The organism is Burkholderia anthinoferrum, assembly GCF_002925705.1.
In the GTDB taxonomy this organism is placed as follows: Bacteria; Pseudomonadota; Gammaproteobacteria; order Burkholderiales; family Burkholderiaceae; genus Burkholderia; species Burkholderia semiarida.
The window spans coordinates 56178-112371 of the sequence record NZ_LFZP01000052.1 but is presented as its reverse complement, the minus strand read 5'-3'; the positions used below and the strand labels follow the sequence as shown (position 1 = coordinate 112371).

General features: G+C 68.0%; 51 protein-coding genes and 3 pseudogenes (2 of these 54 only partly in view). 30 read left to right on the top strand and 24 right to left on the bottom strand.

The window, feature by feature from the left end; translation table 11 throughout:
• A protein-coding gene (locus C5F75_RS23180) for a hypothetical protein (protein WP_059574415.1) crosses the window boundary here: on the bottom strand, positions 1-432 show its 5' portion. It extends 3 nt beyond the left edge of the window; 432 of the gene's 435 nt are visible here — the first part of the coding sequence; the start codon lies at positions 430-432; the stop codon falls past the left edge of the window.
• Between the two features lie 544 nt (positions 433-976).
• Here C5F75_RS23180 and C5F75_RS23175 point away from each other — a divergent pair.
• Positions 977-1231, top strand: coding sequence for a DUF3562 domain-containing protein (locus tag C5F75_RS23175; protein ID WP_059574414.1), 255 nt, complete (start codon positions 977-979; stop codon positions 1229-1231).
• A 199-nt stretch (positions 1232-1430) separates the two neighbouring features.
• On the top strand, positions 1431-3230 hold the full coding sequence (locus tag C5F75_RS23170; protein ID WP_059574413.1) for a methyl-accepting chemotaxis protein: 1800 nt from the start codon (positions 1431-1433) through the stop codon (positions 3228-3230).
• Between the two features lie 51 nt (positions 3231-3281).
• Here C5F75_RS23170 and C5F75_RS23165 read toward each other — a convergent pair whose 3' ends face one another.
• Positions 3282-4259, bottom strand: coding sequence for a sigma-54 interaction domain-containing protein (locus tag C5F75_RS23165; protein ID WP_059574412.1), 978 nt, complete (start codon positions 4257-4259; stop codon positions 3282-3284).
• 457 nt (positions 4260-4716) lie between these two features.
• Between C5F75_RS23165 and C5F75_RS23160 the strand changes: the two genes are divergently transcribed.
• From C5F75_RS23160 to C5F75_RS23145, 4 genes are all read left to right on the top strand, one after another.
• The gene (locus C5F75_RS23160) at positions 4717-6699 is read left to right on the top strand and encodes a hybrid sensor histidine kinase/response regulator (protein WP_059574411.1); all 1983 of its coding nucleotides are present in this window, start codon (positions 4717-4719) and stop codon (positions 6697-6699) included.
• Positions 6700-6767: 68 nt separating this feature from the next.
• Positions 6768-7178: a BON domain-containing protein gene (locus C5F75_RS23155; protein WP_059574410.1), complete on the top strand. Its 411-nt coding sequence runs from the start codon at positions 6768-6770 to the stop codon at positions 7176-7178.
• A gap of 80 nt (positions 7179-7258) precedes the next feature.
• On the top strand, positions 7259-7804 hold the full coding sequence (locus C5F75_RS23150; protein WP_059574409.1) for a hypothetical protein: 546 nt from the start codon (positions 7259-7261) through the stop codon (positions 7802-7804).
• Between the two features lie 51 nt (positions 7805-7855).
• The gene (locus tag C5F75_RS23145; RefSeq protein WP_060011363.1) at positions 7856-8482 is read left to right on the top strand and encodes a DUF4142 domain-containing protein; all 627 of its coding nucleotides are present in this window, start codon (positions 7856-7858) and stop codon (positions 8480-8482) included.
• A gap of 22 nt (positions 8483-8504) precedes the next feature.
• Here the strand turns inward: C5F75_RS23145 and C5F75_RS23140 are convergent, their stop codons facing one another.
• The 3 genes from C5F75_RS23140 to C5F75_RS23130 form a co-directional block, all read right to left on the bottom strand.
• Complete coding sequence (locus C5F75_RS23140; protein ID WP_060011365.1) at positions 8505-9008, bottom strand: PRC-barrel domain-containing protein; 504 nt, start codon at positions 9006-9008, stop codon at positions 8505-8507.
• A gap of 101 nt (positions 9009-9109) precedes the next feature.
• Positions 9110-9541, bottom strand: a complete 432-nt coding sequence (locus C5F75_RS23135) for a CBS domain-containing protein (protein WP_059574406.1) — start codon at positions 9539-9541, stop codon at positions 9110-9112.
• Between the two features lie 346 nt (positions 9542-9887).
• Positions 9888-10136 carry a hypothetical protein gene (locus C5F75_RS23130; protein WP_059574405.1) on the bottom strand — a complete coding sequence of 83 codons (249 nt, stop codon included), beginning with the start codon at positions 10134-10136 and terminating at the stop codon, positions 9888-9890.
• A gap of 120 nt (positions 10137-10256) precedes the next feature.
• Here C5F75_RS23130 and C5F75_RS23125 point away from each other — a divergent pair, with 120 nt between their 5' ends.
• From C5F75_RS23125 to C5F75_RS23100, 6 genes are all read left to right on the top strand, one after another.
• Complete coding sequence (locus tag C5F75_RS23125) at positions 10257-10556, top strand: hypothetical protein (RefSeq protein WP_059574404.1); 300 nt, start codon at positions 10257-10259, stop codon at positions 10554-10556.
• Between the two features lie 81 nt (positions 10557-10637).
• Positions 10638-10835 (top strand): hypothetical protein, encoded by a 198-nt coding sequence (locus tag C5F75_RS23120; protein ID WP_059574403.1) that lies wholly within the window; start codon positions 10638-10640, stop codon positions 10833-10835.
• 14 nt (positions 10836-10849) lie between these two features.
• Complete coding sequence (locus tag C5F75_RS23115; RefSeq protein ID WP_060011367.1) at positions 10850-11161, top strand: ATP-binding protein; 312 nt, start codon at positions 10850-10852, stop codon at positions 11159-11161.
• Positions 11162-11343: 182 nt separating this feature from the next.
• Positions 11344-12246, top strand: coding sequence for a MipA/OmpV family protein (locus C5F75_RS23110; RefSeq protein WP_179231776.1), 903 nt, complete (start codon positions 11344-11346; stop codon positions 12244-12246).
• A 97-nt stretch (positions 12247-12343) separates the two neighbouring features.
• Positions 12344-14038, top strand: coding sequence for a VRR-NUC domain-containing protein (locus tag C5F75_RS23105; protein ID WP_060011369.1), 1695 nt, complete (start codon positions 12344-12346; stop codon positions 14036-14038).
• On the top strand, positions 14035-16335 hold the full coding sequence (locus C5F75_RS23100) for an ATP-dependent DNA helicase (protein ID WP_059574400.1): 2301 nt from the start codon (positions 14035-14037) through the stop codon (positions 16333-16335). The genes C5F75_RS23105 and C5F75_RS23100 overlap by 4 nt, the downstream gene beginning before the upstream one ends.
• A 15-nt stretch (positions 16336-16350) precedes the next feature.
• On the opposite strand, the gene C5F75_RS23095 is transcribed toward C5F75_RS23100, so the two are convergent.
• On the bottom strand, positions 16351-17124 hold the full coding sequence (locus C5F75_RS23095; protein WP_059574399.1) for an IclR family transcriptional regulator domain-containing protein: 774 nt from the start codon (positions 17122-17124) through the stop codon (positions 16351-16353).
• A gap of 148 nt (positions 17125-17272) precedes the next feature.
• Between C5F75_RS23095 and C5F75_RS23090 the strand changes: the two genes are divergently transcribed.
• Together C5F75_RS23090 and C5F75_RS37685 are read left to right on the top strand one after the other, a co-directional pair.
• Positions 17273-17506 (top strand): AbrB/MazE/SpoVT family DNA-binding domain-containing protein, encoded by a 234-nt coding sequence (locus C5F75_RS23090; protein ID WP_059574398.1) that lies wholly within the window; start codon positions 17273-17275, stop codon positions 17504-17506.
• Between the two features lie 51 nt (positions 17507-17557).
• Positions 17558-18220, top strand: coding sequence for a hypothetical protein (locus tag C5F75_RS37685; protein ID WP_226094200.1), 663 nt, complete (start codon positions 17558-17560; stop codon positions 18218-18220).
• A 56-nt stretch (positions 18221-18276) separates the two neighbouring features.
• Here the strand turns inward: C5F75_RS37685 and C5F75_RS23080 are convergent, their stop codons facing one another.
• Together C5F75_RS23080 and shiA are read right to left on the bottom strand one after the other, a co-directional pair.
• Positions 18277-19578 (bottom strand): UDP-N-acetylglucosamine 1-carboxyvinyltransferase, encoded by a 1302-nt coding sequence (locus C5F75_RS23080; protein ID WP_012340028.1) that lies wholly within the window; start codon positions 19576-19578, stop codon positions 18277-18279.
• Positions 19579-19794: 216 nt separating this feature from the next.
• The gene (gene shiA, locus C5F75_RS23075) at positions 19795-21102 is read right to left on the bottom strand and encodes a shikimate transporter (RefSeq protein WP_059574396.1); all 1308 of its coding nucleotides are present in this window, start codon (positions 21100-21102) and stop codon (positions 19795-19797) included.
• 356 nt (positions 21103-21458) lie between these two features.
• On the opposite strand from shiA, the gene C5F75_RS23070 reads away from it, so the two are divergent.
• Positions 21459-22586, top strand: coding sequence for a 4-hydroxyphenylpyruvate dioxygenase family protein (locus C5F75_RS23070; protein ID WP_059574395.1), 1128 nt, complete (start codon positions 21459-21461; stop codon positions 22584-22586).
• A 158-nt stretch (positions 22587-22744) separates the two neighbouring features.
• On the opposite strand, the gene C5F75_RS23065 is transcribed toward C5F75_RS23070, so the two are convergent.
• From C5F75_RS23065 to C5F75_RS23055, 3 genes and pseudogenes are all read right to left on the bottom strand, one after another.
• Positions 22745-24085: a type II toxin-antitoxin system HipA family toxin gene (locus C5F75_RS23065; protein ID WP_060011372.1), complete on the bottom strand. Its 1341-nt coding sequence runs from the start codon at positions 24083-24085 to the stop codon at positions 22745-22747.
• Positions 24086-24087: 2 nt separating this feature from the next.
• Positions 24088-24495, bottom strand: coding sequence for a helix-turn-helix domain-containing protein (locus tag C5F75_RS23060; RefSeq protein WP_059574393.1), 408 nt, complete (start codon positions 24493-24495; stop codon positions 24088-24090).
• A 177-nt stretch (positions 24496-24672) separates the two neighbouring features.
• Positions 24673-25333: pseudogene (locus C5F75_RS23055) on the bottom strand (cation diffusion facilitator family transporter).
• Positions 25334-25573: 240 nt separating this feature from the next.
• Here C5F75_RS23055 and C5F75_RS23050 point away from each other — a divergent pair.
• The 8 genes from C5F75_RS23050 to C5F75_RS23015 all read left to right on the top strand — a co-directional run bounded on the left by C5F75_RS23050 (position 25574) and on the right by C5F75_RS23015 (position 34810).
• Positions 25574-26593, top strand: coding sequence for a DNA-binding protein (locus C5F75_RS23050; protein WP_059574391.1), 1020 nt, complete (start codon positions 25574-25576; stop codon positions 26591-26593).
• A 169-nt stretch (positions 26594-26762) separates the two neighbouring features.
• Positions 26763-27383, top strand: a complete 621-nt coding sequence (locus C5F75_RS23045) for a TetR/AcrR family transcriptional regulator (protein ID WP_059574390.1) — start codon at positions 26763-26765, stop codon at positions 27381-27383.
• 233 nt (positions 27384-27616) lie between these two features.
• Positions 27617-28675: an NADP-dependent oxidoreductase gene (locus C5F75_RS23040; RefSeq protein ID WP_059574389.1), complete on the top strand. Its 1059-nt coding sequence runs from the start codon at positions 27617-27619 to the stop codon at positions 28673-28675.
• A gap of 90 nt (positions 28676-28765) precedes the next feature.
• The gene (locus C5F75_RS23035) at positions 28766-29065 is read left to right on the top strand and encodes a putative quinol monooxygenase (protein ID WP_059574388.1); all 300 of its coding nucleotides are present in this window, start codon (positions 28766-28768) and stop codon (positions 29063-29065) included.
• A gap of 150 nt (positions 29066-29215) precedes the next feature.
• Positions 29216-29671 (top strand): (2Fe-2S)-binding protein, encoded by a 456-nt coding sequence (locus C5F75_RS23030; RefSeq protein ID WP_059574387.1) that lies wholly within the window; start codon positions 29216-29218, stop codon positions 29669-29671.
• 1 nt (position 29672) lies between these two features.
• The gene (locus tag C5F75_RS23025; RefSeq protein WP_059574386.1) at positions 29673-31892 is read left to right on the top strand and encodes a xanthine dehydrogenase family protein molybdopterin-binding subunit; all 2220 of its coding nucleotides are present in this window, start codon (positions 29673-29675) and stop codon (positions 31890-31892) included.
• Between the two features lie 14 nt (positions 31893-31906).
• A complete protein-coding gene (locus tag C5F75_RS23020) occupies positions 31907-33211 on the top strand; it encodes a c-type cytochrome (protein ID WP_059574385.1) in 1305 nt (434 codons plus the stop codon).
• 153 nt (positions 33212-33364) lie between these two features.
• Entirely contained in the window at positions 33365-34810 is a 1446-nt protein-coding gene (locus C5F75_RS23015; RefSeq protein ID WP_059574384.1) for an NAD-dependent succinate-semialdehyde dehydrogenase, read from the top strand.
• 167 nt (positions 34811-34977) lie between these two features.
• Here the strand turns inward: C5F75_RS23015 and C5F75_RS23010 are convergent, their stop codons facing one another.
• Positions 34978-35988: a patatin-like phospholipase family protein gene (locus tag C5F75_RS23010; protein WP_059574383.1), complete on the bottom strand. Its 1011-nt coding sequence runs from the start codon at positions 35986-35988 to the stop codon at positions 34978-34980.
• A gap of 138 nt (positions 35989-36126) precedes the next feature.
• On the bottom strand, positions 36127-36747 hold the full coding sequence (locus C5F75_RS23005) for a hypothetical protein (RefSeq protein ID WP_226094201.1): 621 nt from the start codon (positions 36745-36747) through the stop codon (positions 36127-36129).
• Between the two features lie 340 nt (positions 36748-37087).
• On the opposite strand from C5F75_RS23005, the pseudogene C5F75_RS23000 reads away from it, so the two are divergent.
• Positions 37088-37665 (top strand): annotated as a pseudogene (locus C5F75_RS23000) (DUF4337 domain-containing protein).
• Positions 37666-37930: 265 nt separating this feature from the next.
• Here the strand turns inward: C5F75_RS23000 and C5F75_RS22995 are convergent.
• From C5F75_RS22995 to C5F75_RS22970, 5 genes and pseudogenes are all read right to left on the bottom strand, one after another.
• Positions 37931-38527 carry a plasmid pRiA4b ORF-3 family protein gene (locus C5F75_RS22995; protein ID WP_104012789.1) on the bottom strand — a complete coding sequence of 199 codons (597 nt, stop codon included), beginning with the start codon at positions 38525-38527 and terminating at the stop codon, positions 37931-37933.
• A gap of 311 nt (positions 38528-38838) precedes the next feature.
• Positions 38839-39545, bottom strand: a pseudogene (locus tag C5F75_RS22990) (DUF3800 domain-containing protein).
• Positions 39546-40371: 826 nt separating this feature from the next.
• On the bottom strand, positions 40372-42753 hold the full coding sequence (locus C5F75_RS22980) for a serine hydrolase (protein WP_181035459.1): 2382 nt from the start codon (positions 42751-42753) through the stop codon (positions 40372-40374).
• A complete protein-coding gene (locus tag C5F75_RS22975; protein ID WP_060009742.1) occupies positions 42699-43940 on the bottom strand; it encodes a putative glycoside hydrolase in 1242 nt (413 codons plus the stop codon). Before C5F75_RS22975 ends, C5F75_RS22980 begins: the two co-directional genes overlap by 55 nt.
• Before the next feature lie 204 nt (positions 43941-44144).
• Positions 44145-44621 carry a hypothetical protein gene (locus C5F75_RS22970; protein ID WP_060009739.1) on the bottom strand — a complete coding sequence of 159 codons (477 nt, stop codon included), beginning with the start codon at positions 44619-44621 and terminating at the stop codon, positions 44145-44147.
• 449 nt (positions 44622-45070) lie between these two features.
• Here C5F75_RS22970 and C5F75_RS22965 point away from each other — a divergent pair, with 449 nt between their 5' ends.
• Positions 45071-45583, top strand: a complete 513-nt coding sequence (locus tag C5F75_RS22965; RefSeq protein WP_060009736.1) for a lecithin retinol acyltransferase family protein — start codon at positions 45071-45073, stop codon at positions 45581-45583.
• Here the strand turns inward: C5F75_RS22965 and C5F75_RS22960 are convergent.
• The 3 genes from C5F75_RS22960 to C5F75_RS22950 all read right to left on the bottom strand — a co-directional run bounded on the left by C5F75_RS22960 (position 45580) and on the right by C5F75_RS22950 (position 47696).
• Positions 45580-45780, bottom strand: a complete 201-nt coding sequence (locus C5F75_RS22960; RefSeq protein ID WP_060009733.1) for a DUF2188 domain-containing protein — start codon at positions 45778-45780, stop codon at positions 45580-45582. The two genes, C5F75_RS22965 and C5F75_RS22960, sit on opposite strands and share 4 nt — an antisense overlap.
• 165 nt (positions 45781-45945) lie before the next feature.
• A complete protein-coding gene (locus C5F75_RS22955) occupies positions 45946-46737 on the bottom strand; it encodes a polysaccharide deacetylase family protein (RefSeq protein WP_104012788.1) in 792 nt (263 codons plus the stop codon).
• A complete protein-coding gene (locus tag C5F75_RS22950; RefSeq protein WP_060009727.1) occupies positions 46734-47696 on the bottom strand; it encodes a 1-phosphofructokinase family hexose kinase in 963 nt (320 codons plus the stop codon). The genes C5F75_RS22955 and C5F75_RS22950 overlap by 4 nt, the downstream gene beginning before the upstream one ends.
• A 251-nt stretch (positions 47697-47947) precedes the next feature.
• On the opposite strand from C5F75_RS22950, the gene C5F75_RS22945 reads away from it, so the two are divergent.
• Positions 47948-49741, top strand: a complete 1794-nt coding sequence (locus tag C5F75_RS22945) for an adenosylcobalamin-dependent ribonucleoside-diphosphate reductase (RefSeq protein ID WP_060009723.1) — start codon at positions 47948-47950, stop codon at positions 49739-49741.
• 30 nt (positions 49742-49771) lie between these two features.
• Here C5F75_RS22945 and ftsH read toward each other — a convergent pair whose 3' ends face one another.
• The 3 genes from ftsH to C5F75_RS22930 are packed head-to-tail and all read right to left on the bottom strand — an operon-like array spanning position 49772 to position 52914.
• Positions 49772-51685, bottom strand: coding sequence for an ATP-dependent zinc metalloprotease FtsH (ftsH, locus tag C5F75_RS22940; protein WP_047852865.1), 1914 nt, complete (start codon positions 51683-51685; stop codon positions 49772-49774).
• A gap of 33 nt (positions 51686-51718) precedes the next feature.
• Positions 51719-52228, bottom strand: coding sequence for a BCAM0308 family protein (locus tag C5F75_RS22935; RefSeq protein ID WP_046546588.1), 510 nt, complete (start codon positions 52226-52228; stop codon positions 51719-51721).
• 38 nt (positions 52229-52266) lie between these two features.
• Positions 52267-52914: a BON domain-containing protein gene (locus C5F75_RS22930; protein ID WP_060009720.1), complete on the bottom strand. Its 648-nt coding sequence runs from the start codon at positions 52912-52914 to the stop codon at positions 52267-52269.
• A gap of 288 nt (positions 52915-53202) precedes the next feature.
• Here C5F75_RS22930 and C5F75_RS22925 point away from each other — a divergent pair, with 288 nt between their 5' ends.
• From C5F75_RS22925 to rbbA, 4 genes are all read left to right on the top strand, one after another.
• Positions 53203-53391 (top strand): DUF2964 family protein, encoded by a 189-nt coding sequence (locus C5F75_RS22925; RefSeq protein WP_046547313.1) that lies wholly within the window; start codon positions 53203-53205, stop codon positions 53389-53391.
• Between the two features lie 206 nt (positions 53392-53597).
• A complete protein-coding gene (locus C5F75_RS22920) occupies positions 53598-55106 on the top strand; it encodes an efflux transporter outer membrane subunit (protein WP_060009717.1) in 1509 nt (502 codons plus the stop codon).
• A complete protein-coding gene (locus C5F75_RS22915) occupies positions 55103-56176 on the top strand; it encodes an HlyD family secretion protein (protein WP_060009714.1) in 1074 nt (357 codons plus the stop codon). The genes C5F75_RS22920 and C5F75_RS22915 overlap by 4 nt, the downstream gene beginning before the upstream one ends.
• A protein-coding gene (gene rbbA / locus C5F75_RS22910) for a ribosome-associated ATPase/putative transporter RbbA (RefSeq protein WP_104012787.1) crosses the window boundary here: on the top strand, positions 56173-56194 show its 5' end (the start). The gene runs 2813 nt beyond the window's last position; 22 of the gene's 2835 nt are visible here — the first part of the coding sequence; it begins with the start codon at positions 56173-56175; the stop codon falls past the right edge of the window. The genes C5F75_RS22915 and rbbA overlap by 4 nt, the downstream gene beginning before the upstream one ends.

Sequence of the window (56194 nt, the reverse complement as noted above, 5' to 3'; positions counted from 1 at the left end):
GAGGGTATGAAGAATCGATCGCAGGTCGTGCCGGCGGCCCACGCCGCGTCGTACCCGCCCATGCGGACGAACGACATGCAGCGGCGCGCATGCGCTGCACGTGCGGCTGCGCAAACGATTCGCATGCGGCCAGCCCGGGCGCGCCTTGCGACGCGGCTCCGATGCGGCCGGCGCGTCGGCCGCGTTTCGCGCACACAGTGCCGCGGCGAACCGCTGCAATGCGAGGACCGAGCCCGCGACGCTCTGATACTTTTCGCGGCCGATCTGTCCGTCCAGCGTGACGAGCAATCCGGCCTCGCGTGCGAGCGCGAGCAAGGTGTCGAGGTCGTCGGACGGACGGTTGCCGGCCGACGCGGCCCGGTCGGGCAGGGCGCGCGCGTTGCCCGACGTGCGCCGCTGGCCGTCCCGGCCCGGTAAGTTGCGATGTGCCATGGTTGGTCTCCTGCGCGGAACCCCGCGTGCCGGCTCGGTGGCCGGCTGAGCGATGTTCCGGTATGAACGCCTGGTTCATGTGATCAGTATCGTGTGGCGACGGCGCGCTGCCAAGCGGTGCGTGCTGAAGTCGTTGTCAGGAAATGGCGCGACGCGTATCGGAATCCGCTGACACACGTGGCGGCCGACCGGCCGATTCGGCGCGTTCGTTCGACGAATGGACGGTACGCGCACGGCGCTGCTTGACGCATGATTTCGGCCGGTCTAAGTTCGCGTCTGCACCGGCGTCGCATGGCGTTCCACCTGCCGTCCGTCGCCAGTGCCGCGCCCCGGGGTGGCGTGGCAGGGTTTCCGGTGTCGTTCGCAGGCCATGTGCCCCGCGAACTTCGCGGGGCCGGTCCGGAAACGGATCGGCGCGGCGGCACGCAACGTGCCGTTGATCGCGCGCAAACACGCGCCGGCGCATCGTACGCCGCGCGTCCATCCAGTCTTAAGCTTCCAGTACCGTCATCCGTTTCGTTCCTCGACCGCCAGGAGTCCGTCGATGTCCAAGGACAATTTGCTCGATTCACTGAAGGAAGCCGCCGAACGGCGCGCGATCGGCGCGGATCAGCTGCGTGCGATGCTCGACGACGAAGTGCGCGCGCTGTCGTCCGGCGCGCGCGTGCACGACTACATCCACGTATTCGCGATCCGCCATCTGCGTGAGCGGATGCGCCAGAAGGACGACCTCGACCGCGATACGCGCGCCGATGCGGCACCCGCGGACACCGATCCGCGGCCGAGCCGTCGACTGTAGCGGATGGCGGCCGGTTGGGGGCCAGGCGCACGGCGCGCCCGGCGCGCCATCCATCCTGACGGTCCGCCGACAGTCGCCGGCGCCTTTCGTCATATGTTTCACTGAATCGTCACGACGACCTCAAGAAAGTGGTGCGATTTGCCGTTTACCCGGTGAATTCGTCCACCGGGCGTTCGCCCGCTCTTACCGAGTCGTTGCCATGTTTTCGTCCATTCGCGCCCGCATTCTCGCCGCGTGCGTCTCCATCGTCGTATTCGCGCTCGTCGCCACGACCCTGATCAACTATTTCATCGCACGCTCGTACAACGACGACGCGATCGACCGCAACCTGGTCTCAGTCGCGAGCGGCCACGTGGTGGGGATCGCCGACTGGGTCGCGACCCGCAGCCGGATGATCGCGTCGCTGCAGGATGCCGCGCTGACGCCCGATCCGCTGCCGGTGTTCAAGCAGATGGCCGCGGCCGGCGGCTTCACGAACGTCTATGCCGGTTATGCGGACAAGGCGTTCCACTTCTCCGACCCGACCGGCATCCCGCCCGACTACGATCCGACCGGCCGCCCGTGGTACAAGCAGGCCGCGCAGGCCGGCAAGCCGGTCGTGACGCCGCCGTACGTCGATGCCGGCACCGGCAACCTCGTCGTCACGTTCGCGGTGCCGATCCTGCGCGACGGCGCGCTGAAGGGCGTGGTCGCCGCGGACCTGTCGATGGACAGCGTGATCGCCAACGTCAAGTCGATCCGCCCGACGCCGGCGAGCTTCGGGATGCTGATCGACAGCAGCGGCCACGTCGTCGCGCACCCGGACGCGAAGCTCACGCTGAAGCCGGTCGCCGACGTATCGCCCGAACTCGGTTCGCTGGGCGCCGCATCGATCGCGGCGGCGAACGCGCCGGTCGAGGTCGGCGTCGGCGGCGACGCGAAGCTCGTGCGCGCGAAACCCGTGCCGGGCACCGACTGGTACGCGCTGGTGCTGCTCGACAAGGCCGAAGCGACGGCCGGCATGCGTTCGCTGCTGACCGCGTCGCTGATTACGCTGATCGTGATCGTCGGCGTGGCGTCGCTGATCATCGGCGCGATCACCACGACGGCATTCCGCCGCCTGTCGCAGGTGCGCCACGCGATGGCCGCGATCGGCTCGGGCGCCGGCGACCTGACGCAGCGCCTGCCTGCTGCCGGCCGCGACGAAGTGGCCGACATCGCACGCTCGTTCAACAGCTTCGTTGACAAGCTGAACGACGTGATGCGCCAGATCCGCGACGCGAGCGAATCGGTGCGCACGGCCGCGAACGAGATTGCGGCCGGCAACCAGGACCTGTCGTCGCGTACCGAATCGGCGGCGGCGAGCCTCGAGCAAACCGCGGCGTCGATGGAAGAGATCACCGCGACCGTCGGTCAGTCGGCCGCCGCCGCCAGCCAGGCCGACGAACGCGCGGCGGCCGCGTCGCGGATCGCGTCGCACGGCGGCGTGGTCGTGTCGGACGTCGTCGCGACGATGGGGAAGATCGAGGAAGCGTCCGGCCGGATCGGCGACATCATCGGCGTGATCGACGGGATCGCGTTCCAGACCAACATCCTCGCGCTGAACGCGGCCGTCGAAGCGGCGCGGGCGGGCGAGCAGGGCCGCGGCTTCGCGGTCGTCGCGCAGGAAGTGCGCAGCCTCGCGCAACGCAGCGCGCAGGCCGCGCGCGAAGTGAAGGTGCTGGTGGAATCGACGGTTGCGAGCGTGTCGGCCGGGTCCGGGCAGGTACGCCAGGCCGGCGACACGATGCGCGAGATCGTGTCCAACGTGGCGAACGTGACGACCATCATCTCCGAGATCACGCACGCGGCGAACGAGCAGACGCGCGGTATTCAGGAAGTGAACCGCGCGGTCAGCCAGCTCGACGAAATGGTGCAGCAGAACGCGGCGCTCGTCGAACAGTCGACGGCGGCGGCCACCGCGCTGCAGTCCCAGGCGAATGCGCTGGCGACGACCGTCGGGCAGTTCAAGGTCGCCTGACGCGCCCCGTGGCCGGGTGGCTCGCGGCCCGCGCCATGCGGGCCGCGCCGCTCAAGAGCCGCCCTGGTCGCGCATCAGCGCGAGCCGGTTGTAGAGCGTCTTCAGGCTGATGCCGAGTGCCTTGGCCGCGCGCGGCTTGTTGCCGTCGAAGTGACGCAACGTCTCCGCGATGAAGCGTTGCTGCACATGGTGCAGCGTCGCGCCGAGCGGCAGCGCCATCGCGCCTTCCGACGTGCTGGCGGCCGCCGGCAGCGGCTGCTTCGGCAGCGCGACGTCGATACCTTCGTCCGACAGGATGTATGCACGCTCGATCGTGTTGTGCAGTTCGCGCACGTTGCCGGGCCACGAATACGCGCGCAACGCGGCGATCGCCGCGTCGGTCAGCCGCTTGTGCGCGCGATGCCGCGCGTTCAGCGTGTCGACGAATTCCTGCGCGATCGTCTCGACGTCGCCGTCGCGCTGGCGCAGCGGCGGCACGTAGATCGCGAACGCGGCGAGCCGGTAGAACAGGTCCTCGCGCAACCGGCCGTCGCGCACCGCGTCGGCCGGATTGTGACGGGTGGCCGAAACGAACCGCACGTCGAGCGGAATCGATTCGGTGCCGCCCACGCGCACGATCGCGTTCGACTCGATCGCCCGCAGCAGCTTCACCTGCAGCGCCGCGGGCATTTCCGCGACCTCGTCGAGCAGCAGCGTGCCGCCGCGCGCGGCTTCGAAGAAGCCTTCACGCTGCGTGATCGCACCGGTAAAGCTGCCTTTCTCGTGCCCGAACAGATGCGCCTCGGCCAGGTCGGGCGGAATCGCGCCGCAGTTCATCGGCACGAACGGACCGTCGCGTCGCGCGCTCAGATCGTGCAGCCGCCGCGCGACGATATCCTTGCCGACCCCGCTTTCGCCGGCAATCATCACGCTCGCGCGGGTCGGCGCGATTTTCTCGATACGGGCGAGCAGCGTGCGCATCGCGGCGGACCGGCCGGACAGCCGGCGACCGTCTGCGCGCTGCTTCGCCCGGTTGGCGGATTCACCCATAGGTGTTCACGGGCCGCTTTGAAAAACGGCATCGCACGTTCCGTTGATTGCAATATTTATCATCGACAGCGAAACGACCGCGAAGGTGCCGCCGAATAGAAAATTCCAATGTGCGCGGCGTGAGTGAAAGCAACAGGCCATCGGATTTGTCGCCGGCCCCGGCGTGATGACGCATTCGGTCAGGACCAGCGCTTTTTTACAGAAACCCGATGAAAAAAGCGGCCGGCGACATATCGCGGCGGCGCGCCCGGCGAACTCGCCCCCCCACCGGCCCGGTCGCACCGGGCGCCGGCGCGGGGGCCGGCCATCGGGTGCCGCGAGCCGCGAACGCGCCGCCACCCGGGTACGTTCTTTGCTGACGCCCTCAAGCTCGCCCCGGCGCGTTCGACGGCATGCCGGATGGCCGAAAGGCGGCATTCCCCCCGCACGACGGGAGCCGGCGCGATACAAGGATGCAATGAGGACTCTGACCCGTGAGCTGTTCCGGCAGGGTGCATGGGTCGTACTGGCCGTCGGGCTCGCGTCCGCGCTGCAGGCGTGGGCGATCCGGGCTGTCGGCGAGCACGCGCCATTTGCGCCGCTGCCTTTTTATGCCGGCGTGGCGGCTGCCGCATGGCTGACGTCGTTCGGCGGCGGTCTGGTCGCGACCGTCGCCAGCATCGGCGTGATCGCCGCATGGTGGTGGCGCGCCGCGCCGCTGGCAACGCTGCTCGCGCAAGCCGGCACGTTCGTCGCGATCGGTTTCGTCGAATGCGTGCTGGTGGCGGCCGTGAAGCCGCTGCTCGCGAACGATCGTCCGCGCGCGTTCGACGACGCCCGCGGCGAGCCGCATCCGCCGCACCGCGAGCCTTCCGTCGGCGCGGGCGTGCGCGACGACGGGCTGCTGCGTCAGGTGGTCGATGCGTCGCCCGATGCGATCGTCGGGATCGACGCCGCGCGCCGCATCACCAGCTGGAATCCGGCCGCGGCACGAATCTTCGGCATCGATGCGGCGCAGGCGAGCGGACGCGACGTCGTCACGATGATCGCGCCGCGCTGGTTGCGCCGACATGCGGTGCCGGCGTCGTTCGCAGACCTGCGCGCGCCGGTCGGGCCACTCGACGTACTGTGCGTGCGCCACGACGGCGGCCGGTTTCGCGCCACCTTCGCCGCTTCGCCGATCGTCGATGCAGAGGGCCATTGCACGGGCCTGTCGCTGATGCTGCGCGAAGCGGGCGAACGCCGCCGCAGCGAGCGCCGCGACCTGCGTTCGCTGCGTGGCGCTCGCGACGCGCGCGTGCAGGCCGATGCGTCGAACCGGTTGAAGGACGAGCTGCTGGCCACGGTCTCGCACGAACTGCGCACGCCGCTGAACGTGATCTACGGCTGGGTCGAGGTACTGCGCAACGCCGACGGGCAGGGCTTCGCGCAACAGGCGGTCGATGCGATCGACCGCAGCGCGCGGTCGCTGTCGCACATGGTCGCCGATCTGCTCGACGCGTCGTCCCTCGCGACCGGCCGGCTGCGCCTCGAACGCGTGCCGGTCGATCTCGTGCGGATCGTGCGCGACGCGGCGCGCGAACTCGACGCGACGGCGCAGGCAAACGGGCTCGTGCTGTCGACCGAGTATGCGATGCCGGCCTGCGTGATTCCGGCGGACGGCGAACGCCTGCGCCAGGTCCTGTCGAACCTGCTGTCGAACGCGATCAAGTTCACGCCGCCGGGCGGCCGCATCAACGTGTCACTGACGCGCGCGGGCGAACGCGTACGGTTGTCGGTCGCCGACACCGGGCAAGGTATCGCGCCGGAACGCCTGCCGCATCTGTTCGAGACGTTCAGCCGGCCGGAAGGCGCGTTCACGTCGCCGAAGCGCGGCCTCGGGCTCGGCCTGTCGATCGTGCGCAACATCGTGCAGCTGCACGGCGGCGACGTCGTCGCGACGAGCGCGGGCGCCGGGCGCGGAACGACCGTCACGGTGACGCTGCCGGCCGGCTGGGATGCCGACGATCCGGTGGAGCGGCCGGCGCGCGCGAAGGGCATGGCCAATACGGTCGCACTCGACGGTCAGCGCGTGCTGGTGGTCGACGACGACGCGACGTCGCGCACCAGCCTCGCGGCCGCGCTCGAAACGATGGGCGCGCAGGTATCGACCGCGCGTTCGGGGCACGACGCGCTCGACGCGGTGGCACGGCAGCCGCCGAGCGTCGTGCTGTCGGATCTCGCGATGCCGGACGGCGATGGCTACTGGCTGCTGGACCGGATCCGGCGCCTGCCGAACGGCGGCGGGCATCTGCCGGTCGTCGCGGTGACCGCGCACGCCGGCAAGACCGACCGGCGCCGCGTGATGGCCGCCGGGTTCGATGCGTATCTGTGCAAGCCGGTCGACATGCCGACCCTCGCGAGCGTGATCGTCGATGTCGCCCCGGACGACGCGGGCGACGCGAAGCCGCGCGAGCGGTGACGGCCAATACACGGGCGCGGCTATCCGGCCGCCTGACCGCCGCGGCCGCATACGAAAAAGGAGGCACGATGGACGCAACGGAAAGCACGCGGCGCGGCGGCACGGGCGGCAAGCCGGCACGCACCCGACGCGGGACGCCGATCGGGCGGATCGCGAGCATACTGATGTTGTCGTGTGCATGGATCGCGACGCCCCGCTACGCATCGGCCGAGGAGGGCACGCGTGCGAAGCTGGCGAGCCAGGCGTCGGCCGTCGGGGGCCAGATCCGCGACGCGACGCTCGCGTCCCGCGTCAGGGCCGCGCTCGTCGCCGAACGCGGCCTGGCTTCCGGCGACATCGACGTGCAGGTTCACGACCGCGTGGTCGAATTGACGGGCAACGTGCCCGACGAGCGGCAACGCGCGGCCGCGGTCCGCGTCGCGCACGACGTCAGCGGCGTGAGCGGCGTGCGCGACAAGCTGCAGATCCGCCGGAAGTAATGTGATGCGCGGGCCAGCGCCGGGCCGACCGGGCGTCGCGCGCCCGCGACCCTGCGCGTCACCGGGCAGGAGGGTTCGACATGGACACCATCATCGCGGGCCGTTTCTCGCGGCTCGAGCAGGCGGAACGCTGCGCGGAGCAACTGCGCGGCCACGCCATCCATCGGGACGACGTGAAGGTCTTCTTTCTCAATCCGCCCGGGCAGCACGCGCTGTTCTGGCTCGGCGGCGACGTCTATGCGGACTCCGCCGCGCGGCCGGGCGGCCTCGGCGCGCTGGAAGGCGTGGCCATCGGCGCGGTCGTCGGGCTCGCCGGCGCCGCGGTGCTCCATCTGGGCGGGCTTCATTCCCCGCTCGCGTGGATCGGCGTGCCGCTCGTCGGCGCCTATGTCGGCGCGTTGTGCGGCGCGCTCGGCCGGATGCGCGGCGATGCACCGGAGGGACATGGCGCACTGAAGCAATGCGAAAACGGCGTCGTGCTGGCCGCGCACGTGACGCGGCGCACGATCGCGTTCGCGGAGCGGACGATGCTCGCCGCCGGCGCGCTGTCGGTGGAGCGCACCGAGGGTGCATGGCACAACGGCGCGTGGACCGATTTCTTCACGTCGGCCCATCGTCCCGCGTGACGGGAAGGCGTGCGGCCGGCCCCGCTTCGTCGCCCGACATCGGAGGCCCGGATGAATAAAACGAACCGGACGAAACAACGCGGGCGTCGGCCGGTAGTCATCATGCTGATGGCCGCCGCCGGTGTCGGGACGTTCGCGCTGTCGGACGCGCAGGCGCCGCCCGCTTCGTCCGCGCAGGTCGCGCCGGGCGTCATCCGGCCGGGCTCGACCGCCGACGAGGCCGGCATGACGCAGCGGCCGGCCGGCATCGACGCCGAGTTCGTCGACAAGGCCGGCATGATCGGCAAGGTGCAACGACAGGCCGGCCAGCTCGCGCTCGATCGATCGTCGAACGCGGACGTGAAAGCCTTCGCCCGCCGGATGGTCGACGATCACGCGCGTATCGCAGACGGATTGCGGCATCTCGGCGCGCAGAAGGGCGTGCCGGTCCAGACGCGGATGCTCGTGGATCCGGAGGTGACGGCATTGCGAGCGAAGGACGGGCACGCATTCGATACGGCGTACGTGGCGCTGGCCGGGCCCCGCGCGCACGAAGCGGCGGTCCGGCTCTACGAAACCGAGGCGAAAGACGGCCGCGACCCGCAGCTTCGCGCGTTCGCGGCCCGCACGCTGCCGACGCTGAACGCGCACCTGGGTGCCGCGCGGCAACTCGCGAAGACCGTGGCCACCGCGCAGTGACCCGCGTTGCGGCGGATGCGCTTCAGGGCTGCCGCGTGCCGTCTTCGGGGCCGCCGGGGGATGCCTCGTACGGCGGCGAATCGAGCGCCGTTTCGCCTTCCTCGATCAGCCAGTAAGGCGAGCTGCCGTAGTACGCATGCAGCGCTTCGGCCCATTCGGGGTCGGCCATCGCGGGCCACCGGCTCTTGTCGAAGCCGGGCGCCTCGCGCACGCGCGCGGTGTCGACCGGCAGCACGAAGCATTCGCGCTCGGCGTCGAGAACGAGCGCGTTCCACGGCACCGCGAGCAGCTTGTCGCCAATCCCGAGCAAGCCGCCCGACGACACGACCGCGTACGCGATCCGTCCCGCGCGTACGTCGAGCATGATGTGGCTCACCTTGCCGATGTCGTCGCCGTCCATCGTCAGCACGCGATCGTCTTCGAGCGTGCGAGCGGCCATCACGTCGGGCCCCGGCCCGCCGGCGGCCGTGCGCGGGTTCGCGCCGACGATGCGCGCGGCGTCGCGCGACGGTTTGTCCGTTGTCATCGAAACCTCCTGGTAGAAGCGGCACCGCGGTCCACGCGCAAATCCATCGCGCGGGTACGGCGCCGGGGTAGCGGGCAACGCAGAACGATGAGAGATGCCGGTCAGCGGCGGCGCGGCAGCGATACGTCCTCGAGCGTATTGGCCAGCTCGTCGCGCGCCGGGCCGCCCGCGCGCGTCGCGATGTCGCCGAGCGACACCATGCCGACCAGCTTCCGGCTGCGATCGAGCACCGGCAGCCGGTGCAACTGCACGTCGGCCATCCGCTGCTGAATGTCGCCGACGCCGTCGTCTTCCACGCACCACTGCACGGGTCTGGACGCCACCGCGTGCACCGGCGTATCGGGCGAATGACCGTGCGACAGCGCCCGCACCGCCAGATCGCGGTCGGTCACGATCGCGACGAGCTCGGTGCCCTCGCACACGGGCAGCACGCCGATGTCGAAGCGCTGCATCAATTCGGCCGCACGGCGAATCGTGTCGGTCGGTGCGACGCATACTACGTCGCGCGACATGATCTCGTTGACGCGATACATGAACGCCTCCTTCGTGATCGGATCCAGACGGGAGCAGGCCGCGTGCCGCGCGCGATGCGCGCACGCGGGGCCCGGACGGCCGGAGGACGGAGAAATTTGCCAGCCCGCTTGTACATCTTCCACGGCAGCCGCCGCCTCGCGGCAGGGGCATCAACGCGGGACGTCAGTGGCCAATCCCCGTCATCGTGACGATCGCCAGCACCACGGCGCTTTCGATCGCGGCCAGTGCCGCGACGCCGGCCGCGCCACTGATTTCATGCCATCTGCGTTCAAGGACTTTCATCGAATCGCTCCTGATTTCGCCGGCCCGCGCATGCGCTGCCGCACCGCGGGCCGGGTGCCGCCGTCAGCCGTGATCGGGGGGCGGTGAAGGGACGTGCGGCGCGCGACGTTCATGCTCGCCGGACGGCTTGGCGGGGTCGATACGGGTCGCACCGCCGACGGCGGGCGGATCGCTGGCCGGGAACGTCTCCTCGAGCCCTTCGTCGATGCGCTCCTCCGTCTTGTCTTCGGACGGCGGGCGCGACGTGGCGAGCCGGAGCACTCCGGCAACCGGTGACACGGCGTCGCGGCGGCCGGTGGCGTGAACGATCATGGTCGGACCTCCTTGTCGATGAGAAGCGCAAGCGGCGTACCCGCGGCGCACGCGGCACGGCGCTTGCAAGCCGGCCAGGACGGCCGGGCACGCGTCCGGTCTGGACGAGAGGACATCGCGATGAATGCAGCCAGGGAAAGGATACGTTACGACGCGAACGTATGCGGCGGCGATTTCGGCCACGTGCGCGAGCGATTCGATACGTGGAAGCGCGAATCGCGGGTCTACCGGCCGGAGCGGCGCATGTTCGACGGCAAGGACGAGGTGCGCGAGCTGAACGACGTCGTCTACGACAGCCCGGAGCGGGCCCAGCAGGCGCTGGTCGCGCAATGCGAACCGTCCGACCCGTTCGCGCTCGCCGTGCAACTGTCCGCCGAGGGGCGCACGATGTGGCTCGTCATGGCGGCTTACGACGATTGAACGGAACGGCGCGAGAGCGGGCACGGCGCTTGCGGGGCTCGCCTCGCCATCGAGATGCGCGCGCCGTCGCGCAGGAGTGACATGAAGACGCCATCCATGCTGCACCGCCCCGAACCGACGACACCCGACGTCGAACCGGATCCGCCGCCGCCCGGGCACGACGACCCGGTCGACCCGCCCGTGCCCGACGGGCTGCCGCAGGGCGACCCGCCGTCGAATCCGCCGCCGATGCGGATGCCGCCCGGGGCAGTGCGCCACCACCGGCCGCGCGAACACTGAAAAGGAGGACCGTCATGGACATTCACGTGCAATCGCCAGACAAGCGCGCGATCGCTCAGGTACTGGGCCGCTATTTCGAATCGCGTTCGCTGCACTATCACATCGAGGAATTGCCGGGCGGCGTGCTGCAGATCGGCTTTCGCGCGAGCGGCCGCCCGGTCGCCGTGACCGTTTCGTTCGACGATGCCGCGTACGACACCTTTACGCACTGGGACGCCAGCCAGAAGCAGTTGGCGCTCGGCCGGCTCGCCGACGGTTTCTCCCGGATGATGTCGACGCGCAGTCCGGCCGCGCTCGCCGGCGACTATCACGTCGAGCGTTTCTGATTCCGCAATCATCCGCCGGCTCATGCCGGCTTCCGGCAAAGTGCCCGCATACAGCGGGCGCTTTGCGTCTGTGCGCGCGTCGCGTAGGATGTCCATTAATTCAGCGCATGCTACGTTCGCGCCGCAGGCTGCGTGCCGTTGCAGCCGACGAAGCGCGACGCGCTTTCCCTCAGGTTCCTTTCATGCAACCGACGGAGACCGCCTTGACCCCTGTTGCTCGCCTGTTGCTGTCCCCCGGCGCACGCCGGTTCGTATCCAGCCTGTCGGCATTCGCGGCGCTCGCCGCCGCCGGCGCCCGCGACGCGTCGGCCCAGACGCCTTCGCCGCTCGGGGAATGGCAATACACGGCGGGCGTGCCGCTGCGCAAACTCTTCGATCCGAATATCCCGACCTGGCAGGTCAGCGTCGGCGCCGCGATGACGCTGCAGCCGCGCTATGCGGGCTCCGACCGCTATCGCGTGATGGGCGGCCCGAATTTCGATATCCGCTATCGCGACCTGTTCTTCCTGTCGACCGGCGAGGGGCTCGGCGCGAACGTGCTGCGCGGGCCGAACTGGCGCGTGAGTTTGTCGGTCGGCTATGACCTCGGGCGCCGTTCGGCCGATGATCTCGGCCATCTGAACGGTCTCGACAACATCAATGCGGCGCCCGTGATGAAGCTCGCGGCCGACTACGTGGTCTCGAAGGATTTCCCGCTCGTGCTGCGCGCGGACGTGCGGCGCAGCATCGGCGGGTCGAACGGCTGGACCGGCGATTTTTCCGCGTACATGCCGATGCCCGGCAGCAACGAACACTTCTTCTGGTTCGCGGGGCCCACCGTGTCGTTCGCCGATTCCCGCTACATGAACAGCTGGTTCGGCGTGAACCAGGGGGCTGCGGCGCGCTCGGGGCTGCCGGCCTATTCGTCCGGGGCCGGGATCAAGTCGGCCGGCGTGGGCGTGACGATGGTGTGGTTCGTGAACAAGCACTGGTTCGTCACGATGGACGGCGCGCTCGAGCAGCTCGTCGGCCGCGCGGCGCGCAGCCCGATCACGCAGCAGTCGACCAACGGCGTGTTCGACATGTCGGTGAATTACCAGTTCTGACCGAAGCCGGGGCAGCGGAACGGCAATGCCGCGTGCGGCATTGGCCGCCACATTTGATATGATTGCGACCTGTACAAATGTACAGTGATCGATCCCCGTGACGCCTGCTTCGCCGACGCCTCCGGCGTTTTACTACCTGACCAATTTCGAACGCGCGCTGGCCTGGCTCGGCGAGCGTTACGACGACCTGTTCGACGCGCACGAGCATGCGTTCGTCCGGCAGTTCGCGGCGCTGCCGCAGGCGTCGCGCGCGCTGCTCGTGCGGATGCTGATGCGCAACGGGTGCGATTTCCGCGCGAGCAAGCTCGTGTACGACGAGATCGGCTGCACGCTCGACGCCGCCGCGCCGCTCGTCGCGCTCGGCTGGGTCGATCCGGCGCCCGCGCTCACGCTCGACGAGCTGTTCGCGCTGTCGACCAAGGCCGATCTGCTGCGCATCTTTCCGTCGCTCGCCGCGCATGCTGGCGAGCGCAAGGCCGACTGGCTCGAACGGCTGAGGCCCGCGCACGACGTCGCGCAACCGCTCGACGCGTGGTGCGCGCAGGCCGACGACCGCGTGCTGCGCGTGACGGTCGGCCCGCTGTGCGACCGGCTGCGGCTGATGTTCTTCGGCAATCTGCATCAAGACTGGAGCGAGTTCGTGCTCGCCGATCTCGGCGTGTTCCAGTACGAAAGCGTGCCGATCGCGCCGTCGTCGCGCGCGTTCCAGCAGCGTGGCGACGTCGATGCATATCTCGCGCTGCAGATGTGCCGCGACGCGCTCGACGCATGGCCCGACGATCTGCCGTTCGACGATCTGATCCGCGCGCTGGACGCGGTCGACTGTGCGCAGCCGTGGCTCGCGACGCGCCGCGCGAAGCTGCTGTTCGCGCTGGGCCAGGCATGCGAACGCCGTGCCGACTGGTGCGCCGCGCTCGACGCGTACACGCGCAGCGCATGGCCCGGCAGCCGCCAGCGGCGCATCCGCGTACTCGAACGCTGCGGGCGCGACGGCGACGCGCTTGCGCTGGCGCTCGACGCGCGCGGCGGCTTCGAGAGCGACGAGGAGCGCCAGCGCGTCGAGCGCATGCTGCCGCGCCTGCAGCGTCGCGCCGGCCAGCGGGTCGAACGCGCGGCCGCCGCCGCGGCGGTCCCGCGCGAGACGCTCGTGCTCGCGCGTCCCGACGCATCCGTCAGCGTCGAATTCGCGGTGCGCGACCATCTCGCGCAGCCGGCGTCGCCGGTCCACTACGTCGAAAACACGCTGATCAATTCGCTGTTCGGTCTGCTGTGCTGGGAACCCGTGTTCGCGGCGGTGCCCGGCGCGTTCTTTCACCCGTTCCAGCGCGGCCCGGCCGACCTGCACGCGCCCGATTTCGCCGCGCGTCGCGCGGCGGCCTTCGACGCGTGCTTCGCGCAGCTCGATTCGGGCGCGTACCGCGACACGATCCGTCGGCATTTCGCGACGAAGGCCGGCGTGCAGTCGCCGTTCGTGTTCTGGGGCGTGCTGACCGACGCGTTGCTCGACGAAGCGCTCGCGTGCCTGCCGCCCGAGCACCTGCGGCTGTGGTTCACGCGCCTGCTCGCGGATATCCGCGGCAACCGGTCCGGCTTGCCCGATCTCGTGCGCTTCTGGCCCGACGAACGACGCTACGAGCTGATCGAGGTGAAGGGCCCCGGCGACCGGCTGCAGGACAACCAGACGCGCTGGCTCGCCTACTGCCTCGCGCACCGCATGCCGGTGCGCGTCGTCGACGTCGAGTGGGCCGGCGAGGGCGTCGCGCACGCCGAGGCGGCGGGGTTGTCCGTATGAGCTACGTCGTCGCGGTGCGGGCGATGTGCGAGTTCACCGCGCGGCGCGGCGATCTCGACCTGCGCTTCACGCCCGCGCCGACCGCGCTCGAAGGCATCGCCGGCCACGGCGCGGTCACGTCGAAGCGCGGCGCGCGCTACGAAACCGAGATCGCGCTGACGGGCACGTGGGGCATGCTCACCGTGCGCGGGCGCGCGGACGGCTACGATCCGGTGGCGAACCGGCTCGAGGAAATCAAGACCTACCGCGGCAGCCTCGATGCGATGCCGGCCAACCACCGCGCGCTGCATTGGGCGCAGGCGAAGGTCTATGCGCACCTGATGTGCGCTGCGCGCGATCTGAATGAAATCGACGTCGCGCTCGTGTATTTCGACATCGTGTCCGAGCGCGAGACCGTGCTGACGGAAACGCTCGATGCCGGCGCGCTCGCGACGTTCTTCGCCGAGCAGTGCGCGTGCTTCATCGGCTGGGCCGAACGCGAGACGGCCCATCGCGCCGCGCGCGACGCGGCGCTGCGCGCGCTCGCGTTTCCGCATGGGCAGTTCCGCAGCGGCCAGCGCGAGCTGGCGGTGGCCGTCTATCGCGCGGCACGCGACGAACGCTGCCTGATGGCGCAGGCGCCGACCGGCATCGGCAAGACGCTCGGCACCGTGTTCCCGTTGCTGAAGGCCTGCGGCGAGGGCGAACTCGATCACGTATTTTTCCTGACCGCGAAAACCCCCGGCCGCGCGCTCGCGCTCGAAGCGGCGACGACGCTCGGCGCCGGCACGCCCGCTTTGCCGCTGCGTGTGCTGGAACTCGTCGCGCGCGACAAGGCGTGCGAGCATCCGGACAACGCGTGCCACGGCGAATCGTGCCCGCTCGCGAAGGGCTTCTACGACCGGCTGCCGGCCGCGCGCGATGCGGCGATCGAGGCCGGGCTCCTCGATCGCGAGACCGTGCGCGCCGCCGCGCTCGCGCACGACGTCTGCCCGTACTACCTGGCGCAGGAGCTCGCGCGCTGGTCGGACATGATGATCGGCGACTACAACTACTACTACGACGGCAGCGCGATGCTGCATACGCTCGCGCAGCAGAACCAGTGGCGCGTCGGCGTGCTCGTGGACGAAGCGCACAACCTGCTCGACCGCGCCCGCAAGATGTACAGCGCGTCGCTCGATCCATTCGCGTTCGCGGCCGCGCGCGAAGCCGCGCCCGCCGCGCTGCGCAAGGCATTCGACCGGCTCGCCCGCGCGTGGGGGACGCTCAATCGCGCGCAGGCGGAGCGCTATGCCGCCTATCCCGAGGTGCCGGGCCCGATCGTGTCGGCCGTGCAGAACCTCGTCGCGGCGATCGGCGAACACCTGACCGACGCGCCTCGCGCGAACGACGACGCGCTGCTGCGTTTCCATTTCGAGGCGATCCAGTTCGGCGTGCTGGCCGAGGCGTTCGACAGCGCGTCGATCTTCGACGCGACGCTGCATGGCGAACCGATGCCGCGCCAGCCGGCGCTCGACGGCGTCGCGACGGCCGGCCGCCGGCGCCGTGTCCAGTCGACGCTGTGCGTGCGCAACGTGATCCCGGCCGGGTTCCTCGCGCCGCGCTACGAAGCCGCGCGCGCGACCGTGCTGTTCTCGGGCACGCTGAGCCCGTTCCATTTCTATCGCGACACGCTCGGGCTGCCGGGCGATACCGGCTGGCTCGACGTCGACGGGCCGTTCCGCGCCGAACAACTGACGGTGCGCGTCGCGAGCCACGTGTCGACGCGCTGGCGCGACCGCGATCGTTCGCTCGAACCGATCGCCGACCTGATCGCCGCGCAATACGCGGCACGGCCCGGCAACTATCTCGGCTTCCTGAGCAGCTTCGACTACCTCGGGCGCGTGGTCGCGCTGATGCAGACGCGCCATCCGGACGTCCCCGTGTGGGCGCAGGCGCCCGGCATGGCCGAAAGCGAGCGCGACGCGTTTCTCGCGCGCTTCGACGCGGGCGGACGCGGCGTCGGCTTCGCGGTGCTGGGCGGCGCCTTCTCGGAAGGCGTCGACCTGGTCGGCGAGCGGTTGATCGGCGCGTTCATCGCGACGCTCGGACTGCCGCAGGTCAACGACATCAACGAGCAGATGCGGCGCGCGATGGACGCGCGCTTCGGCAACGGTTACGACTACATGTACCTGTATCCGGGGCTGCAGAAGGTCGTGCAGGCGGCCGGGCGCGTGATCCGCACCGAGCACGACGAGGGCGTCGTGCATCTGATCGACGACCGTTACCGGCGGCGCGAAGTGCGCAATTTGCTGCCGCGGTGGTGGCGGATCGGGTAACGGCGGCGCCGGCTGCTACAGCACGTTGAGCATCGCGAGCGCGGCTTCCTGCAGATGCGGCAGCACGCGCCGCACGGCCGCGTCGGTCGTCTCCGCGCCGATCGGCATGTTCGTGCTCAGCGCGGCGACGACTTCGCCGTGACGGTTCTTCAGCGGCACCGCGATCCCGCGTACGCCGACCTGCAATTGCTGCTCGATCGCCGCGTAGCCGGCTTCGCGCGCCCGGTCGACCTGTTCGAGCAGCCGCGCCTTGTTGGTGATCGTGTGCGGCGTGAACGGCGCCAGCTCGGTCTCGTCGAGCCACGCGCGCACGGCTTCGCGATCGGGATGATGGGCGAGCAGGACGACACCGGGCGACGTCAGCGGCGCCGGCACGCGCGCACCGAGCACGAAGCCCGTCGTCATCACGCGCGACACGCCGTTGCGCGCGATGAACACGAGCTCCCAGCCGTCGAGCACGCTGACGTACGCCGATTCGTTCAGCGACGCGCTCAACTGCTGCAGATAAGGCTGGACCGTGCGCGGCAGGCGCGCCGAATCGAAGTACGACCAGCCGACCCGCAGCACGCGCGGCGTGAGGCCATACAGCTTGCCGTCGGTGTACACGTAGCCGAGCGATTCCAGCGTCAGCAGGTAGCGACGCGCGGCCGTGCGCGTGAGGCCGGTGCGCGCGGCGGCTTGCGTGGGCGTCATGCGCGCGTGCTGGCTGTCGAAGGCCTCCAGGATCATCAGGCCTTTTTCGAGGCCGGCAATCCAGTCGCGTCGGTCGAGGTCCGGCTTTTTCGTCATCACGGGTGGGCGGTGGCGCGCGGTGTTCGCGCGGGAGTGGGCGATTATCGCGCGAGTTGTGGGGGAGCGGGAGGTCGGTTGATCCGCCATCCTTGCCCGTGGGATAGGGGCCGATATAGAGTCGGCGACATCCATTCAAGGAGGACGTATGCGGGTTGCAAAGTGGGGGAATAGTCTGGCCGTGCGCCTTCCGGTCGGTCTGGTCGACGCGTTGGGGCTACGTGAAGGCGACGAAGTCGAAATAGTCGTTCACCATGCCGGTGCTTTGGCCGCGAGCCGCCACGCGAGCCCCGAAGCGCTTCTGCTGCCGTTGAGGCGTTTCAGAGGCAAGCTGCCGGGCGATTTCAGGTTCAGGCGGAACGACGCAAACGAGCCGGATTGAGTCGACCCATTCAAGCGCCGGAACGCGCCTGCGGCGCCGCCCAGCTTACTTGTGTTCGTGCCAGAGCGCGGCAATGCGCCATCGGGCGTCGATCACGCACCACTGCTCAACGAAATCGAAGCGGGAATCGATTGCCTGGTCGATCCGTACCGATCCGATGCCCGTTATCGTCGCGCACCGTCCGCGCGTAACGATTTGCATGGTTTCGTCCCGATATGCGATAGCCGGTCTGTCCGGTGTGCGTTCGGCCGCTACGACGCGCATTCGCGCAAGAAATTGCGCTTTCGGGCGAATGCGAGCTTCGTGCCGGACAAAGAAATGCGGGCTCGCGACGAAATCGAGTTGTTCGACATCGGCGTGACGATACGCGTCGATCCAGACGTCGCGCATCTGCGCCAGGGTGAATCGAGGTTCCATAGGCTGTGCATTTTCGTGCTGGAGGGAGGATGTGCGGTTTTTTGCACTTTCCGCCGGATCAGGAAAGCAGGCTATGGCCGGGCTCACGTTTCGGCAATTGGACGGGTCCGAATCTGGTTTTCCGCGAGCGGGAAAAGCCGGCGGGTCGCGGGAGTAGACGTCCCGATGACGCATCGTCAGGCTGACGCCGACTACGGGAAAAGGCGTGAAGCAGCACGCAGCGTGCTGACGCGGACTGATGGCAACCGATGGCAGAACGCCGCGCGGCCGCGCATGGAAACGGCCGATACGGCATGAAAAGCGGACGAACCGGATGCGACGCGGCCGTTGCGCGCGCCGCATCCGTCATGACCTTACTCGCTGCTCGTCCACTCGACGTTCGCACCGACCGAACGCAGGTTTTCGACGAAATGCGGATGCGCGCGGCGAATCGGCAGCGCGTTCATGATTTCCGAGCGGCCTTCGATGCTCGCGGCCACCATCAGCAGCGCGATCGCGACGCGAATGATGTACGGGCTCTCGACGCGCGCCGGCGTCAGTTGCAGCCCGCCGAACGTGATCAGCCGGTGCGGATCGGACAGCAGCACGTGCGCGCCGAACTTCGACAGCTCGCCGGACCAGCCGAGCGCGCCGTCGTAGACCTTGTTCCAGAACATCGCGCTGCCTTCCGCGCGCACGCCGAGCGCAATGAAGATCGGCAGCAGGTCGACCGGCAGGTACGGCCATGGCGCGGCCTCGACCTTGGTCAGGATGTTCTGCGTGAACGGCCGGCGCACGCGCAGCGGGCCGTCGCGCTCCGCGCGCGACCAGCCGTCGCGGTGCGTGACGGTGACGCCGAATTTCGCGAACGTGCGGTCGATCAGCGGGAAATGCTCGGGCGACGAGTTGCGCACCGTGATGTCGCCGCCCGTGATCGCGCCGAGCGCGAGGAACGTCGCGATCTCGTGGAAATCCTCGGCGAAACGGAACTCGCCGCCGCCGAGCTTGCCGCCGCCCGTCACGCACAGCCGCGACGTGCCGATCCCCTCGATCGCGACGCCGATCATCGCGAGGAACTGGCAGAACTCCTGCACGTGCGGCTCGGATGCCGCGTTCATCAGCGTCGACGTGCCGTTCGCGGCCGTCGCGCACAGCGCGAAGTTCTCGGTGGTCGTCACCGACGCGTAGTCGAGCCAGTGATCGTTGGCCGTCAGCGGGCCGTCGGTACGGACGATCAGCGAATCGGGCGTGCGTTCGATGTGCGCGCCGAATCGCTCGAACACCTCGACGTGCGGATCGATCTCGCGCACGCCGAGCGTGCAGCCTTTCACGTCGTTCTCGAGGCGCGCGACGCCGAAGCGCGCGAGCAGCGGCGGAATCAGCATGATCGACGAACGCATCGCCTCGGGCAGCCGATGGACGGCCGGATCGAACTTCGTGTTGCGATGGTGAAGCTCGAGCAGACCCGTCGTGAAATCGACCGACACGTCGCTGCCGAGCGTGCGGAAGATGTCGAGGATCTTGCGCACGTCGGTGATGTCGGGCACGCCGACGAGGCGCAGCGGCTGATCGGTCAACAGGGTGGCGCACAGAATCGGCAGGACGGCGTTCTTGTTCGCGGACGGCTTGATGTCCCCGCGCAGCGGAGTGCCGCCGTGGACGATGAGATTCGACATGATATGGGGGCGTATCGGTGACTGACGTAGGCCCATATGATGCCATTGGTCGGCACGCGGCGTGGAATGTTCGCAGGGGAAAAGGGGAATCGGCGCACGTAACTGACAGTGTTTGACGTCGCGCCCGTGAAGCAGCAGGTCGAACGCCGGCCGGCATGGCCGAATGACCAGCCGCGTGGCCGACCGCGGACGGCGACCGGCCACGCGCTCATCGCGTCATTGCGCCGCCCGCATCCGTGCGGCGACCACCAGCGAGATCAGGCAGCCGGCCGCCAGATAGCCGGCGACGAGGTGCCACGAACCGCCGGCCACGCTGACGAGGCCGACCGCGATGAACGGCGTGAACCCGCCGCCGACGACGCTCGCGAACTGGTAGCCGACGCCCGCGCCGCTGTAGCGGTACTCGGCGCCGAACAGCTCGGTGAACAGCGGTTGCTGGACGCTCACGACCATGTCGTGCGCGGCGTTCGCCAGCAGGATCGAGAAGATCACGATCCACGCGATCGACCGCGCTTCCAGTGCGAGGAAGAACGGCACCGCGGACGCAACGCCGATCAGTGCGCCAATCAGATAGATGCGGCGCAGGCCGTAGCGGTCGGCCAGCCACGCGAAGCAGGGGATCGTCACGCAGCTCACCGCGCCCACCAGCAGGCCGATGTTCAGGAACAGGTCGCGCGACATGCCGAGGTTCGTCGTCGAATAACTGAGCGCGAACGCGGTGACGATATACATCGTGAACAGTTCGGCGAGCCGCAGCGCGACGATCAGCAGGAACGCCTTCGGGTGGCGCGTCAGCGCTTCCAGCACCGGCAGGCGCAGCTTGCGGTTGCCGTGCTCGACCTTCTCGACGAACTCCTGCGATTCGTCCATGTTCTTGCGCACCCACAGCCCGATCAGCACCAGCACGATGCTGAACACGAACGGCAGGCGCCAGCTCCACGACTTGAACGCGGCCTCGCCGAGCGTATGGCTCAGGATCGATACGATGCCGGTGGCCAGCACGAGCCCGACGCCGTAGCCGACCTGCACGCCGCTGCTGTAGAACGCCTTCTTCTGCTTCGGCGCGCTTTCGACGGCCATCAGCGCCGCGCCGCCCCATTCGCCGCCGACCGCGAAACCCTGGATCGCGCGCATCAGCACCAGCAGCACGGGCGCCCACCAGCCGATCGTCGAGAACGTCGGCAGCAGGCCGATCGCGACGGTCGACAGCCCCATCAGCATCACGGTCAGCACGAGCATCCGCTTGCGGCCGAGCCGGTCGCCGTAGTGGCCGAACACGATGCCGCCGAGCGGCCGGAACAGAAAGCCGACGCCGAAGGTGGCGAACGCCGCGAGCGTGCCCATCGTCGGGCTGACTTTCGGGAAGAACTCCGAATTGAACACCAGCGCGGCGACGATCCCGTACAGCAGGAAGTCGTACCAGTCGACGACGGCGCCGACGAAGCTGCCGATCGCGGCCTTGCGGGCCTGGTTGCGCGCACGGGCGCCTGCAGCGGCGTCGAGCGTGTCGAAGGTGGGGGTCATGGCGATGTCTCCTGGCACGGCGCATCGTGGAATCGTGGCGGCGCCGCGTCCGATGCTGCATTGAAGTCGATGAGTGAACGGAGAATAGGGCGCGCGCCGCACGGCGGCAATCGGCCAATCGGATAAATTGCGCGATTATCGTTCAAGTCCGTGCGATTATCGAACGATTTCCGGGTTTGCACTAGGCGGCGCGACGATATCCGTTCGGCCGGGGTGTGCCGCCGTGAACGATCTGGTTAAAATCTGCAGCATCGACAACTCGCCCGTCCGGAGCGCGCGTGCGGCCGCCACCTCGGCCGCGCATGCCGCGCGCGACAGGCACGCTACCCCATCGACGCATGTCCCCGGAGACTGGAATGCCCGGCAATTCCCACCCCCTGTCCAGCGATACGCCGCCCGTCGCCGATCCGGCCGCCAATCCGCTCGGGATGGCCGGCCTCGAATTCGTCGAATTCGCGGCGCCCGTGCCGGACGCACTCGCGCAACGCTTCGAGCAGCTCGGATTCAAGGCGATCGCGCGGCACGTCAGCAAGAACGTCACGCTGTACCGGCAGGGGCAGATGCATTTCCTCATCAACGCCGAGCCCGATTCGTTCGCCGCGCGCTATGCGGAGGAATACGGGATGGGCGTCTGCGCGATCGGGTTGCGCGTGGCGAACGCCCGGCGCGCGTTCGAGCGTGCGATCCAGCTCGGTGCGTGGGCGTTCGAGGGCGAAAAGGTCGGCGTCGGCGAACTCAAGATTCCGGCGATCCAGGGCATCGGCGATTCGCACCTGTATTTCGTCGACCGCTGGCGCGGGCGGGACGGCCAGCGCGGCGGCGTCGGCGACATCTCGATCTTCGACATCGATTTCCGGCCGATCGACATCGCGACCGCCCATACCGACCTCGATTGCGCCGGCGTTGGCCTGCAGCAGGTCGACCACTTCACGCAAACCGTCGGCGCGGGCCGCATGCAGGAGTGGCTCGATTTCTACCACGACCTGCTGCATTTTCGCGAGATCCACCAGATCGACGCGCATTGGCATGTGTCGGAGGAATCGCGCGTGATGGTGTCGCCGTGCGGCGCGGTGCGGATTCCCGTGTACGAGGAAGGCACGCGGCGCACCGAGCTGATGCATGCGTACCTGCCCGACCATCCGGGCGAGGGCGTCCAGCACGTCGCACTGGCGACCGACGACATCCTGTCGTGCGTCGATGCGCTGCGTGCGAACGGCGTCGAGTTCATCGAGCCGCCCGCACGCTATTACGACGACGTCGATGCGCGGCTGCCCGGGCACGGCGTCGATCTCGATGCGCTGCGCCGCCGCGCGGTGCTGGTCGATGGCGAGATCGGCCGCGACGGCGTGCCGAGGCTGTTCTTCCAGACCTTCGTCAAGCGCCGGCCCGGCGAGATCTTCTTCGAGATCGTGCAGCGCAAGGGGCATCACGGGTTCGGCGAGGGCAACCTCGCGGCACTCGCCCGCGCGCGCGACGCGGGCTGAACGATCAAGCGCCGGCGGCCGGCGCGCGGTCCGGCGCGGAGGCGCTCGATGCCGTATCGGCGACGGCGTCACGGCTTCCGTTCCGTCGGGGCTGCCCGTCGATCCAGGGCTGACGTGTTGCCGCGAAGGCCGACAGCCCGTCGCGGCCCGTCGGTGTGTCACGCCGAATCGGCCGCCGCGAGCTTGCGGCTGTGCCGACGCATGCCGGCGAAAATCGCATCCGCGACGTCCGCCGGAAAATCCGCCGGGATCTGCGCGGCGGCTTCGGCAATCGCGGGTTCCGTGCGGGCGGCGACGGCCGCCATCGCGGCGCGCACGTCGTCTTCGGTCAGGCCCACGCGCCGGCCCTGCGCGATCCAGTGGCGCGGCTGGACTTCACCGATCACGTAATGCCGGTTCTTCCCGCAGACGGCCATCGCGAGGCGTGCGCGGCGCGGCGGAATCTGGTTGCGGCGCGTACCGATGATCGGATGCGCGGACAGCACGTCGTACAGCGGCGTGCTGCGATACGCATTGCCGGGCAGGTGCGCGATACTGAAGTTCTTCGCGTGGCCGTCGATCGCGGCCAGCACCCAGAACACGAGCTGGGCGACGAAGAAATTCATCCGGTCGCGCGACGCATCGGCCGAATTCGCGAGGATGCCCATGATCGTCTCGATGCCGGGGCCGCCGTCCGATTCGTATTTCGCCCCCGACGGCGTGCCGGTCGCCTGGCACATGTCCTCCTGCGGCAGTCGCAGGATCCACGAGCCGTCGCGCGACGGACGCCGGTCGAAGCGCTCGACGATCAGCGCCTTCTGGTCCTCGAACCGGCCGATCTCGCACGGCGCGACCGACAGGCCGTACGCGGCGACGAGCTTCGAACACAGCCATTCGTTTTCGACGGACGTGCGCATGTCGGCCTGCATGTTGCCGACGCGCCCGAGCGGCAGCTTGAAGATGTGGGTCGTCGGCGTGCTGCCCGACGGACGCAGCCAGCGGTTTCCCTGACGCAGCAGCGCGGTTTTTTCCTGCGCGCCGGCAATCGACAGGCGCAGGTCGCTTTCCGGCTCCGCGTGGCCGGGCAGCGGTGCGGCGGTCGCGTGGCGCAGCACGTCGGCAACGGCTGCATCGTCGAGCGTCGCGCCTTCGATCGCCTCGAGATCGGCGGGCGTCTCGCCGGGCGGCAGCATCTGGATCGCGCCCACGCAATCGCGGCCGACCGACGCGAGCAATTCGAACGGCGCCGTCGATCCGAGCCGGTAACGCTGCGCGATGCGGCGGCGGATCGGCTCGCTGTCGGGCAGCAGGTTGTCGAAGTAGTCGGCCACGATCGCGCCCTGGTGCGGCTGGTTGCCGGGCGTGAAGGGCAGCGACAGCGACAGTGGCCGGCCCTGGGGATCGTCGAGCCAGTCCGGCAGGTACACGAGACGCTCGACCCCGCGCCGGATTTCCCAATAGCCGACGGGAATGCCGTTCATCCACAGGTCGAGCCGATCATGGCGGGCGCGTGCGGCCATCGTCACCAGTCCTCCCGCTTCGACACGCGTGGCCTGGCCCGAGTCGTCGCTGCCGGGCGCTTCCGCGCCGCGTCGGCCGCGGCCCCGGCCGGGGATTGCGCGGCCGTGGTGCCGCGCTTGCTCGCGGCCGGCTTGCGGCGCGCCGGCGGCTCGGCATCGGAAGCCGGATCGGCCGCTTCCGCCCGCGCATCCCGTTCGTCCAGGCTGAGCATCATGCGAACGCCGAGCGCGTTCAACACCTTCAAAAGCCGTTCGATACTGGCCGCCGACGGGTTGGCTTCGAGCTGCGCATAGGATTGCTGGGTGATGCCGAGGCGCGCGGCCAGTTGCGCCTGCGTGAGCCCCGCGGATTTGCGGAAGCCGACGAGTATCGGACGCAACTGGGTCAAGGTCTGGACGGGAAAGGCCATCGGGCGCTCCGCGAGATGACAGGCGATCGTTTGTAATCGGAAAATACAGTCTATGGCATGTATTGCAAAAATACAAATGATAGCCTGTATTGACAAAAAACAAACGATAGCCTGTTAAAGGGAGCCCGATCGGGCAGGCAACGGCACGAATCGGCCGTCAGGCGATACCTGCGGCGTTCACGATCCGCGCGTCGAGCGATTCGCCCAACCGGCCCATGCCGGCCACTGCGTCCAGCCGCGCCGGATGAATCCGGCGCCCGATCACGAGCGCGCCGATCGCGAGCGCGGCCAGATCGTCGAGCCGACCGAAGCCGACCAGCGCCGCACTCATCGCGAGCGCCGCGAGCAACGACGACAGCGCATCGGTTCGCACGTGCCAGCCGCTCGCCTCGAGCAGCGCGGAGCCGGTCTCGCGCGCCTTGCGCAGCATCCAGTACGACAGCACGGCCTTGCCGGCGAGCGTGACGACAACCAGCGCGAATGCGGTCGCGCCCGGCTGCACGACGGGCGGCGTATCGAACCCGGTCAGTGCATGCCAGATCATCCGCCCGCCGGTCGCGGCCAGCAACGCGCCAAGGCCCGCGAGCGCGAGCGGCTCGTAGGTCGGGCGGCGCGCCGGCGGCAGGCGCGCGTCGAGCCGGCAGGCGACGAGGATCAGCGCATCGGCCGCGAGATCGATCGCCGCATGCACGACGTCCGCGAGCAAACCCGACGAATGCGCGGACCATGCCGCCGCCGTCTCGACGGCGAGCAGCAGGAGGTTGATCGCGAGGCTGACGGCAAGGGCGCGGGACGTGGCCGCGTAGACGTGGGGCGTGGCGCGCGACGGGCGCTGCATGGCGGATCGCTTGTCGGGATCGGGGACGGCTTCGAACGTTACCGGCCTACGGTGGCACGCCGATGACACGCCGAACGAACGCGCCGAGCGAGGAATCCGGCCTTCCTGACGCACCAGATGAATCGCATGGATTCATGTGATCTCGACATTATAGAAATAATGTCAAATTACATCGCTCTATTGATTGGATATTTAACGGTTTACGTTATATTATTAACGAAAGTCTCGACCAAACCCGCCATGTCCGATCTCGCTGCCGACGAACCCCGCCTCACCGCCGAAATCGAGCGGCTCAAGGCCGCCTTCCCGAAAACGCGCGAGTTGTACCGCGAAGTGTGTGCGCTGCTGTTCTTTCGCTTCGGTATCACGCCGACGGCGAACCGCCTGTATCAACTCGTTCGCAAGGGCAGCATGAGTACGCCGACGACCGTCCTCGGCGAGTTCTGGGCCGAGTTGCGGGAAAAGAGCCGCGTGCGCATCGAGCATCCCGACCTGCCGGCCGACTTGCAGGCGGCGGCAGGCGAACTCGTCGCGGCGTTGTGGAATCGATCGAGTACCGACGCGGCCGCCGCGCTCGATGCGCTGCGCGCGGAAGTCGAAACCCAGCGGGCCGCGGCGCAAACGGAAGTCGCGACGGTGCGGGCCGACCTGGCCCGCACCGAAACCGCGCTGGAGCAACGCACGGCAGCCTTGCTGGCCGCGCAGGTTCGCATTCAGGAGCTCGAGCAGGCGAGGGCGGCGGACGATGCATCGCGGCAAGCGCTGCAAGCGGATATCGAGCGCCTGAAAGCCGACAACGCGGCGGGCGACCGCGCGCTCGCGCAGGCCCGCGCGGATTTCACCGCCCAGCTCGACAGGTTGCGCGACGATGCCGGCCGCGCCGAAGAGCGGCTGCGCGCGTCGGAGAAGCGGGCGCTTCAGGAAATCGATCGCGAGCGGCTCGCGGCCGCGCGATTGCAAAAGGAACTCGACGCAGCGACATCGCGCGCGGAACAACGCGACTCGCAGCAGCGAAAGGAAATGGCGGCGCTACAAGCCCAACTCGGCGATGCGCTGCATCGCTGCGGCGTGCTTCAGGGGCAACTCGACGGCGCACTGGCGACCGGCGCGGCGCGCAGCCACGAACTCGACGCGCTGAGGCGCGAGATGGCAGCGCTCGTGCGCCGGCCGCCGTTGCGCGGCGTCAAGACCGTCCCGGCCGCCGAGCGCAGCGAGCGGCGGGCGCGCACCAGAAAGCGCGCCGACGAAGCGCCGCGCTGATAGCGAAACCGGGGCGCCGATATGACGCGCCACCCGCAGACGGACGAACGAGCGAGGAGAACGCCGGCCGGGGCATTGGGCGCGCGACGGGGATCGGGTAAAGTGCCGCTCAACATGCCGGCTCGACGTTACTAGACGACCGGTCTAATCGTTGCTACCATACGCCATCATGAATGCATCTTCAGGCGCCGAAGTCCGCCAGCACATCCTGAACATCGCGAAGCCGATCATGCTCCACAAGGGCTTTTCGGCGGTCGGTCTGAACGAGATTCTCGCCGCGGCGGGCATCCCGAAGGGCTCGTTCTACCATTACTTCGGCTCGAAAGAGGCATTCGGCGAAGCGTTGCTCGAATCGTATTTCGAAGGCTATCTCGCGCATCTCGACAAGCTGTTCAAGCAGCAGGCCGGCACGGGCGCCGAGCGCCTGATGACGTACTGGGGCAACTGGCTGCACACGCAGTGCGCGGACGATCCGGAAGGCAAGTGCCTCGCGGTCAAGCTGGGCGCCGAAGTGTCGGACCTGTCGGAAGCGATGCGCGCGGTACTGCGGCGCGGCACCAGTCAGATCATCGAGCGGCTCGCGGGCGGCATCGAGGCCGGGCTGGCCGACGGTTCGCTGAGCGGCGTCGACGATCCGTCGCACGCGGCCGCGATCCTGTACGAGCTGTGGCTGGGCGCGACACTGCTGGAAAAGATTCACCGCAACCGCAAACCGCTCGAGAGGGCGATGATCGAAACGCGGCGCATGCTGAATCTGCCGCCGGCCGCGTCCGACGGCGCGCAGTCGTAATTCCGGCGCGCATGGCGCGCCTTGTTTTTGCCCTGATTATAGACGACTGGTCTACTCAATCATTCATGACGAACGCTATACGCCGCGTTACGCTGTCCCGATCGCTCCCACCGCCTGTCTGCGACCGCCCCGGCCACACCGCCGCGGCCGTCGGGGGCGCGCACTTCCTGCTGGTCCATCCCTGATCCGATCGTGCCCACGACGCACGTTCATTCCTGTTGACGGAGGCTCACATGCCGCAAAGCAAGACTGCAAACCGCCAGATCGTCCTGAATTCGCGCCCGGTCGGCGCACCGACACCGGACAACTTCCGCGCCGAAACCGGCGACGTGCCGGTGCCCGGCGCCGGCCAGGTCCTGCTGCGCACCGTCTGGCTGTCGCTGGACCCGTACATGCGCGGCCGGATGAGCGACGCGCCGTCCTACGCACCGCCGGCCGAACTCGGCCAGCCGATGGTCGGCGGCACGGTCAGCCGCGTGGTGTCGTCGAATCTGCCGGCGTTTCGCGAAGGCGATCTCGTCGTCGCCGGCGCCGGCTGGCAGGACTATGCGCTGTCCGACGGGCGCGACCTGATCCCGCTCGGCCGCGACTTCGCGCACCCGTCGTACGCGCTCGGCGTGCTCGGCATGCCGGGCTTCACCGCCTACACGGGCCTGTTGAAGATCGGCGAGCCGAAGGCCGGCGAAACCGTGGTCGTCGCGGCCGCGAGCGGCGCGGTCGGCGCGGTGGTCGGCCAGATCGCGAAGCTGAAGGGCTGCCGCGTGGTCGGCGTCGCGGGCGGCGCCGACAAGTGCGCGTACGTGACCGGTACGCTCGGCTTCGACGCATGCGTCGACCACCACGATCCGGCGTTTGCCGCGAAGCTGAAGGATGCGTGCCCGAACGGCATCGACATCTATTTCGAGAACGTCGGCGGCGCCGTGTTCGACGCGGTGTGGCCGCTGCTGAACGACCATGCGCGCGTGCCCGTCTGCGGAATCATCGCGCATTACAACGACGCGGCATACGACGACAAGGCCGTGTCGACCGGCCGTGACCGCGTGCCGGCGCTGATGGGCGCGATCCTGCGCAAGCGCATCCGCGTGCAGGGCTTCATCATCCTCGATCACTATGCGACCGGCTATGCGCCGTTCCTGAAGGACATGACCGAATGGGTCGCGCAGGGCAAGGTGAAGACGCGCGAGGACGTCGTTCCCGATCTCGCCGACGCGCCGCAAGCACTGATCGGCCTGCTCGCCGGCAAGAATTTCGGCAAGGTCGTCGTGCGCGTCGGCCCGGACGAGCTGGCCTGATCCCGCCGCACGGCGACATACCCGCTGCACGCTGGCGCCGCGAGACGCCGGCTTGTGGCATGCTCGTTTCCGTTTTCAAAGGAGTGAAAAATGGCGCTTCACGTGATCGCTTCGCTGTTCCTGAAACCCGAACACGCGCAGGCCGCCGAGGCCGAACTGCGCAGCATGGTCGCGAAGACGCGCACCGAGCCGGGCAACCGCCGCTACGACCTGTTCCGCGAGCAGGACGGATCGCCGAACCTGCATCTGTACGAGATCTACGACGACCAGGCGGCATTCGACGCGCACCTCGCGAGCCCGTATTTCGGCGAATTCCGCACGAAGTCGGCCGAGTGGTTCACCGCACCTCCGGTGATCAAGGTGCTGTCGGCCATCGACGTGGCCGAGTAACCACGCAAGCAAGCAACACCGCCGCGGCTCGCCCGCACCCGGGCCGCGGGGGCACCCGTTGCGCACGACGCAACGGCGATGACGACGACCCTGCGGCGCAGCGCGCCTCGTTCGCGCCGCTTCCCCAAATACAACGGCCCCGGAGGCTGAATGATCACCCTCAACATCAACGGCGAAACCCGCTCGGTCGACGCCCCCGACGACATGCCCTTGCTCTGGGTGCTGCGCGACGTCGTCGGCCTCACCGGCACCAAGTTCGGCTGCGGCATCGCGCAATGCGGCGCGTGCACCGTGCATCTCGACGGTGTGGCCGCACGTTCGTGCGTGCTGCCGGTCGCGGCCGTCGCCGGCCGCAAGATCACGACGATCGAGGCCGTCGGCGCGACGCCGGCCGGCCACAAGGTCCAGCAGGCGTGGCGCGAGCTCGACGTCGTCCAGTGCGGCTACTGCCAGTCGGGGCAGGTGATGGCCGCCACCGCGCTGATCGCATCGAACCCGAACCCGAGCGATGCGGATATCGACGCGGCGATGGCCGGCAACATCTGCCGCTGCGGCACGTACCACCGGATTCGCGCGGCCGTCAAACAAGCCGCAAAAGGAGCCTGACATGTCACGCGGACTGATCGAAGCAGGTCGGGCCGGCGCGGGCGTGTCGCGCCGGTCGTTTCTGAAACTCGGCATGTCGCTCGGCGCCGCCGCCGGCGGCGGCTTGCTGCTCGGCTTCAGCCTGCCGGCGGCCGGTGACGATACACGTCGCTCGGTGATCGGCGGCGACGCCGCCGAACCCGCGCCGCCCGGCGTGTTCGCGCCGAACGCGTTCGTGCAGATCGACCGCGCCGGCAAGGTCACGCTGGTGATGCCGAAGGTCGAGATGGGGCAGGGTGTCTATACGGCGCTGCCGATGCTGATCGCGGAAGAGCTCGAAGTGCCGCTGTCGAGCGTGACGCTCGATCATGCGCCGCCCAACGAGAAACTGTTCCTCGATCCGCTGCTCGGCGGCCAGCTTACCGGCGGCTCGACGTCGGTGCGCTACGCGTGGGAGCCGCTGCGCCGCGCGGGCGCCACCGCGCGCACGCTGCTGGTCTCGGCGGCCGCGAAGCAGTGGAGCGTCGATCCGGCGAGCTGCCGCGCGGCGAACGGCGAAGTGCAGCATCCGCCGAGCGGGCGGCGCGCATCGTACGGCCAGTTGGCCGACGCGGCGGCGAAGCTGCCGGTGCCGAAGGACGTCGTGCTGAAGCAGCCGGCGGATTTCAAGCTGATCGGCACGCCCGCGAAGCGCCTCGATTCGCCGGAGAAGGTCGACGGCACCGCGCAGTTCGGGCTGGACGTGCGCCTGCCCGGGATGCTGTACGCGGTGATCGTGAACAGCCCGGTGTTCGGCGGCACGGTCGCGAGCGTCGACGACACGGCCGCGAAGAAGATCCCCGGCGTGCGCCAGGTCGTGCGCGTCGACAACGCGGTCGCGGTGGTCGGCGATCACACGTGGGCCGCGAAGCGCGGCGCATCGGCGCTCGTCGTGAAGTGGAACGAAGGGGCGGGCGCGAAGGTGTCGACGAAGGATCTGTTCGCGGATCTCGCGCAGGCGGCGGCGAACGGCAAGGGCGCGGTCGCGCGCAAGGAAGGCGACGTCGGCAAGGCGTTCGCGAACGCGAAGACGCGCGTCGATGCCGTCTACGAACAGCCGCTGCTCGCCCACGCGACGATGGAGCCGGTGAACTGCACGGTGCACGTGCGCGGCGACGGCTGCGACATCTGGGTCGGCACGCAAGTGCCGACCCGCGCACGCGACACGGCGCAACAGTTGACCGGGCTGTCGCCCGACAAGATCGTCGTGCACAACCATCTGCTCGGCGGCGGATTCGGCCGACGGCTCGAAACCGACATGATCGGCCAGGCCGTGAAGGTCGGCAAACAGGTCAATGCCCCGGTGAAGGTGATCTGGACGCGCGAGGAGGACGTTCAGCACGACATGTACCGGCCGTGCTACTACGACAAGATCTCCGCCGGCCTCGACGCGAACGGCAAGCCGGTTGCGTGGCAGCACCGGATCGTCGGCTCGTCGATCCTCGCGCGCTTCGCGCCGCCCGCGGTCAAGGACGGCGTCGATCCCGACGCGGTCGAGGTTGCGGCCGAACTGCCGTACGACCTGCCGAACCAGCTCGTCGACTACGTGCGCCAGGAGCCGCGCCACGTGCCGACCGCGTTCTGGCGCGGCGTCGGGCCGACGCGCAGCACGTTCGTCGTCGAAAGCTTCATCGACGAACTCGCCGCGCAGACCAAGACCGACCCGGTGCAGTACCGCCGCGCGCTGCTCGACAAGTCGCCGCGCGCCCGCAACGTGCTCGACGTCGCGACGAAGGCGGCCGGCTGGGGCACGTCGCTGCCGAAGGGGCAGGGGCGCGGCGTATCGGTGATGCATGCGTTCGGCAGCTTCTTCTCGATCGTCATCGACGTCGCGGTGGACGGCGGCGAGGTGCAGGTCAAGCGCGCCGTGTGCGCGGTCGATTGCGGGATGGTCGTGAATCCGAACACGATCGAGGCGCAGGTGCAGGGCGGCATCATCTTCGGGATCACGGGCGCGCTGTACGGCGAGATCACGATCGAGGACGGCCGCGTCGTGCAGAGCAACTTCACCGACTACCGGATGATGCGAATCAACGAGGTGCCGCCGATCGAAGTCCATCTGGTGAAGAGCGGCGAGGCGCCGGGCGGGATCGGCGAGCCGGGCACGGCCGCGACCGCGGCGGCGCTGTCGAACGCGATCTTCGCGGCCACCGGCACGCGGCTGCGCAAGCTGCCGGTCGGCAACCAGCTGAAAACGGCCTGAGGGGAGGGACGACCATGCGACATCTCACCTTGAACCTGAACGCGCTGCGCGCGTCGCTGCTCTCGCTGTCCGCACTGCTGGCCGGCACGGCCGCGCATGCCGCGCAAACGGCGCCCGCCGACAGCGCGCTCGTCGCTCGCGGCGCGTATCTCGCGAAAGCCGGCGACTGCGTCGCGTGCCATACCGCGCCGCGCGGCACGCCGTTCGCGGGCGGCCTGAAGATGGTCACGCCGATGGGCGCGATCTACACGACCAACATCACGCCCGATCCGGATACGGGCATCGGCGGCTATACCGAGGCCGATTTCGCCAGCGCGTTGCGCAAGGGCGTCGCGAAGGACGGCCACAACCTGTATCCGGCGATGCCGTATCCGTCGTACGCGAAGCTGAAGGACGACGACGTGAAGGCGCTGTATGCGTACTTCATGCACGGCGTCGAACCGGTGAAGCAGGCGAACCGGCCGTCCGACATCCCGTGGCCGCTCAACATGCGTTGGCCGCTCGCGTTGTGGAACATGGTGTTCCTCGATTCCACACCGTACGCGGACAAGCCGGCGAAGGATGCGGTGTGGAACCGCGGCGCGTATCTCGTGCAGGGGCTCGGGCACTGCGGGTCGTGCCACACGCCGCGCGGCGTCGGCTTCCAGGAGAAGGCGCTCGACGAAAGCGGCGCGGCGTTCCTGTCGGGCGCGTCGATCGACAACTGGTTCGCGTCGAACCTGACCGGCGAGCACAACACCGGGCTTGGCCGCTGGAACGAGGCGGACGTCGCGCAGTTCCTGAAGACCGGCGCGAATCAGCACGCGACCGCATTCGGCTCGATGGTGAGCGTGATCAACCACAGCACGCAGGAACTGACCGACGACGATCTGGCCGCGATCTCGCGCTATCTCAAATCGCTGCCGGCAGCAGGCGGCACGGGCGCGCCGCCGTACCGCTATGATCCGAAGGCGACGCAGGTCGCGCTGGGCCGGCCGGCAGCCGATCCGGGCGCGAAGGTGTATAACGCTTACTGCCTGCATTGCCACGGGGTGGACGGGCGCGGCTATGCGCCGCTGCTCGCGCCGCTCGCCGGCAATCCGAACGTGCTGGAGGCGGATGCATCGTCGCTGATCAACGTGACGTTGAACGGCAGCGACACGCTCGTGATCGGTGGCGTGCCGTCCGCGTATCCGATGCCGGCGTTCTCGAACCAGTTGAACGACCAGCAGATCGCCGACGTGCTGACGTTCATGCGCGCCGGCTGGAACAACGGCGCGCCGGCCGTGCAGGCGGCGGACGTCGCGAAACTCCGCAAGGCGACGGCGGCCGCGCACTGAGCGCGGGGCGCCGCGAAACGAGGGCGGGCCGGCGTGCCTGCCGCCCATGCCGCCGGGTGCGTGCCTGCCCTGGCGGCATGGCTTTTTCTGTCAACCGGCGCGCGGCCGTTCGCGGCGGCGCGCGTTTTATCGACGCAATGTAGGGGTGTCTGGATGGCTAACGTGACTTATACGGATACGCAACTGCTGATCGACGGCGAGTGGGTCGACGCCGCGAGCGGCAGGACGATCGACGTCGTGAACCCGGCGACCGGCAAGCCGATCGGCAAGGTGGCCCACGCGGGCATCGCCGATCTCGACCGCGCGCTCGCCGCCGCCCAGCGCGGCTTCGAAGCATGGCGCAAGGTGCCCGCGCACGAGCGCGCGGCGACGATGCGCAAGGCGGCCGCGCTGGTGCGCGAGCGCGCGGACACGATCGCGCAGTTGATGACGCAGGAGCAGGGCAAGCCGCTCACCGAAGCGCGCGTCGAAGTACTGTCGGCGGCCGACATCATCGAATGGTTCGCGGACGAGGGCCGCCGTGTGTACGGCCGGATCGTGCCGCCGCGCAACCTCGGCGCGCAGCAGACGGTCGTGAAGGAGCCGGTGGGCCCGGTCGCGGCGTTCACGCCGTGGAATTTCCCGGTCAACCAGGTCGTGCGCAAGCTGAGCGCCGCGCTCGCGACCGGCTGCTCGTTCCTCGTGAAGGCGCCGGAGGAGACCCCGGCGTCGCCGGCCGCGCTGCTGCGCGCGTTCGTCGATGCGGGCGTGCCGGCGGGCGTGATCGGCCTCGTGTACGGCGATCCGGCTGAAATCTCGTCGTACCTGATTCCGCACCCGGTGATCCGCAAGGTCACGTTTACGGGTTCGACGCCGGTCGGCAAGCAACTGGCCGCGCTCGCGGGCCAGCACATGAAGCGCGCGACGATGGAACTGGGCGGCCACGCACCGGTGATCGTCGCCGAGGATGCGGACGTCGCGCTCGCGGTGAAGGCCGCCGGCGGTGCGAAATTCCGCAACGCGGGGCAGGTCTGCATTTCGCCGACGCGCTTTCTCGTGCACAACAGCATCCGCGACGAATTCACGCGCGCGCTGGTCAAGCATGCGGAAGGACTGAAGGTGGGCAACGGCCTCGACGAAGGCACGACGCTCGGCGCGCTCGCGAACCCGCGGCGCCTGAGCGCGATGGCGTCGGTCGTCGACAACGCGCGCAAGGTCGGCGCGAGCATCGAAACCGGCGGCGAGCGGATCGGCGCGGAAGGCAACTTCTTCGCACCGACCGTGATCGCGAACGTGCCGCTCGAAGCGGACGTGTTCAACAACGAGCCGTTCGGCCCGGTCGCGGCGATCCGCGGTTTCGACAAGCTGGAGGATGCGATCGCCGAGGCGAACCGTTTGCCGTTCGGGCTGGCCGGCTACGCGTTCACGCGTTCGTTCGCGAACGTGCATCTGCTGACGCAGCGCCTCGAAGTCGGGATGCTGTGGATCAACCAGCCGGCGACGCCGTGGCCGGAAATGCCGTTCGGCGGCGTGAAGGATTCGGGCTATGGGTCGGAAGGCGGGCCGGAAGCGCTGGAGCCGTATCTCGTTACGAAGTCGGTGACGGTGATGGCCGTCTGAGGGTGGTCTGATGGCAGGTTGGCCGCGTGCGTGCCGCCATTTGCGGTCCGCACGCGGCTGGCGTTGCCGAGCGCCGGGCGTTCTGCCCGGCCTCGTTGTTTCTGATTCGTTCGCCGTCGGCACCTGCAGCGCCTGCTGCTCACGAAAGCCCGGCTATCGACGAGCGATCAGCGCCAGAATTGCTCCACCCACTGGCACACACGTTGCCACTCGGCGGTTCTCATGTACGCCTGGGTTTCCTTCTCCAGTTCCGGCGCCTTTTGCCAGTCATCGAGGGCGACGGCTTGACCGAGCACGAAATTTCCGCGCTGGTAATGGGCGTTCAGTATCTGCCCGGCCTGTTGTGCGGCGATCGCCGCCGTCGTATCCATCGTCAGCCCGAGCAGGGCTGCTGCCGGTACGCGCCCGCTTTCGAGCGGCCACAGCCATTTCGAAACGCCCCAGGTCAACGGGTTGACGACAGCGTCCGGGGGAATGCCCACGGGGCTGGTTCCGGTGCCGAGCGACAACAGGCGCACATCGTCCAGACTGCCTGCGCGAGTGCTGGCCAGCGCCTCGGCAATGGCGGACACGGAAGGATTGTTCGCAAACACGCCGCCATCGGCGAAATAGCCAAGCCCGGCGATTTCGTACGGCGGGAAATACGTCGGCGCTGCCGACGTGGCAAGTGCGGCATCGAACAGGCTGACGTTACGATAGGCGTTGCCGTTTCCGTTGGAGAAGGTGCACGGAGCCCAGCTCTTGGTGGGCGGATCCCACAGGCGCGCCGAGTTGATTGCGACGAAGCGGGACAGATCCGCCAGCTTGCCGCTGCCGACCAGCGACTTGGCGATCTCCTGTAGCCCGGTGTTGACATACTGGCATTGGAACACGCCCGGACCAGCCAGGACCGTGCCTTGTTCGAGTGCTTGCGTGTGCTGTTCGAGTGCTTGCTTTTGCGCCAGCCACGCACCGTTTTCCCGAAAGATCACCGAGCCCTTCGTCCTGTAGATATCGACGATCTCGGAAATGGATACACCGCGGGCGAGCCCCAGGGCGATCAGGCCGCCCGTGGATGTGCCGGCAAAGCCGTCGGCGCTCGCGATGATCCGGCTGCGCCGGTCGAGGTCCTGGATGAGCAGGGCGGTGATCAATCCCCGGATACCGCCGCCATCGCAACTGAGAATCTTGAAGGTCATTGCGTTTCCCTTTTTGATCGTGGGATGAATGCGAATGGCGCAACCCGGCGGGCATCCCGCCGGTGTCGCCGGGGGATGCGCCGCTTCCTGCGCCGTGTCGCCGCCGGAAATTCAAGCCAGCGGGCGAAGCGTCGTGCGTTATTGCTCGTCGAACCTCACATCGAGCACGGTGTAGGCATCCCACGCATACAAATACGCGTTGTCCTTGGAATAGAGCGACAGTTTCTGGTGGTTGAAATCGGAAATCAAAATCGAGCCCTGGCGCGTCCATCCGCGCGCGCCTATCCAGTTATAGAAACCAACGTAGGCGTTATTGCTGACGGACATATATCGGCTGGTGCCGAGGATCCGATAATACGTCACGCCGTTATAAGGGTACTGTTCGAGCGTCAACGCTTTCGCGGCGGAATCGACGAGAACGGCCCATTCGCCGCTGTTTTGGCCAAGCCAGCCCAACTGCACGCCGTCGTAATAGAGCGCCATTTTGAATGTATCGACCTCAATGGCAGAAACAGGGGCAGTATTGGCGAATTCTGCAAAGGTCCCGTGTGGCTGATTTTCAATCGGATTGAGACTCATTTTTTTCACCTTGAAGAGGTTGGATGCTTCCCCGCGCCTTCGAGAACAGCACCATGCGCTTCGGACGCATGGCGCGCCGGCATCGTCAAAGGCCGCGATTCCGGCGAATTTTGTGGTGATCCAATCCGGCTGGGCGATGGCAGATCGACCATGATGGCGCCGGACAACGCCAGCGGTCACGGCCGAGACGGCGGGACACGCCGCAGCATTGGTTTATTGAATGCCGGGCATTCAATTTCCTTCTATTGGGGTGATTGTCTCGAGTGTCGCCGCTACATTTTCGATTGACTTGGCACCAGTGATTTATAGGAAATGAAATGACGGATGACAAGGTTGGTGAAAGAGGTGAATTTAATCGAAACTAAAACAATTACGATCGAATTGCATATATTTGAAACATTCGAACCTGTCCGGCCATCATGGATGGTTTCGCATGCGTCGGATGGCAGGAGTGGCGTTTAACGTTAGCCAAACGGCCAGCCGACGACAAATTCATTCAACTTTTGCGGGTTTGCTACGAATGTCTGAAGAATACGAAGTTCATGGCCCTCACGACCATGCGGTGGAACATCACGAGTCTCATGGTGGCGATCGAGGTACGTCGCGCATTGCAGTGCTGACAGCCGTGCTTGCGTGCTTCGGCGCGATATCGGCCTACCAGAGCGGTGCCGACGAGAGCCTCGCGCTGCTCTACAAGAATGACGCGCGATCAGGAAAACCGAGGCTGCAAATCAGTGGGCCTACTACCAGGCGAAGGGTGACAAGCAGAATCTCGCCGAACTCGGTGCGGCGTTGAGCCCGGAGACATCGCCGCAGCGAAAGCGGTTCGAGACGGATGCCGCGAGATACCGTGCCGACAAGGAACCGATCCGGGCACGCGCCGAGGCGCTCGAAAAGGAAGTCGAGAAGAATAACGCGGCGAGCGAGGAGCGGATGCACCGGCACCATCGATGGTCGCAGGCGACGACCGTCATCCAGATCTCGATTGCACTGGCAGCTATCACGATCCTCACGCGGCAATCATGGATGCAGGGGCTGTCGATCGGCGTAGCCGCGATCGGCATCGTGGTGGCGGGGTTGGCGTTCTTTGGGGTTTGATTGACTGAGAGGCCGTCGGGCTGCAGTCGTATCGATACAGACCAGTGGTTGTGACTTTACATAACGTGAATTATCACCCTGACTGGTACATTTTGAGGTGTTGCGTTCCGCGCCGCAGATCAGCCGCTTCAGCGCAACACTGAGCTCAGTAGATGGTACTTATCGGCGTTGCGCTAAGGTTCTATAGACATACGGCAGTCTCGTTAGAGTCATGAAGTCCAGCCGCACCGTCTTCATTCCGCCCAGAGTCTTGACGCAGTCTGAGTTACCGATTGCCCCAACGGTTGGAAGCCATGCGCAACAGCGCTGCATTGGCAGCACGCAAATCGAACAATTCCGCGTCGAAGCCGGACCCGATCCAGTTTCGATAACGCTCTGCCTTTTCACTGTCCGGATCGTTGGAAAGCGTATTCAGGAACCGCTCATAGCCCAATGGACCGCCAACGTCCTCCGGCGGACAAGCACGGGCGCCGCCAATGACTTGGGCTTCTCCCCACGGTTGGCCCTCGATCGTTTCCGTCTTCTCGACGACGACGGTGTGATTCCAGCCGTCCCCGAAGTCGTATCGGTAGACGAAGCGCGAACCTGGCTTCAGGATCGCCTGCAGACGAATCTTCCGGTCATCTGCAGTCGTACCCGGGTCAGCGAAGTCCGCCACGTCATCGATCTCCAACATGGCGTAGGTCATGCCATTGATCAGGAAGTCGTGGAGATGAGTGTCTTCCCACCCGAAAGCTGCTTGCAGAATGTGATGCAGCTTGCGCAGCGATTCAGTTCCTTCGACTTCGATCCGACGCCAGATGGGTGGATCGATGTGCTGAAGCGTCACTTTGAGGGTGAAGCGCTGGAACGATTTCGGCATTTGATCTCCGGAGAACGGGAATCTACACTATTATCGCCCTAGGATGATTCGCCAGGATCTACTTGGGAGCGAGAATCCGACATCGTTTCGGGGCGGCTTGATTTATGAGAATCGCTTAATTCGTTAGATTCTCTTATGTCAAATTTATTGCATGTCGTTACTCTAACGCGGAAGGCGCTATCCGCTTTCGCAGGGGGAAAGTCTGGCAAGTACTTGCCAGCGACCGGCTGGCGCCCCATAATATTGCCAAGTGGACTGGGAGTACCCGGTCGGCGTCCAAGCCTCGGTGAGTCTCACCGGGGCTTTTCGCTTTATGGGGTCGGAAAGATCTTAAGTCCCCAGTCTTCGAAACCCATACCAAGCTGCTCTCGTCCCCCGCTGCAATAGAACTTTCGCTTCAGAATTTCAAATGCCCGATTTTCCTGTTCCGGCCGCAGAACGCTCATTCCCACGGGTCTGGCGACCAAGTCAGCCAATTGTAGGCCTGGCGAATCGACCTTCTTGTCGGCAAAGATGACATCGAACGGCAGCGTAATACCCAGCCGGTTGGCGCCGTCACAAATCCTGCGAAACTCCAGTTCCAGCTCGTTGTCCTCCTTTTTCCCCGACATTCGACGACGACGTGCGTCAAGGCACCGTCCTGATTCTTCTCCTGAAGGAACTCATACAGAGTCTCGAGGCAGAACCCGAGCGCTAAGTGATACGGGTTCTTGTCAGTGTCACCCCGCTCGCGAAGCTTCGCTTTGTCAATCACGCAACTGATTAGGATGAAGTTGCTGACCTCAATGATGCTCGTCAGATCCGTCAGGAAATTCTGCTTATGTTGGCGATTTGTAAAAAAGCGGAAAGCACCCTTCTCCTTCCGAATTTCGTGTTCGTGAAGCACGACAAGATCATGTCCAAAATGGTTGAACTTGAACTTGTGAAGCGCTGGCACCACTTTTTCGCTGTAGTGCCGCTTGTAGAACACACAGAAGGCGAGCACGAAAACTGGATAGTTGGCGTCCAGCGTCTGCATGCCGTGGTCACCGCTTTCGTCAACATACACGACAAAGTTGCTGTATTTGCCGGGTGCCGTTTTTTCGCCGGTATCTGCGTCTATGCTGACATTCGATTCGTTCTCGAACAGCGAGAACTGCTGAAACGTCGGTTCCGTACTCATTGTTCGTCTTGCGTTGTCCGGCGTGCCCCCTCACTGATGAGACTGTCTTCGGCCGTATGTCGCTTGAGGGTGGTAGGCGACGGGCGGCGAAATACATGTGACGGATTGTGCCCGATTTGTTACTCTTGCGCCATCATGTTATCCACAGGTGGTGCCAGAAATGGCACTTAGATATGACGCCCGACCAGCAGCTCGATCTTCTGCGATCCGCGAACGACCGCGACATTGCCAAGTATCTCGCTATGCGCGTCCGAGGTGAACGCGTTAGAAACGGCTATTCCCAGTCAGCGTTTGCAGAAAAAGCTGGAATAGCTCTCAGAACGTACAAGCGGTTCGAACTGACCGGTGTGGGTAATATCGAGACGCTTATCCGAACCCTGATGGCGTTGGATCACGCCCGCGGGTTCTTCACACTGTTTCCACAGCCGCAGGTTCCGGCTCCGCGGACGCTCGTGGAGCGGATACAGGCAATCAGTAAGGGCGCTTCGGGGGACGCGCCGTCTGGCGGCACGAGGACAGGGTACCCCGGCAGATCGGACGCTCTATAAAAACCGCCAGACGCAATTGTGCAAAATTGACAATCCGCACCGCTCCTGCGGGGCCATACGCCGCGACCTGTCGGGCCGCCAGGTTCGCTTCAGCGCGGTATTGCGCGACATCCAATTTGCGGCCGATTGTGCTGTCAATACAGCAGAACCGACGCACGCTCGCGCGCGAACCCAAGATTCTGAGCCTCGACAACCCGTTCGATATCGCCGAGCGACTGCTCCGCGTCCAGCATGTCAGCCACCTCGCGCGAGCCGATCGACGCACGTATCGCATCGATCCGGAATTGCGTCGGATAATGCCGGTGCAGCACCAGCGCAAGCGCCAGCCCGATTTCACCCGGTCGGGTCGCGGCGGGCTGCCGCTCGATGCGCACGCCCTCGCACAAACTGCCGCGATACGGCCCCTCCGTCGGCACGAAGCGGACCGGCGTGAACGTCGCAGCGAGCCCCGTCGCACGAAGATCGCCGGTGAGGATGCGCCCGTCGATCCACGGCGCGCCGATCACGCCGAACGGCGTCGGGGTCCCGCGCCCCACGCTGAGCGCCGCCCCCTCAATGAGCCCCGCCTCCGGATAAAGCGACACTGCGACGCCATCTCGCAAGTTCGGCGACAGCGGCACCCAGCCGAGGCCCGTATCGTCGAAACGCATCGCGCGCATGAAGTTCGCCATCGGCACCACAGTGAGCGCCGCGCCTGTGTGCAGGCGCTGGTTGAACAACCGCGCAAGCTCGCCGAGTGTCATGCCGGGCTGCAGCGGCAACGGGTAATAACTGGTGAACGTGGCCGGCTCCGCATCGGCCACGGGGCCACCGGCCATGTCGGCGCCCAGCGGGTCCGGGCGGTCGAGCACGAGCACCGGGCGGTGCGCGGCGGCCGCCGCCTCCAGCGCGTAGCCGAGCGTCGCCAGGTAGGTGAAGAAGCGCACGCCGGCGTCCTGCAGGTCGATCACCAGCACGTCGACGTCGGCAAGCCACTCGGGCGCGATCCTGCGGCGGTCGCCGTAGAGGCTGTGAACGGTCACGCCGGTCGCGGCGTCGGTCGTGTCGCCGAACGTTTCGTCGACATCCGTGCCGAGCCCGTGCTCGGGCGCGAACAGCACGACAAGTCGTGCGCCCGGAACATGCGCGAGCAGGTCGGCCGTGCGTCGGCCGAATCGGTCGAATCCGCTTCGGTTCGTCAGGAGTGCGATTCGCTTGCCGGTCACGGCGGAAAAGCCGCTCGCCGCGAGCACGTCGATGCCGGCCTGCACCGGCCCACGCGAGACCGGCAACCGGCCTGCCAGCGCAAGGGCCGCCACCATCGTCGGGACGCGCCTTGCAATCTGCGACGGCGCTACCGGCACAACCGAGCTCGATACGATGCCGAGCACGAGTGCGCGCAACGGCATCGCAGTGCCGGTTTCGTCGGGATACAGCCGGCTCGTCAGCACGATCGCGAAGCGGCGCGTCACGAGATCGATCCACAACGCCGTGCCCGTGTAACCGAGATGCTGAAGCGCTCCAGCCGGCGGCAACCGGTAGCGGTTCGCGACGAGCGGCGGCCCGACCTGCCAGCCGGGCGTATGCCAGTCGCCTTCGGCGTCGAGCGTGACCGGCGTCTCGAGCTCAGTGACGAGATCGCCACCGAGCACGCGTGTGGTGCCGAGGGCGCCTCCGTTCAGCAGCATGCGCGCAAAGCGCGCGAGGTCATCGGCGCTCGCGAACAACCCCGCATTGCCCGCGACACCGCCCATCGCCGCCGCGATCGGATCGTGCACGCGCCCCCGGAGCCGCCGGCCGTCACGCACGATCGTCGGCGCGACACGCGAGCGCACCGCGGCGCCCGGCCTGAAGGCTGTGTCGGCCATGCCGAGCGGCGCGAATACGTGAGCCGCGCACCACACGTCGAGCGGCTGTCCCGACACGCGCTCGACGATCTCGCCGAGCGCCACGTAGTTGACGTCGCTGTAGCGCACACGCGTGCCGGGCGACTCCACAGGCGCCATCGCGACGATGTCGGCAAGCACCGCTGCACGGCTGCGCAGTACGCGCGACGACGACACACCGGCCGGCAATCCCGATATGTGCGCGAGCAACTGGCGGATCGTGATGGCGCCCTTGCCGTGCGCAGCGAACGACGGCCAGTAGCGCGCGGCCGGCGTGTCGAGGTTCAGCAGGCCGCGCTCCGCGAGCTGCATGATCGCGACTGCCGTCGCCACGGGCTTGGTCAGCGACGCGAGATCGAAGACGGTCTCGGCCGTCATCGCCTCGGCATGCTCACCCGTCACGCGCAGGCCGCGCGCCACCCGCACCTGCACGCCGTACGCATCGCCCGTCTCGACCACCGCGCCGGCAAGATGGCCGTCGGCGATCTCGGCGGCGATCGCCGCATCGATCGTTGCAGCCTGCCGCTGCGGCGCCGTCGACCCGTCAGGCGCTGCGCCGGCACCGGCCGGCATCAGCGCGAACAGCAACGCGCCGGTCAGCGCGGCAGCGCAGCGGGATCGTAGCGATTGCGCGGATTCCACAGCATCCATCCGTCCGTGCCGGCCGCGTCGGCGGCGTCGACCTGAGCACGGATATCCGCCGCGTCGAAGGCGCGCCGGTCGAACGCATAGTCGCGAAACGCCTGTAGCCACGGCCGGAAGCGCACGCCGTCGAGCCCCGTGCGGCGCATCGCTTCCGCGAGCGAGCGCCCGACGATCTCGCCGGGATGATCGGTCGGCTTGCGGCAGCCCGGCAGGCCCCACGTGAAGCCCGACGGATACAGCATCGGCGAAATGTAGTCGACCAACCCGCCCAGTGCGCCGAGCCGCTGCCCGATCTGCGTGTCGTCGGTATTCCAGCACACGTAGCCGAAGATGTCGGCCGACAAGTAGACGTTGTAGGGCCGCAGCCGTGTGCGCGCGCCTTCCAGGAAGCCGGTGATCGCGGCCACGCGATTCGCCTCCGTGTTGGGCTCGCCGAACCGCAGGCCGCTCGCGTCGGGAAAACGCAGGTAGTCGAACTGGATCTCGTCGAAACCCATCCGCGCAGCCTCCTCGGCCACGTCGAAGTTGTGGTCCCACGCGGCGCGCACGGTCGGGTCGATCCACCGCAGGTGCTCGCGATCGCGCCAGATTGCGCCGGCTGCGTCGCGCACGGCCCAGTCGGGATGGGCGACCGCGAGTGGATCGTCCTTGAATACGACGATGCGCGCGATCAGGTACAGCCCGCGCGCGTGGAATTCGCGGATCAGCGCCGACAGGTCCGCCACGCGCGGGCCCGGCTCGCCGGTCGCGCCGATCGCGTCGCGCGCGCCGCTGCGATACGGCGTCATGCCGCGATCGCCCTTCACGTCGATCACGAACGCGTTGACGGCCGTGCGGCCCGGCAGCGCGAGCGCCGCGTCGCGCAGCGTGCGATCCGCGATGCCGTAAGTCGACAGGTAGACGGCCTTGGGGCGGAACGGCACGAGCGGCACCGTGCGGGTCGTTTCCCCGACGGCGAGCGCAACCTCCGTGCGCGCATAGCCGGGTGCGGTCACGCTGAGCGTCGTGTCGGCCGACGGCGCGGCAAATTCTCCGACGGCCGACGCGATCAGGGTGCTGCCCGACGCATACCCGACCGCACCCGCCACCGGCCGGCCGCTGCCGGCATCGACCACCGTCACCGAGACGGTTCCGGCCCGGCCGGTAACGCACGCGAGCGCCAGCAGCATGTATGTGAGCACGCGGCCGAGCATCACCACGCCCTGCCACCCGTATCGCAAGGGCGCGTGCCGGTGCCGCCCGGCACGCGCCCCACTGACGATTGCCTGAATCTTCAATGCACACCTCGCGACGCAAATTCGTGCGGACATTGTTGCGAATCCGGCGTAACGCCACGTGAGGCAGATCAACGGTCCGCCACGCGCCACCGCCCGACCGGCATCGATCGAACCGGGCGTCTAGGGCCCTGCACGCGTACCGGTGCCCGGACATCCGCCGCAAAGCCGTATCACACCGCGTCGCTCCGGGTTCTGCCAGTAGAAGCGCACTTCGACACCGCCGCGCGCCGGCACGACGACATGCCGGACTTCCTGGACGGCCTGGTCGCGCGCCGACACCGTATAGCGTCCCGGCGGCACGCGTGCGAACAGGAACGGGCCGGCCGTGTGCGCGTCGAGGACCGTCGACTTGCCGGACGTCAACATCACGTCGACGTCCGACAAGTAGTGCCCCCCCTTCGTCGCGAACGTGATCCGCAGGTTGTAACGCGGCGCGGCGGCGCGAAACGCAGCAACCTCCTCCGCACCGATGCCGCCCGTGACGTACACGGCACCATTCTGCTCGACGGGCTCGGGCAACGTTTGAGCCGTCGCGCTCGAGGCGGCGGCCAGCAAACAGGCCGACAGCAGCAGCGACCCGGCGATTTCAGTTCGCATTTCATTCTCCCGGTTCAGGCACGCGGGTGGCGATGCGGCTCGTTCGTTCGGGCGCGTCACGGCCGGCGTGCCGCGACGTGACGCATGCGCATCGTTGACGAAGCCAGCGTCGCGCGGAACGTCGATTTCCCGTTGACGCAGGTCAAGCACACCCGACAGGCCAGTGGCGTGCCCGGCGGCACCCGCCAGCCGATCGGGCGGTACGGCGTGCCTGCCCGGCCTGGAGCGGCGACAGGCCGGCGCCATTGTCCGTTCCGGCTGTCAGCCGATATTGCACGGCGCGTCGGAAATTTCCGACACGACGCCCCGACATCGGACAGCAAGCTCGGACCACGCTGATTGTCGGGCCCCGGTCCGCCGCCAATACTGGAGACGTGACAGGACGCAACGTGTTCCGCGGCCGGCAAGCCGGTTTTCCAGCCGGCCGCCGCGAGATCCAGGAGCTGGCCATGACTCACCCGACCGCAGCACAAGCCGACGACGCCATGCCGGATCGCGACCTTCCGGTCGGCGCCCACCTCGTGACACGGCGCCACGGTTACGTGCATCACGGGATCTATATCGGCGACGGCAACGTGATCCATTACGCGGGCCTGGCGCACAGCCTGAGCGGCGGCCCGGTTGAAATCGTCTCCATCGACGGCTTCTGCGCCGGTTTCGAACTCGCGATCGTCCGACACACGCGGCCCCTGTACGACGGCACGGAAGCGGCGCGGCGCGCGGCCTCGCGCCTCGGCGAATGCCGCTACCGGCTGCTCACCAACAACTGCGAGCACTTCTGCCTGTGGTGCCTGTTCGGCGTTGCAAGGAGCGACCAGGTTGCGTCGTGCCTGCGCAACCCGGTTCACGGCATCGCGGTGGGCGTCATGCTGCTTGCCTGCGTGCTGGCCGCGCGGCTGCATGCGACAGCCTTCGAACGCACGCCGGACGCCGGCACCTGCCCGGTTCAGTGCAGGGCCTAGCGCCGCCGCTCGACAGCGTCGGCGGATGCCGCATGCACCCGCCCCCAGCGCTTCGCCTGCGCGATCGCGATACGGATCGCGCTGCCCTCGGCACGCCCTCGTCGCAGCAACGCGTTGGCGATCTCGATCGCCTTGCCGCGCACCGGCGGCGGCAGGTTCCGCATCGCCGGCGGATAGCGTTCGTCATCCCACGGCATGGTGGCTCCTTCCCGTACCCGCGTGCCGATCCCGATATCCCTGTCGTTGGCTCGCGCAGCAGGACCGCGGCCATTGTGCTGCCTCCATGACGTTCTGCCGGGCGTGAACCCGAACGGAAACGGCATCCGCGAACGACGGTGGCGTACCCGCAATCGGGCATTCGATCACGGTCGCTCCCGCGCGGTTTGCAGCAATCCGTTCATGCAGCGCGTATCACACGCATCCGACATCAGGTAGCGCGGCAGCGCCATGGCGGGATCCGCGAGCCGAACGGGCCGTGCGTCGATCGTGAACGCCGCGACATAGCCTTCGCGCGCGGCCAACTGATCGGTTTTGGCGTCATGGACGCCGAACGGCCAGGCCAGCAACCGGACCGGCCGACCGGTTTCCGACTCGAGCCGTTCGCGGGAACGGCTCAACTGGAACGACACGAATCGTTGGTAGTCCTCCTCAGACCGCCGTGCGCGCTCGGTGCGGAAATTCGGATGCCAGTAGGTATGCGATTCGATATCGTATCCGCCGGATTGCCCGAGCACGCGCAGCTGATCCCAAGTCATCGCGTAGCTCGCGTTCGAGATCGCCGATGGATAGATGAACAGCGTGACCGGTACCGGATGCGCGGCCAGCAACGGGCGCAGCACGTCATAGACGGAGCGGTGACCATCGTCCACCGTGATCGCGACCGCCCGCGCCGGCAGCGCGTTCGCCTGCCCCGCGTGCCAGCGCACGATGTCGGCGAGCGGCACGATGCGGTAGCCGTTCGCCTCGATCGCATGCAGTTGATCGAGGAAGGTCCCGGTGCGCACCGTCATCGAATCCAGGCGTTGCGCGGCAAACCGGTGATAGACGAGGATCAGCACGCGCTGCGGCACCGGCTCGCCCGCCCCGGTGCCGGCGAACGATGCCTGCGGCCAGCACGACAGCAGCAGCAGGCAGGCGATCGCGCGCACGCTCATGCCGTACCACGCGCAATCGCCGCGCCGCTTGCCTGCGCAACCAGTTCCGCATGAATCCGCTCGACGTCGGCGCGCGTGCACAGCGCGGTGCCGGGATGCTCGACCGAAGCCGCCGATGCCGCCAGCGCATAGCGGCATGCATCGTCGAACGGCGCGCCGCATGCGAGCGCCCAGACCATCCCGCCGACGAAGCTGTCGCCGGCACCCACCGTGCTGCACACCGTCGCGGGCCTGCCCGGCAGGCGCAGCGCGCGCTCGCGCGTGACGACCCACGCGCCGCGCGCGCCGAGTGTCAAGGCAACGATGTCCGCCCGCCCTTGCGCGACGAGTTCGGCCGCCTTGCCGCATGCCGACGCTTCGTCGAGCGGTTCGCCGGCCAGCGCACTCAGCTCGTCGAGGCTGGGCTTCACGAGATGCACCCCGGCGTCGAGGGCCGCGCGCAGCGCCGGGCCCGCTGCATCGACGACCACGCGGGTGCCGTTGGCGGCGGCCGTCCGCGCGAGCGTCGCGTACAGGTCGTCGGGTGCGCCCGGCGGCAGGCTGCCGCTCAGCACCAGATAGCGCGGCGCAGGCTGCAGGGCCGCGATGCGCGCCGCGCAGTCACGCCACTCGGCCGCCGTGACCGACGGCCCCGGCATCAGGAACCGGTACTCGCGCCCCGTCGCCGTTTCGGTCACGCAGACGTTCTCGCGCGTCTCGCCGGCGATCCGCATGCGCACGGCCGGCACGTGTTCGGCGTCGAGCAGCAGCGTCAGCACATCGCCGGTCGGCCCGCCCGCCAGGTACAGCGCGACGCAGTCGCCGCCGAGCCGGTGAACGGTCCGCGCGACGTTGATCCCGCCGCCGCCGGGGTCCCGCCGTGGCCGCGCGCAGCGCAGCTTGTGCGTATCGACGATGTGCTCGACCGACGTCGAGACATCGACGGCCGGATTCAACGTGACGGTAACGATCTCGGTCATGGCGCGTAGTCGGTAAAAAGCGCAAGGCGCGGGCTTGCACGCCGCGCGCGTGCGGCCGCGGCGGGTGCCTGACACCTGATGCCTGGTGCCGGCCACCGGCGCCGGCCGGTCCTGGCACCACCTTACGTGCGCGCCTTCCCGCGGCATTGACGACCGTCAAGCGATGCCGCAACAGCACCGGATTGCGCTCGATCAACGACGCGGGCGGGCAGGCCCTTACATTAGGTCATCCGTCGTCGCCGAGCCCCGCCATGGACGAGCAGCCGCTTTGCACCACCGTGTTCGCCGAACGCTATGCGCAGCCCGGCGAAACGTCGCGCGCGGCCGTCTTCCAGCGTGTCGCCCGTGCACTGTCGCTCGCCGAGCCGCCCGCGCAGCGCGCCCGGGCCGAGCGCACGTTCTTCCTGAACCTGCAGCGCGGTGCGATCGGCGCCGGCCGCATCATGGCGAATGCCGGCGCGACGACGGGCGGCACGATGGTCAACTGCTTCGTCCACCCGCTCGCGGTTCCGGAGGACACGCCGCTGCAAGGCGTCGATGCAGCGCTCGCGCAGGCGCTCGACGACGCGCGGCTCACGCTGCTGATGGGCGGCGGAATCGGCTACGACTTCTCGCCGGTGCCGCCCGCCGGCGCGTACGAACGCCGCCTGTCGCCCGAACGCGGCGTATGCGCGGCGATCGACCGATTCGATGCGATGTGCCGCGCGCTGCCGTTCACCGGCCCGCGCCGCGGCGCGCAGATGGGCGTGCTGCGCTGCGATCATCCGGACCTGCTCGCGTTCGTCACGGCCAAGCACGGGCGGGCGCGCTGGCCGACGTTCAACCTGTCGGTCGGCATCACGGACGCGTTCATGGAAGCAGTCGCGCATGACCTGCCCTGGGCGCTCGTCCATCACGCACCGCGCCATGCAGCCGCCATCGCGTCGCCCCGGCGGCCGGACGGGCGCTACCTTCATGCGACGGTTCCCGCCCGCAAGGTGTGGCAGGCGATCGTCAACGCCGCACGCGACAGTGCCGAACCGGGGCTGCTGTTCCTCGACACGATCCGCGACGCGAATCCGCTGCGCGAGCACGAACGGATCGACGCGACGAACCCGTGCGGCGAGCAGCCGCTGCCGCCCTACGGCAGCTGCGTGTTGGGGCCGGTCAACCTGTCGCGGTTCGTGCACCATCCGTTCGGCATCGACGGCGAGCCGCGCTTCGATTTCGCGGCCCTCGCCGACGCGGTGCACGTCCAGGTCCGCCTGCTCGACGATGTGCTCGACCTCACCGCGTGGCCGCTCGCCGCGCATGCACGTGAAGCGCATCGGACACGGCGCATCGGTGTGGGCGTGACGGGCCTGGGCGACGCGCTGACGATGCTGCGGCTGCGCTACGACAGCGTCGAGGCGCGCGCATGTGCGCGCTGCATCGCGCTGACGATGCGCGAGCATGCGTTTGCCGCATCGGCCGCGCTGGCCGCCGAGCGCGGTGCGTTTCCCGCCTACGATCCGGCCGCTTACCTGACCGGCCCCGCCTACCGCATGCGGCTGCCGCTGAAGGTGCATCACGCAATTCAACGGCACGGGCTGCGCAACAGCCATCTGTTGTCGTTCGCGCCGGCCGGCAGCGTGAGTCTCGCGTTCTGCGACAACTGCTCGAACGGCATCGAACCGGCCGTCGGCTGGACCCAGCGCAGGATGGTTCGCACGGCAGACGGCCAGGTGCGCGCGTTCCGGGTGCAGAACCATGCGTACCGGCTGTTTCGCGCACTGCATGGCGACGGCGTCGCGCTGCCGGACTACTTCGCCACCGCAGGCGAGATCGCACCGATCGATCACGTCGCGATGCTTGCGGTGCTTCAGCCCTGCGTCGACGCCGGCATCTCGAAGACCGTGACGATGGACAGCCAGTGTTCGCTCGCGCAGGTCGACGCGCTGTTCTTCGCGGCGTGGCGCGACCGGCTCAAGGGCATCACCGTGTTTCGGCCCGATCCGCGGCTCGCATCGGTCGTCACCGACGATACGGCGCAACGACGCGACGGCGCGGTCTGCATCGGCTGTTGAGCGGACTGATCGACGGTGGCCGCCAGCCGGTCAGGCCGACGTGTCCGTGGCCGTGGCCGGCTCCGCATCGGCGTGCGCCGGTTCGGGCGGGCCGATGCCGTCGTCCGGCGGCGTAATGAGCGCCACCAGTGTGTCGTGATCGACCGATTCGTGCTGCAGCAGGCAGCGCGCGATCCGTTCGAGCGCGTCGCGATGCTCGCCGAGCGTCGCCGCGACCCGTACGTGCGCGTCTTCGAGCAGCGCGCGCACCTCCTCGTCGATCAACTGCGCGGTGTGTTCGCTGCACCGGCCGTCACCCGGCGTCCACACGCCGGGCGAACCGCCCTGCGGGGTCGCATCGTCGAGCGTCGCGAGACCGAGCTTCTCGCTCATCCCGTACTGCATGACCATGTGGCGCGCCAGCGCGGTCGCACGTTCGAGATCGTTCTGCGCGCCGGTCGACACGTCGCCGAACGCGATCTCCTCGGCTACCCGGCCACCGAGCAGCACGTCGAGCCGGTCGAGCAGCTCGCTCTTGCGCAGCACGTAGCGATCCTCGGTCGGCACCTGCTGCGTGTAGCCGAGCGCCGCGATGCCGCGCGGGATGATCGACACCTTCTTCACCGGGTCGCAATGCACGCGGCTTTGCGCGACGAGCGCGTGCCCCGCCTCGTGGTACGCGATGGTCCGCTTTTCCTCGTCGTTCATCACGCGGCTCTTGCGCTCCATGCCCGTCATCGCGCGGTCGATCGCTTCGTCGAAGTCGGCCATGCCGATCGCCTGCTTGCCGAGTTCGGCCGCGTGCAGCGCGGCCTCGTTGACGACGTTCGCGAGATCCGCGCCGACGAAGCCCGGCGTGCGCTGCGCCAGCTCGGCCAGGTCGACTTCCGGGGCCAGCTTCACGCGCTTCGTGTGCACGGCCAGGATCTGCTTGCGGCCGGTCAGGTCGGGCCGGTCGATCGCGATGTGGCGGTCGAAGCGCCCGGGCCGCAGCAGCGCGGGATCGAGGATCTCGGGCCGGTTCGTCGCGGCCATGATGATCACGCCCGAATTGGCCTGGAAGCCGTCCATCTCGACGAGCAGCTGGTTGAGCGTCTGCTCGCGCTCGTCGTTGCCGGACATCAGGCCGACGCCGCGCGCCTTGCCGAGCGCATCGAGTTCGTCGATGAACACGATGCACGGCGCCTTCTGCTGCGCCTGCTCGAACAGGTCGCGCACGCGTGCCGCGCCGACCCCGACGAACATCTCGACGAACGCCGAGCCGCTGATCGTGAAGAACGGCACGGCCGCCTCGCCGGCCACCGCTCGCGCGAGCAGCGTCTTGCCGGTGCCGGGCGCGCCGACGATCAGCACGCCTTTCGGGATCTTGCCGCCGAGCCGCTGGTAGCGTTCAGGATTGCGCAGGAACGCGACGATCTGCTGCAGCTCGGCCTTCGCCTCGTCGATGCCGGCGATGTCGTCGAACGTGATGCCGGTTTCCTGCTGCACGTACACGCGGGCCTGACTCTTGCCCATGCCGCTCAGGTCACGGACCCCGCCCGGCCTGCGCATCATGAAGCTCCAGAACGTCACGAGGACGATCACCGGCAACATCCATCCGGCAAGCGTTTCGAGCCAGCCCGAATCCGGCGCGCCGCGATAGCGGATGCCGGCGGCCGTGAGTTCGGCGACGAGACGATCGTCAGCGACCCGGTTGGTCGTGAAGCGCCACGGCGGCCCCGCCTTTTTCACGGCGGCCGCGTCGGAGGCCGGCAGGTTCGCACCGGCCTGCGGCATGCGCAGCACGCCCGAAATCGACGACGGGCCGATGTCCAGATCGTCGACGAGCCGCGCGTCGACCAGCCGGTGAAAGTCGCTGTACGAGATCGACGTCGTGGCCGGCTGGGCCATCAGCAGCTGATACGCCACCAGCACGGCAAATACGAACGGGATCAGCAGTCCGGAGTAATCGAATGATTTTTTCATCGCATCAGGCCCGCTCGCCGGACACACCGCCGTTCATGCATCGTCGCGCGTCCATTGCGCGCGCAGCATGTCCTCGCCATCGCGATAGTTGAGCGCGAGATCGCCGTGATGCGCATGCAGCAATGCTTCCCCCAGCCTTCGCACCATGTGCACGCCGGTCGTGCGGACGACGAGCGTATCGCCGGATTGCTCGATTTCCATGATGCGTTCGAGCGCGTGCTCGCTCGTCTCCAGGTCGGCCTGGCGCTCGAGCAGGTCGAGAATCGTCGCCCGGTGCGCGCGCAGGTACGCGCCGTGCAACACCAGCTCGCCCGCCGGCAGGTTTTCTCGCATGCGCTTGCAGGCCGGGCATTCGAGCTGGCGCCGGTCGAGCGGTGTCGCGTACCACGTCCAGCGGCCCGCATCGCAGACGGCGCCGCAGCCTTCGCAGATCCGGTCGCCCTTCGGCCGCTTCGGATCGCGGTAACTGTCCTTCGTATGCGGCTGCATCCGCTGGTCGCGGCGCAGAGCGTTTCGGCCCGGGCCTGAATTCGAACGGTTCATGACTGCTTCTCCTTGCAGTAGATAGCATGGGCTGGCCGTCAGCCGACGGTGAGCCGGTCGACGACCTCTCGGACACCTCTCACCGACCCGGCCGCGCCGCACGCGGCGCGCCTTTCGGCAAGCGACGCGACCTTGCCCGTCAGCGTGATGACGCCGTCGACCGCGTCGATCGCAATGGCCGCGGATTCGCGTTGCGCGCGACGCGCCAGCGCTTCGGCGATCCGCATGCCGACGTCCGGCACCGTGTGGTCCGTGCGCACCCGGATCCGGTTCGCGACGCCGACGACGCCGATCATCCGGCTGACCATCTTTTCGGCCGCGCGACTCTGGTATGCATGATCGACTTCGCCGTCGAGCGTCACGCAACCGTGGTCGACCTCGACGCGAATCTTGTGATCGCGCAGCGCCTCCTGCCAGCCGAGCGCGAACGTGATGGCGATTGCCAGCTCCTGATCCGCGCACGCGCTTTCCGGCGGCGTGACGTTCAGTTCGAGCACGAGCGCGCGCGCATCCTCGACGTGCAGCGCCGTTTTCTGCGCCTCGAGCTTCTGGGCCCAGCTGTCGACCGAGCCGCGCAACGTGACGATCCGGTCGCTTACGTCGACGTCGATCCGCCGCGCATCGATCGCCGGATTCCAGAACAGCGCCTGCTCGACGTCCTGCTTGAGTGCTGCATCGGACTTCATTTCCGTCTCCCGTTGGGCCGCACCGGTCGTGACATTCGCGACATTCGCGATCGGCGATCGTGCCGCACCGGATTCAGCATCGCGCACGCCGGCGCCGGCGGGTTGACGAGGATCAACCAACGGCGTGCCGGCGGCTGCGGCCGCCGGGTGCGCGAATGCCGGATTCGTCCATTGATACAGATCAACCGTGCGGCAAAGCGCAACGCGATCATGACGCCAGACACCGCGAAACCCGCGCCGACCCGCGCGGTTCGCATCCGCACGACAGCCACCCCGCAGGAGACCGTCATGACCCGCAGGCAATACCGCATCGCGCTCGCGACGCTCAGCGTGTTCATCGCGCTCGCATCGCTGGCCGGCATCATTCACGGGATGCTGTTCGACGAGCGGGTTTTCAGATACTCGATCGTCACGCTGATCCTGAGCATTCTCTCGTTCGTCGTCCTGCTGAACCTCGCTCCGGGCGACCGGCCGTGACGCGCACGACGGCGTCGGGCCGCGCGCAATCCGCCGGCCCCGGGCCGTTCTCACCCGCCTGTCAACCGAAGCACCGCTCGAAACGCATTCCCGTCGAAGTGATTCAGATCAAGGGTAGGAGCGTCATTCGTCGGATATAAGTGAACCCGAAGCGGCGCCGCCACGTGGCAGCGCCCCCCGCGTTTCCGTATTCGCCGAGGCATTCCATGCGCGCCATCGCGCTTCCCGTCGTGTTCCGCAGAGCAGCGTCCCGATCCGCGTATTTCGTTGCGCTCGCAACGGGTATCGGCCTGCTGTCCGGATGTCTGTCGCTCGCACCGCCGGACCAGCGCCCCGCAGCGCCGATCCCGGCCACCTTTCCGGATCCGTCGGCCGGCGCCCCGCCCGGCGCTACTGACGCAGTTGCGCCGGTGCCCGCGTGGCAGGACTACTTCGTCGATGCGCGCCTTCGAGCGCTGATCGCGCAGGCGCTGGCCAACAACCGCGACCTGCGCGCGGCCGTTGCGCGGGTCGAACAGGCCCGCGCCGCCTATGGCATCCGCCGCGCGGACCAGTGGCCGACGATCGGTGCCGGCGCGGCCTATGCACGGTTTCGCGCACCGGGCGGGTTCCTCACGCCCGCCCCGTTCATCGGGCAGGTCTACGACGTCCAGCTGGCCGAAACGCAATGGGAACTCGATTTCTGGGGCCGCGTGCGCGGCCTGAAGGACGCGGCGCTGCAGCGCTATCTCGCGAGCGACGCGGCCCGGCGTGCCGCGACGCTGAGCGTGATCACGTCGGTCGCCAACGCGTATCTGACACTGTGCGAATACGACGAGCGCATCGCGCTGACCCGCGCGACGATCGACACGCGCCGCGAGTCGCTGCGGATTTTCCGGCTTCGCCAGGCGGCCGGCGCGATCTCCCGCCTCGACCTGACGCAGGCCGAGATCCTGCTGCAGCAGGCGGAGTCCCTCGGCGCCCAGTTGCAGCAGGCGCGCGCGTCGGCGGCCGATGCGCTGGCCCTGCTGGTCGGCGCGCCGCCGGATCTGGCCGGCACGCCGCTCGTGCTCGACGACGGCGCCGTCGCGCCGTCGCTCGCGCCCGGCCTGCCGTCGTCGCTGCTCGCCCGGCGGCCGGACGTGATCGCGGCCGAGCACGCGCTGCAGGCGGCCCGCGCGAACATCGGCGCGGCGCGCGCCGCCTTTTTCCCGCGCATCGCGCTGACGAGCTCGATCGGCTCGGGCAGCAGCGCGCTGCATGACCTCCTGACATCCAGCACCGGCGTCTGGTCGGTGATCCCGAACGTGACGCTGCCGCTGATCGACGGGGGCCGCAACCGCTCGAATCTCGCGCTGGCGCACGCGCAGCGCGACGAAGCGCTCGCGCAGTACGAGCGGACGATGCAGAGCGCGTTTCGCGACGTGTCCGACGCGCTCGCGTCGCGCTACTGGCTGGCCGACGAGGTGCGCATCGAGCGCGCGACGCTGGACTCACAGGCCGAACGGGCGCGCCTCGCGAAGCTGCGCTACGACAGCGGCGCGACCCGGTTCCTCGAGGTGCTCGACGCGCAGCGCGACCTGATGAACGCGGAGCAGCAATGGGTGATGACGCGCCGCGCACTGCTGTCGAGCCGCGTCGCGCTCTATGGCGCGCTCGGCGGCGCCACGCAAGACAGCGACGCGGCCGCCGCGCCACCGAACAACGCATCGACGAATCCGGATTCCCCACGATGAAAACCCTCAAGCGCCCTCTTCTGATCGGGGCAGGCGTCGCCGTGCTCGCGATCGCCATCACGTATTACGGATGGACGCGCTGGCGTGACGGCCAGGCCGATGCCGGCCTCGTGAGCGGCAACGGCCGTATCGAAGCGACCGAAATCGACGTCGCGACCAAGCTGCCGGGGCGCGTCACCGCGATGCTCGTCGACGAAGGCGACTTCGTGACCGCCGGCCAGCCGCTCGCGCGCATGGACGTGGTCGTCCTGCAGGCGCAGCTCGACGAAGCGCGCGCGCGGGAGCAGCAGGCGGTGAACACGGCCGCGAGCATCGACGCGCAGGTCGCGCAGCGGCGCAGCGACAAGGCGGCGGCCGAGGCCGTCGTCGTCCAGCGGGAAAGCGAACTGGATGCGGCGACGCGGCGGCTCGCCCGTTCCGAGACGCTGTCGCGCGACGGCGCATCGTCGATGCAGGAGCTCGACGACGACCGCGCGCGCGCCGGCAGCCTGCGGGCGACCGTGAACGCGGCGCGCGCGCAGGTACAGGCCGCGCAGGCCGCGATCGACGCGACCCGCGCGCAGCTCGTCGCCGCGCGCTCCGCCGTGACGGCCGCGCAGGCAACGGTCGCGCGCGTGCAGGCCGACATCTCGGACAGCGCCCTGACATCGCCGCGCGACGGGCGCGTGCAGTATCGCGTGGCCGAATCGGGCGAAGTGCTGCCGGCCGGCGGCAAGGTGCTCAACGTGGTCGACCTGTCGGATGTCTACATGACGTTCTTCCTGCCCGAGACGGTCGTCGGCCGGGTGCCGCTCGGCGCCGACGTGCGGATCGTGCTCGACGCGGCACCGGAATACGTGATTCCGGCCCGCGTGTCGTACGTGTCGAGCACCGCGCAGTTCACGCCGAAGACGGTCGAGACGGCCACCGAACGGCAGAAGCTGATGTTCCGCGTGAAGGCGCGCATCGACCGCGACTTGCTGCAGCGCCATCTGAAGCTCGTCAAGACCGGGCTGCCGGGTGTGGCGTGGCTCAAGCCCGATCCGAACGCCGCATGGCCCGCGCGCCTCGCGATCAAGGTTCCCCAATGAAGTCGACGCTCCCGGCCG

Excerpts from the sequence above, each read along its gene's own strand:
- C5F75_RS23175 (WP_059574414.1), top strand. The coding sequence starts at position 977 with ATGTCCAAGGACAATTTGCTCGATTCACTGAAGGAAGCCGCCGAACGG.
- C5F75_RS23170 (WP_059574413.1), top strand. The coding sequence starts at position 1,431 with ATGTTTTCGTCCATTCGCGCCCGCATTCTCGCCGCGTGCGTCTCCATC.
- C5F75_RS23165 (WP_059574412.1), bottom strand. The coding sequence starts at position 4,259 with ATGGGTGAATCCGCCAACCGGGCGAAGCAGCGCGCAGACGGTCGCCGG.
- C5F75_RS23160 (WP_059574411.1), top strand. The coding sequence starts at position 4,717 with ATGAGGACTCTGACCCGTGAGCTGTTCCGGCAGGGTGCATGGGTCGTA.
- C5F75_RS23155 (WP_059574410.1), top strand. The coding sequence starts at position 6,768 with ATGGACGCAACGGAAAGCACGCGGCGCGGCGGCACGGGCGGCAAGCCG.
- C5F75_RS23150 (WP_059574409.1), top strand. The coding sequence starts at position 7,259 with ATGGACACCATCATCGCGGGCCGTTTCTCGCGGCTCGAGCAGGCGGAA.
- C5F75_RS23145 (WP_060011363.1), top strand. The coding sequence starts at position 7,856 with ATGAATAAAACGAACCGGACGAAACAACGCGGGCGTCGGCCGGTAGTC.
- C5F75_RS23140 (WP_060011365.1), bottom strand. The coding sequence starts at position 9,008 with ATGACAACGGACAAACCGTCGCGCGACGCCGCGCGCATCGTCGGCGCG.
- C5F75_RS23135 (WP_059574406.1), bottom strand. The coding sequence starts at position 9,541 with ATGTATCGCGTCAACGAGATCATGTCGCGCGACGTAGTATGCGTCGCA.
- C5F75_RS23130 (WP_059574405.1), bottom strand. The coding sequence starts at position 10,136 with ATGATCGTTCACGCCACCGGCCGCCGCGACGCCGTGTCACCGGTTGCC.
- C5F75_RS23125 (WP_059574404.1), top strand. The coding sequence starts at position 10,257 with ATGAATGCAGCCAGGGAAAGGATACGTTACGACGCGAACGTATGCGGC.
- C5F75_RS23120 (WP_059574403.1), top strand. The coding sequence starts at position 10,638 with ATGAAGACGCCATCCATGCTGCACCGCCCCGAACCGACGACACCCGAC.
- C5F75_RS23115 (WP_060011367.1), top strand. The coding sequence starts at position 10,850 with ATGGACATTCACGTGCAATCGCCAGACAAGCGCGCGATCGCTCAGGTA.
- C5F75_RS23110 (WP_179231776.1), top strand. The coding sequence starts at position 11,344 with ATGCAACCGACGGAGACCGCCTTGACCCCTGTTGCTCGCCTGTTGCTG.
- C5F75_RS23100 (WP_059574400.1), top strand. The coding sequence starts at position 14,035 with ATGAGCTACGTCGTCGCGGTGCGGGCGATGTGCGAGTTCACCGCGCGG.
- C5F75_RS23095 (WP_059574399.1), bottom strand. The coding sequence starts at position 17,124 with ATGACGAAAAAGCCGGACCTCGACCGACGCGACTGGATTGCCGGCCTC.
- C5F75_RS23090 (WP_059574398.1), top strand. The coding sequence starts at position 17,273 with ATGCGGGTTGCAAAGTGGGGGAATAGTCTGGCCGTGCGCCTTCCGGTC.
- C5F75_RS23080 (WP_012340028.1), bottom strand. The coding sequence starts at position 19,578 with ATGTCGAATCTCATCGTCCACGGCGGCACTCCGCTGCGCGGGGACATC.
- shiA (WP_059574396.1), bottom strand. The coding sequence starts at position 21,102 with ATGACCCCCACCTTCGACACGCTCGACGCCGCTGCAGGCGCCCGTGCG.
- C5F75_RS23070 (WP_059574395.1), top strand. The coding sequence starts at position 21,459 with ATGCCCGGCAATTCCCACCCCCTGTCCAGCGATACGCCGCCCGTCGCC.
- C5F75_RS23065 (WP_060011372.1), bottom strand. The coding sequence starts at position 24,085 with ATGGCCGCACGCGCCCGCCATGATCGGCTCGACCTGTGGATGAACGGC.
- C5F75_RS23060 (WP_059574393.1), bottom strand. The coding sequence starts at position 24,495 with ATGGCCTTTCCCGTCCAGACCTTGACCCAGTTGCGTCCGATACTCGTC.
- C5F75_RS23050 (WP_059574391.1), top strand. The coding sequence starts at position 25,574 with ATGTCCGATCTCGCTGCCGACGAACCCCGCCTCACCGCCGAAATCGAG.
- C5F75_RS23045 (WP_059574390.1), top strand. The coding sequence starts at position 26,763 with ATGAATGCATCTTCAGGCGCCGAAGTCCGCCAGCACATCCTGAACATC.
- C5F75_RS23040 (WP_059574389.1), top strand. The coding sequence starts at position 27,617 with ATGCCGCAAAGCAAGACTGCAAACCGCCAGATCGTCCTGAATTCGCGC.
- C5F75_RS23035 (WP_059574388.1), top strand. The coding sequence starts at position 28,766 with ATGGCGCTTCACGTGATCGCTTCGCTGTTCCTGAAACCCGAACACGCG.
- C5F75_RS23030 (WP_059574387.1), top strand. The coding sequence starts at position 29,216 with ATGATCACCCTCAACATCAACGGCGAAACCCGCTCGGTCGACGCCCCC.
- C5F75_RS23025 (WP_059574386.1), top strand. The coding sequence starts at position 29,673 with ATGTCACGCGGACTGATCGAAGCAGGTCGGGCCGGCGCGGGCGTGTCG.
- C5F75_RS23020 (WP_059574385.1), top strand. The coding sequence starts at position 31,907 with ATGCGACATCTCACCTTGAACCTGAACGCGCTGCGCGCGTCGCTGCTC.
- C5F75_RS23015 (WP_059574384.1), top strand. The coding sequence starts at position 33,365 with ATGGCTAACGTGACTTATACGGATACGCAACTGCTGATCGACGGCGAG.
- C5F75_RS23010 (WP_059574383.1), bottom strand. The coding sequence starts at position 35,988 with ATGACCTTCAAGATTCTCAGTTGCGATGGCGGCGGTATCCGGGGATTG.
- C5F75_RS22995 (WP_104012789.1), bottom strand. The coding sequence starts at position 38,527 with ATGCCGAAATCGTTCCAGCGCTTCACCCTCAAAGTGACGCTTCAGCAC.
- C5F75_RS22980 (WP_181035459.1), bottom strand. The coding sequence starts at position 42,753 with ATGGATGCTGTGGAATCCGCGCAATCGCTACGATCCCGCTGCGCTGCC.
- C5F75_RS22975 (WP_060009742.1), bottom strand. The coding sequence starts at position 43,940 with ATGCTCGGCCGCGTGCTCACATACATGCTGCTGGCGCTCGCGTGCGTT.
- C5F75_RS22970 (WP_060009739.1), bottom strand. The coding sequence starts at position 44,621 with ATGCGAACTGAAATCGCCGGGTCGCTGCTGCTGTCGGCCTGTTTGCTG.
- C5F75_RS22965 (WP_060009736.1), top strand. The coding sequence starts at position 45,071 with ATGACTCACCCGACCGCAGCACAAGCCGACGACGCCATGCCGGATCGC.
- C5F75_RS22960 (WP_060009733.1), bottom strand. The coding sequence starts at position 45,780 with ATGCCGTGGGATGACGAACGCTATCCGCCGGCGATGCGGAACCTGCCG.
- C5F75_RS22955 (WP_104012788.1), bottom strand. The coding sequence starts at position 46,737 with ATGAGCGTGCGCGCGATCGCCTGCCTGCTGCTGCTGTCGTGCTGGCCG.
- C5F75_RS22950 (WP_060009727.1), bottom strand. The coding sequence starts at position 47,696 with ATGACCGAGATCGTTACCGTCACGTTGAATCCGGCCGTCGATGTCTCG.
- C5F75_RS22945 (WP_060009723.1), top strand. The coding sequence starts at position 47,948 with ATGGACGAGCAGCCGCTTTGCACCACCGTGTTCGCCGAACGCTATGCG.
- ftsH (WP_047852865.1), bottom strand. The coding sequence starts at position 51,685 with ATGAAAAAATCATTCGATTACTCCGGACTGCTGATCCCGTTCGTATTT.
- C5F75_RS22935 (WP_046546588.1), bottom strand. The coding sequence starts at position 52,228 with ATGAACCGTTCGAATTCAGGCCCGGGCCGAAACGCTCTGCGCCGCGAC.
- C5F75_RS22930 (WP_060009720.1), bottom strand. The coding sequence starts at position 52,914 with ATGAAGTCCGATGCAGCACTCAAGCAGGACGTCGAGCAGGCGCTGTTC.
- C5F75_RS22925 (WP_046547313.1), top strand. The coding sequence starts at position 53,203 with ATGACCCGCAGGCAATACCGCATCGCGCTCGCGACGCTCAGCGTGTTC.
- C5F75_RS22920 (WP_060009717.1), top strand. The coding sequence starts at position 53,598 with ATGCGCGCCATCGCGCTTCCCGTCGTGTTCCGCAGAGCAGCGTCCCGA.
- C5F75_RS22915 (WP_060009714.1), top strand. The coding sequence starts at position 55,103 with ATGAAAACCCTCAAGCGCCCTCTTCTGATCGGGGCAGGCGTCGCCGTG.